This is a genomic window from Parasphingorhabdus sp. SCSIO 66989, from assembly GCF_032852305.1.
Taxonomy (GTDB): domain Bacteria; phylum Pseudomonadota; class Alphaproteobacteria; order Sphingomonadales; family Sphingomonadaceae; genus Alterisphingorhabdus; species Alterisphingorhabdus coralli.
In genome coordinates, this window is the sequence record NZ_CP136594.1 from 400659 (window position 1) to 458329 (window position 57671).

The 57671-nt window shown below is 58.1% G+C and carries 45 protein-coding genes and 1 tRNA gene (2 of these 46 cut by a window edge); 28 read left to right on the forward strand and 18 right to left on the reverse strand.

The window, feature by feature from the left end; translation table 11 throughout:
• A protein-coding gene (locus tag RB602_RS01865; RefSeq protein WP_317082435.1) for a gamma-glutamyltransferase family protein crosses the window boundary here: on the reverse strand, window positions 1–507 show its 5' portion. Its footprint begins 1287 nt before the window's first position; 507 of the gene's 1794 nt are visible here — the first part of the coding sequence; it begins with the start codon at window positions 505–507; the stop codon falls past the left edge of the window.
• Between the two features lie 141 nt (window positions 508–648).
• On the opposite strand from RB602_RS01865, the gene RB602_RS01870 reads away from it, so the two are divergent.
• Both RB602_RS01870 and RB602_RS01875 read left to right on the forward strand, forming a co-directional pair.
• Window positions 649–1356: a hypothetical protein gene (locus RB602_RS01870; protein ID WP_317082437.1), complete on the forward strand. Its 708-nt coding sequence runs from the start codon at window positions 649–651 to the stop codon at window positions 1354–1356.
• A gap of 69 nt (window positions 1357–1425) precedes the next feature.
• Entirely contained in the window at window positions 1426–2739 is a 1314-nt protein-coding gene (locus RB602_RS01875; protein WP_317082438.1) for an NAD(P)/FAD-dependent oxidoreductase, read from the forward strand.
• A gap of 36 nt (window positions 2740–2775) precedes the next feature.
• Here the strand turns inward: RB602_RS01875 and RB602_RS01880 are convergent, their stop codons facing one another.
• Window positions 2776–3888 carry a C45 family autoproteolytic acyltransferase/hydrolase gene (locus tag RB602_RS01880; RefSeq protein ID WP_317082440.1) on the reverse strand — a complete coding sequence of 371 codons (1113 nt, stop codon included), beginning with the start codon at window positions 3886–3888 and terminating at the stop codon, window positions 2776–2778.
• Between the two features lie 273 nt (window positions 3889–4161).
• On the opposite strand from RB602_RS01880, the gene RB602_RS01885 reads away from it, so the two are divergent.
• Genes RB602_RS01885 through RB602_RS01900 form a run of 4 tightly spaced genes read left to right on the forward strand, consistent with a single transcriptional unit; the run spans window position 4162 to window position 8187 of the window.
• Window positions 4162–5361 carry an aspartate aminotransferase family protein gene (locus RB602_RS01885; protein ID WP_317082442.1) on the forward strand — a complete coding sequence of 400 codons (1200 nt, stop codon included), beginning with the start codon at window positions 4162–4164 and terminating at the stop codon, window positions 5359–5361.
• Window positions 5358–6500 (forward strand): mandelate racemase/muconate lactonizing enzyme family protein, encoded by a 1143-nt coding sequence (locus RB602_RS01890; RefSeq protein ID WP_317082444.1) that lies wholly within the window; start codon window positions 5358–5360, stop codon window positions 6498–6500. Before RB602_RS01885 ends, RB602_RS01890 begins: the two co-directional genes overlap by 4 nt.
• Entirely contained in the window at window positions 6497–7291 is a 795-nt protein-coding gene (locus RB602_RS01895; RefSeq protein ID WP_317082446.1) for an SDR family NAD(P)-dependent oxidoreductase, read from the forward strand. The genes RB602_RS01890 and RB602_RS01895 overlap by 4 nt, the downstream gene beginning before the upstream one ends.
• 20 nt (window positions 7292–7311) lie before the next feature.
• Window positions 7312–8187 carry a beta-keto acid cleavage family enzyme gene (locus tag RB602_RS01900; protein ID WP_317082448.1) on the forward strand — a complete coding sequence of 292 codons (876 nt, stop codon included), beginning with the start codon at window positions 7312–7314 and terminating at the stop codon, window positions 8185–8187.
• Between the two features lie 14 nt (window positions 8188–8201).
• Here the strand turns inward: RB602_RS01900 and RB602_RS01905 are convergent, their stop codons facing one another.
• Window positions 8202–8642 (reverse strand): nuclear transport factor 2-like protein, encoded by a 441-nt coding sequence (locus tag RB602_RS01905; protein ID WP_317082450.1) that lies wholly within the window; start codon window positions 8640–8642, stop codon window positions 8202–8204.
• A 187-nt stretch (window positions 8643–8829) separates the two neighbouring features.
• On the opposite strand from RB602_RS01905, the gene RB602_RS01910 reads away from it, so the two are divergent.
• The 14 genes from RB602_RS01910 to RB602_RS01975 all read left to right on the forward strand — a co-directional run bounded on the left by RB602_RS01910 (window position 8830) and on the right by RB602_RS01975 (window position 26253).
• Window positions 8830–11241: a TonB-dependent receptor gene (locus tag RB602_RS01910; protein ID WP_317082452.1), complete on the forward strand. Its 2412-nt coding sequence runs from the start codon at window positions 8830–8832 to the stop codon at window positions 11239–11241.
• 226 nt (window positions 11242–11467) lie between these two features.
• Window positions 11468–12094, forward strand: a complete 627-nt coding sequence (locus RB602_RS01915; protein WP_317082454.1) for a TetR/AcrR family transcriptional regulator — start codon at window positions 11468–11470, stop codon at window positions 12092–12094.
• Between the two features lie 25 nt (window positions 12095–12119).
• Window positions 12120–13004, forward strand: a complete 885-nt coding sequence (locus RB602_RS01920; RefSeq protein WP_317082456.1) for an NAD(P)-dependent oxidoreductase — start codon at window positions 12120–12122, stop codon at window positions 13002–13004.
• A gap of 136 nt (window positions 13005–13140) precedes the next feature.
• Window positions 13141–13965 (forward strand): SDR family oxidoreductase, encoded by an 825-nt coding sequence (locus RB602_RS01925; RefSeq protein ID WP_317082458.1) that lies wholly within the window; start codon window positions 13141–13143, stop codon window positions 13963–13965.
• A 35-nt stretch (window positions 13966–14000) separates the two neighbouring features.
• On the forward strand, window positions 14001–14987 hold the full coding sequence (locus RB602_RS01930) for a beta-keto acid cleavage family enzyme (protein ID WP_317082460.1): 987 nt from the start codon (window positions 14001–14003) through the stop codon (window positions 14985–14987).
• Window positions 14988–15011: 24 nt separating this feature from the next.
• Complete coding sequence (locus RB602_RS01935) at window positions 15012–16346, forward strand: aspartate aminotransferase family protein (RefSeq protein ID WP_317082462.1); 1335 nt, start codon at window positions 15012–15014, stop codon at window positions 16344–16346.
• A gap of 12 nt (window positions 16347–16358) precedes the next feature.
• On the forward strand, window positions 16359–17447 hold the full coding sequence (locus RB602_RS01940) for a CPBP family intramembrane glutamic endopeptidase (protein ID WP_317082464.1): 1089 nt from the start codon (window positions 16359–16361) through the stop codon (window positions 17445–17447).
• Window positions 17444–18214, forward strand: coding sequence for a hydroxypyruvate isomerase family protein (locus RB602_RS01945; protein ID WP_317082466.1), 771 nt, complete (start codon window positions 17444–17446; stop codon window positions 18212–18214). The genes RB602_RS01940 and RB602_RS01945 overlap by 4 nt, the downstream gene beginning before the upstream one ends.
• Window positions 18207–19430 carry a serine hydrolase domain-containing protein gene (locus tag RB602_RS01950; protein ID WP_317082468.1) on the forward strand — a complete coding sequence of 408 codons (1224 nt, stop codon included), beginning with the start codon at window positions 18207–18209 and terminating at the stop codon, window positions 19428–19430. The genes RB602_RS01945 and RB602_RS01950 overlap by 8 nt, the downstream gene beginning before the upstream one ends.
• Window positions 19431–19435: 5 nt before the next feature.
• Entirely contained in the window at window positions 19436–20401 is a 966-nt protein-coding gene (locus tag RB602_RS01955) for an alpha/beta fold hydrolase (RefSeq protein ID WP_317082470.1), read from the forward strand.
• Window positions 20398–21798, forward strand: coding sequence for an MFS transporter (locus tag RB602_RS01960; protein WP_317082472.1), 1401 nt, complete (start codon window positions 20398–20400; stop codon window positions 21796–21798). The genes RB602_RS01955 and RB602_RS01960 overlap by 4 nt, the downstream gene beginning before the upstream one ends.
• Complete coding sequence (locus RB602_RS01965) at window positions 21795–22718, forward strand: SMP-30/gluconolactonase/LRE family protein (RefSeq protein WP_317082474.1); 924 nt, start codon at window positions 21795–21797, stop codon at window positions 22716–22718. Before RB602_RS01960 ends, RB602_RS01965 begins: the two co-directional genes overlap by 4 nt.
• On the forward strand, window positions 22715–23851 hold the full coding sequence (locus RB602_RS01970; RefSeq protein WP_317082477.1) for an aminotransferase class I/II-fold pyridoxal phosphate-dependent enzyme: 1137 nt from the start codon (window positions 22715–22717) through the stop codon (window positions 23849–23851). Before RB602_RS01965 ends, RB602_RS01970 begins: the two co-directional genes overlap by 4 nt.
• 11 nt (window positions 23852–23862) lie before the next feature.
• Window positions 23863–26253, forward strand: a complete 2391-nt coding sequence (locus RB602_RS01975; RefSeq protein WP_317084622.1) for a transketolase — start codon at window positions 23863–23865, stop codon at window positions 26251–26253.
• 77 nt (window positions 26254–26330) lie between these two features.
• On the opposite strand, the gene RB602_RS01980 is transcribed toward RB602_RS01975, so the two are convergent.
• Both RB602_RS01980 and RB602_RS01985 read right to left on the reverse strand, forming a co-directional pair.
• Entirely contained in the window at window positions 26331–27449 is a 1119-nt protein-coding gene (locus RB602_RS01980) for a PLP-dependent cysteine synthase family protein (RefSeq protein WP_317082479.1), read from the reverse strand.
• A 156-nt stretch (window positions 27450–27605) separates the two neighbouring features.
• Window positions 27606–27696: transfer RNA gene (locus RB602_RS01985), tRNA-Ser, on the reverse strand.
• A 100-nt stretch (window positions 27697–27796) separates the two neighbouring features.
• Here RB602_RS01985 and RB602_RS01990 point away from each other — a divergent pair.
• The 4 genes from RB602_RS01990 to RB602_RS02005 all read left to right on the forward strand — a co-directional run bounded on the left by RB602_RS01990 (window position 27797) and on the right by RB602_RS02005 (window position 31815).
• Window positions 27797–28846, forward strand: a complete 1050-nt coding sequence (locus tag RB602_RS01990) for a peptidylprolyl isomerase (RefSeq protein ID WP_317082482.1) — start codon at window positions 27797–27799, stop codon at window positions 28844–28846.
• A 99-nt stretch (window positions 28847–28945) separates the two neighbouring features.
• Window positions 28946–29278, forward strand: a complete 333-nt coding sequence (locus RB602_RS01995; protein WP_317082484.1) for a DUF1905 domain-containing protein — start codon at window positions 28946–28948, stop codon at window positions 29276–29278.
• Between the two features lie 382 nt (window positions 29279–29660).
• A complete protein-coding gene (gene ald, locus RB602_RS02000) occupies window positions 29661–30773 on the forward strand; it encodes an alanine dehydrogenase (protein ID WP_317082486.1) in 1113 nt (370 codons plus the stop codon).
• Window positions 30774–30840: 67 nt separating this feature from the next.
• Complete coding sequence (locus tag RB602_RS02005) at window positions 30841–31815, forward strand: oxidoreductase (protein WP_317082488.1); 975 nt, start codon at window positions 30841–30843, stop codon at window positions 31813–31815.
• An 18-nt stretch (window positions 31816–31833) separates the two neighbouring features.
• Here RB602_RS02005 and eda read toward each other — a convergent pair whose 3' ends face one another.
• The 11 genes from eda to RB602_RS02060 form a co-directional block, all read right to left on the reverse strand.
• Window positions 31834–32445 carry a bifunctional 4-hydroxy-2-oxoglutarate aldolase/2-dehydro-3-deoxy-phosphogluconate aldolase gene (eda, locus tag RB602_RS02010; protein WP_317082490.1) on the reverse strand — a complete coding sequence of 204 codons (612 nt, stop codon included), beginning with the start codon at window positions 32443–32445 and terminating at the stop codon, window positions 31834–31836.
• Window positions 32433–33431, reverse strand: coding sequence for a glucokinase (locus RB602_RS02015; protein ID WP_317082492.1), 999 nt, complete (start codon window positions 33429–33431; stop codon window positions 32433–32435). Before RB602_RS02015 ends, eda begins: the two co-directional genes overlap by 13 nt.
• Complete coding sequence (gene edd, locus RB602_RS02020; protein WP_317082494.1) at window positions 33428–35272, reverse strand: phosphogluconate dehydratase; 1845 nt, start codon at window positions 35270–35272, stop codon at window positions 33428–33430. The genes RB602_RS02015 and edd overlap by 4 nt, the downstream gene beginning before the upstream one ends.
• Window positions 35269–35895: a 6-phosphogluconolactonase gene (locus tag RB602_RS02025; RefSeq protein ID WP_317082496.1), complete on the reverse strand. Its 627-nt coding sequence runs from the start codon at window positions 35893–35895 to the stop codon at window positions 35269–35271. Before RB602_RS02025 ends, edd begins: the two co-directional genes overlap by 4 nt.
• On the reverse strand, window positions 35888–37339 hold the full coding sequence (gene zwf / locus RB602_RS02030; protein WP_317082498.1) for a glucose-6-phosphate dehydrogenase: 1452 nt from the start codon (window positions 37337–37339) through the stop codon (window positions 35888–35890). Before zwf ends, RB602_RS02025 begins: the two co-directional genes overlap by 8 nt.
• Window positions 37340–37465: 126 nt before the next feature.
• Window positions 37466–38896, reverse strand: a complete 1431-nt coding sequence (locus RB602_RS02035; protein ID WP_317082500.1) for a sugar porter family MFS transporter — start codon at window positions 38894–38896, stop codon at window positions 37466–37468.
• A gap of 34 nt (window positions 38897–38930) precedes the next feature.
• A complete protein-coding gene (locus RB602_RS02040) occupies window positions 38931–39929 on the reverse strand; it encodes an alpha/beta hydrolase (protein ID WP_317082502.1) in 999 nt (332 codons plus the stop codon).
• Window positions 39929–41965: a glycoside hydrolase family 97 protein gene (locus RB602_RS02045; RefSeq protein WP_317082504.1), complete on the reverse strand. Its 2037-nt coding sequence runs from the start codon at window positions 41963–41965 to the stop codon at window positions 39929–39931. Before RB602_RS02045 ends, RB602_RS02040 begins: the two co-directional genes overlap by 1 nt.
• 23 nt (window positions 41966–41988) lie before the next feature.
• Entirely contained in the window at window positions 41989–43608 is a 1620-nt protein-coding gene (locus RB602_RS02050) for an alpha-amylase family glycosyl hydrolase (RefSeq protein ID WP_317084624.1), read from the reverse strand.
• A 50-nt stretch (window positions 43609–43658) separates the two neighbouring features.
• On the reverse strand, window positions 43659–45578 hold the full coding sequence (locus tag RB602_RS02055) for an alpha-amylase family glycosyl hydrolase (protein ID WP_317082506.1): 1920 nt from the start codon (window positions 45576–45578) through the stop codon (window positions 43659–43661).
• A 58-nt stretch (window positions 45579–45636) separates the two neighbouring features.
• The gene (locus RB602_RS02060) at window positions 45637–48453 is read right to left on the reverse strand and encodes a TonB-dependent receptor (RefSeq protein ID WP_317082508.1); all 2817 of its coding nucleotides are present in this window, start codon (window positions 48451–48453) and stop codon (window positions 45637–45639) included.
• A 426-nt stretch (window positions 48454–48879) separates the two neighbouring features.
• On the opposite strand from RB602_RS02060, the gene RB602_RS02065 reads away from it, so the two are divergent.
• From RB602_RS02065 to RB602_RS02080, 4 genes are all read left to right on the forward strand, one after another.
• On the forward strand, window positions 48880–49902 hold the full coding sequence (locus tag RB602_RS02065; protein ID WP_317082510.1) for a LacI family DNA-binding transcriptional regulator: 1023 nt from the start codon (window positions 48880–48882) through the stop codon (window positions 49900–49902).
• Between the two features lie 198 nt (window positions 49903–50100).
• Window positions 50101–51669 (forward strand): MFS transporter, encoded by a 1569-nt coding sequence (locus RB602_RS02070; protein ID WP_317082513.1) that lies wholly within the window; start codon window positions 50101–50103, stop codon window positions 51667–51669.
• 43 nt (window positions 51670–51712) lie between these two features.
• Window positions 51713–53260, forward strand: a complete 1548-nt coding sequence (locus RB602_RS02075; RefSeq protein ID WP_317082515.1) for a sulfatase family protein — start codon at window positions 51713–51715, stop codon at window positions 53258–53260.
• 7 nt (window positions 53261–53267) lie between these two features.
• On the forward strand, window positions 53268–54221 hold the full coding sequence (locus tag RB602_RS02080; protein WP_317082517.1) for a formylglycine-generating enzyme family protein: 954 nt from the start codon (window positions 53268–53270) through the stop codon (window positions 54219–54221).
• Window positions 54222–54271: 50 nt separating this feature from the next.
• Here RB602_RS02080 and RB602_RS02085 read toward each other — a convergent pair whose 3' ends face one another.
• Window positions 54272–55861: a sodium:solute symporter family transporter gene (locus RB602_RS02085; protein ID WP_317082519.1), complete on the reverse strand. Its 1590-nt coding sequence runs from the start codon at window positions 55859–55861 to the stop codon at window positions 54272–54274.
• On the reverse strand, window positions 55858–57671 hold the 3' portion of the coding sequence (locus RB602_RS02090; protein WP_317082521.1) for a glycoside hydrolase family 3 protein. The gene runs 622 nt beyond the window's last position; the window shows 1814 of its 2436 coding nt (coding positions 623–2436); its start codon lies beyond the right edge, outside the window — the gene reads right to left on this strand; the stop codon is at window positions 55858–55860. Before RB602_RS02090 ends, RB602_RS02085 begins: the two co-directional genes overlap by 4 nt.

Consider the following 57671-nt stretch of genomic DNA (forward strand, 5'->3'; position numbering starts at 1 on the left):
GCCGAATTTGCCATGCAGTTCAAACCAGCCATCCACCGCACCCGGCACGGTGATCGGCAAAGGCCCCAGCGGCGGAATACTGGTCAGCCCGTCCAGCTGCTCTATAAATTCGGCATAGGATGTACCCATTGCGCTCTTGCCCGAGCCGTTCAGGCCGTGGAGCTTTTGCGTTTTCGGATCCCAGACAATGGCAAACAGATCGCCGCCAATGCCATTACCGGTGGGTTCCATCAGGCCCAGTGCGGCATTGGCGGCAATCGCCGCATCGACCGCGCTGCCGCCTTTTTTAAGGATATCTATTGCAATCTGGCTTGCCAGCGGGTGCGCGGTCGCCGCCATGCCATGCTCGGCATAAACCGGGCTGCGCGACCAGATTTGCCCCACCGGTCGCCCACCCGCGCCTATCTCCAGCTTGGGTTCCTCGCCAGCGGGTTGCGCATCTTGCGCAGCGGCGGGAGGAAACAACAGAGCCGAGACTGCCAGCATAGACAACAGAAAGAGACGCATATCGCTATCATCCTGAGATTAGGGAGAGAAAGGGTCGCATTGCCAGCCTAGCCAATTCCATCGGCTTGCCAAGGCCCTATTACCCATCTGGCAAGATCGCTTGTCCTTTACAGCTGTCCAAAACATTGTACGCTCGCTGTGATGCACCTGTTTGAAGTCCTTGTGGTCCTGCATGTGATCGCCGGTTCTACCGGCCTGATTTCCTTCTGGGTACCGATCATCGCGCGCAAGGGTGCCAAAGCACATCGCAAATGGGGGCGCATTGCCTGCTATGCCTTTATGACCGCCGGAGCGCTGGCGATCGCCATGGCGCTGCTGTCGCTTTATGGGCCGGAAGAACGCATCCCCTCTATCACCGATAGAGAGCTTTTCGCCGGGCTGTTCGGCTGGTTCATGCTCTATCTCGGCCTGCTCACCATCGGTTTTGCCGATTATGGTTTGGCAGTAGTCAAACATGGCCGCAAACGCATCGCCTTGCGCGCGCCGCGCTATCAGTTGGTGATGCTGGCGGTGATCCTGTCTGGCCTATGGTGCGCTTATTTCGGCTTCCGCGTCGAGCATCCGCTGATGGTGCTTGTCGCCGCTGTCGGACTGGTTGCGATGGCACTGCAATTGCGCTTTGTCTGGCGCAGCAGCGCGCCGCCGCCCATGGCCTATATTGGCGAGCATTTCCGTGCTTTGGTGGGCATGGGCATCTCGGCCTATACCGCCTTTCTCTCGGTCGGGCTTATCCGCATGATCCCCGAGCAGGTGTTCAACCCCCTTATCTGGACCGGCCCAAGCATTATCGGCGTCGGGCTGATCATCTATTTCACCATCCAGGCGAACCAGAAACGCGGCGCGCGCTAATTCCGCCCTCGGAACAAAGCGGCTCATAATGCGCTGTTATCCTGAGCTGGCAACGCCAAAGGGGGACAGATGAGCAAGCGCAAAACACAGATTGTTGTTGTCGGCGGCGGCGCTGGCGGACTGGAATTGGTGCGCAAGCTGGGCAGCAAATATGGCCGCAAGGACCATGATATCATCCTTGTGGACTGCAACCTCACCCATGTCTGGAAGCCATTGCTGCACGAGGTCGCCGCCGGATCGCTCGATGCCAATATGGACGAGGTCGGCTATGGTGGCCATGCGGTGCGCTGGGGTTATCGCTTCTTTCATGGCGCGCTGGAAAAGATTGACCGCGAGAGACAGCAGATCATCACCGCGCCTTTAATCGATGAGGATGGCGAGGAGATTATCGGTCGCCATGTCATCCGCTATGATTATCTGGTGCTGGCCTTTGGCGGCATCTCCAATGATTTCGGCGTGCCGGGCGTGCGCGAGCATGCCCATTTTCTCGAGCATCGCGGCCATGCCGATGGCTTCCGCCAGCGTCTGCTCAATGCCTGTCTGCGCGCCAACCATGCGCATCAGACGGGCAAGGGCGATGCCGATGTGCGCATCTGTATCATCGGCGCCGGAGCCACAGGGGTAGAGCTTGCAGCCGAGCTCTATAATGCGGCCAGTTCTCTGCGTACCTATGGGCTCGAGGTGTTTGATGAGGATAAGCTGAAGGTAACCCTGCTCGAAGCCGGGCCGCGTATACTCCCCCAGTTGGACGAGGATCTCGCCGCAACCGCACGGCACGAACTGGAGCGGCTGGGCGTCGAGGTCCATGCCTCGACCCAGGTGACCGCAGTGCATGCCGACACTGTCGAAACCAAATCGGGTGAGCGCATTGATGCCGATCTGATCGTCTGGGCCGCAGGCGTCAAAGGGTCGGACGGTGTTGCCAATATGAGCGACCTGGAACTCAACCGCCTCGATCAGTTTGTCGTCAGACCAACGCTGCAAACAACTAAGGACGACCGAATTTTCGCCATGGGCGATTGCGCCTCCTGCTTGTTACCGGGCGAGGGAAAGCCGGTACCACCGCGTGCGCAATCGGCGCACCAGATGGCCAGTCTGGTGTTCGATAATCTGGTCCGAGCACAACAGGGCAAACCGCTTAAGGACTTCGTCTATCGTGACCGTGGCTCACTCGTCTCGCTTAGCCGCTTTTCTGCACTGGGCAGCCTGATGGGCAACCTCGTCGGCGGTCGCATGGCTATCGAGGGCCGTCTCGCGCGCTGGGCCTATCAATCGCTCTACCGCCTGCATCTTCTTGCGATCCACGGCTATCTGCGCGGCATCATGCTGATCGTGATCGGGCGGGTAAACCAGATCGTCCGGCCGAAGTTCAAGCTGCATTAGGCGGACAGTCGCTTGTTCGACCCCCACAGCTATCAGCTACCGGGCAAATTCAAAGCGCCCAAAAGGCGTCTGGCATGGTGGCCCCGGGGCGATTTCCATGAAGGGGGATTCTGACAGGTGCATGATCAGGCAGCCTAGGGTGAGATTGTCATTTTGGGTATGCGCGTCGCCGCGTCTGCTGACGCCGCCCTCGCGCAGTGAGAGGAGCGCTTTCATATCCTCTGCATCAGGCGGCCCCTTGAGATTGGACAAAAATGTCGTCATCGCCGGAAAGCGCTCAAGGCTGGTGCCGAAATAATATTGGCGTAGCTGGGCCTCGGTCATATCCCTGGTCCATGAGTCCATCGTTTCGCGGTCGGTGTTCGCCAGCGGGTGGTTGGTGTGGTAGACGAGATCGGTCGAAAAATCCGGCACATAGCGCGCCACGGACTTTGCCGAGCATTCAAGGTTGATGGCGGCGGTGCCGGGGCCGGCCAGCGTGTAGTTTTGCCCCGAAGCATGCGGTATGCTTTCCAGGAAAGACAGGGCATCCTCCAATGTGCGCCGTTCCAGAACGCCGCGGACGACGAAATCCTCAGGCAGGCCGGTTCGGCTATAGTCCAGCTGGCTCAGTGTATTGCAGCAGATGCCGATGCCCGCGCTGTTCATGCCCGCCAGATTGATCTTGCCGGGCAGGGTGAACTGCATCACCTGCAGCCCGTCGGGATAGCGGATATGCAACAGTAGCTGCAGCCCGTCGCACCATTGCGCGACGTCCATATTTTGCGCGATGATGGTCTCTTCTCCGGCCTTCTGGCGCGCCCCGACGGATGAACAGCCTTCAAACCCCGCCGCCGACATTTTCACTTCGCGCCGGTGCCATGGCTCCTCATCGCTGAGCTGCCGCGCGAAGATGAGATCGAACGGCTGGTTCGCCGCTTCGGCGATGCCTTCGACTTCCTGCAATAGCTCGGGTGTCCATTTGTCTATGGCTGGCAGGAAGTCGGTACTTTCCAGAAATTCGCGCAGATAGGCTTTGGGGTCGGTCTTGAGGTCAGTCTCAATCGAATGAAACCATCGGTCCAGATGCTCGGCAATCTCCGCGCGCAGAGCCTCACCATGCTGAAGTCCCCGCTCACGTGCCGATCCTGATACGCTGAGCTCTAGCATCTTTCCTCCATCGGGCGGCCTTCGAATCATGCCGCCATCACTTTCTTGTGTCGCGCGCATCTCAAACCATTTTACAGACGCCATCAACTATTATATGACCCGCTAGTCATATTCTGGGGATTGTCCATGACTATTTCACATGCCCGATCAAAAATTGCCGCTGAGCGTGCCGCTATCATTGACCGCGTGGCACAGCGAACGCCCTTGAGCCGGGAGGAGTTTGCGAGGGCAAACAATGTCTTGCCGGGCGGAACCACGCGGTCGAATCTCTTTATGTCGCCCTATCCAATTACCATCGACCATGCCGAAGGCGCGATGCTGGTGGATCTTGATGGCAATCGCTATGTTGACCTTGGAAATGACTATGCGGTCGCCATGTCGGGCCATAGCAATGCGGTTATTGCCGATGCGATCAAGGCGCAATTTGACCATGGCCTAGGCTTTGGCGGACGCAGCAAGCATGAGACCCGCCTCGCAGAGATATTGCAGGCGCGTTTTCCATCGGTTGAGCGCCTGCGCTTCTGCAATTCGGGCACAGAGGCCAATCTCTATGCTTTTCTTCTTGCGCGTGCTGCGACGAACCGATCGCTGTTTGTCATGATCGACGGTGGCTATCATGGCGGTGCGCTTTCCAAGGCCATGTCGGATGACCGTTTCTTCGCGCCCTTTGATGTCATCACCGTGCCTTATAATGATGTTGCAGCACTGGAAGCTGTGTTTGAGAAACATGGTCCGCAGATCGCCTGTTTCGCGATGGAGCTGATGCTCAATTCTGGTGGCTGTATCGTCTGCGACGAGGGTTTTGCCCAAGCCGCGCAGCGTCTCTGCGCCAAGCATGAGTCGATCCTGCTGGTGGATGAGGTAATGACCTCGCGTCTGCATGTCGGCGGGCTGCAGGCGCATTATGGCATCAAACCTGACCTCACCACGCTCGGCAAGATGATTGGCGGCGGCTTCACCATCGGCGCTTTTGGCGGGCGCGCTGACCTGATGCGCCTGTTTGACCAGACGCAGCAAGGGGCGATCGCGCATAATGGCTCTTTCAACAATAATGTGATGAGCATGATTGCCGGCTATGTCGCGCTGACGCAAATCTTGACGGCGGAGAGGATCGATACCGCCAACGCTTTGGGCGATGGATTGCGTAAGCAACTCAACGCGCTGTGCGCCAAGCATAAGGCACCGCTGGTGTGGAGCGGCCAGGGGTCGGTTCTGGCTCTGCATCTGGGGACGACAGAGCCCAAACGCTTTAATCCGCCACCATTGAGCGCCGAAATTCGCGCCCTGTTTCATGCCCATATGCTTGATCAGGGCTTCTGGATTGCGGGTCGCGGCATGCTTGCCCTGTCGGTCGAGACCCAGCGCGCGCATATTGATGGCTTTGCCGATTGTGTTGAGCGCTTCCTTGTCGAACAGTCGGAAGTGCTCGGACTGGTGAGCGAGGCCCTTGCCGCCAAAGAGGTCGCGGCATGAGGGCGACGCGCATTGAAAAGGTGGAAAGCTTTGTCGTCGGCCATTGGCATATTGTCTGTGTGACTGGCGAAAATGGCGTCAAAGGTTTTGGCGAGGGCACCTATTACACCCACCCCTTGGCCGCATCGCAGATCGTCGAAGAGCTTGCACCCAATTATGAAGGCCAGCCTTCCTTTTGCGCCGAGCGCGTCTTTTCCAGAATCCTGAAGCTCCATTGCTTTCGCGATATGGCGTCCATGGGGGCGATGAGTGCGATTGACCAGGCAATCTGGGACCTCAATGCCCGCACATTGGATATGCCTGTCTGGGAATTGCTGGGCGGGCGGGTGCGTGATCGGGTTCGCGCTATTTTGCTGATCGAAGCGCAAAGCGCCGAGGAAATGGTGTCAAAGTCCAAAGCGGCTGCAGAAGAAGGGTTCACTGCGATCAAGCTCAAACCCTTTGTGCAGGACTGGGCAACCAAGCCACGGGCAAAGATGCTGGAAGATGTTGTCCGCGCCGTCCATGCGGTGCGGGCAGAGATTGGCACCGATATTGACATTGCGATCGAGATTCACCGCAATCTCCTGCCCTGCGACATCGCTGAATTCTCGCGCCGCGTCGCGTCTATCTCGCCCTATTTCATCGAAGACCCGGTGTTGCCTTATAGCGTCGACGCCAACCGCTATGTCGCTTCCCATATTGAAGCACCGGTCGCGCTGGCGGAGCGGAACATGTCGATATGGGAGTTTCGCGAATATTCCGACAGCCATGATATCGCTATTTTGCGGCCCGATATTGGCATGTGCGGCGGCTTTACCCAGGGGCGCAAGATCGCCGCTATTGCGGAATCGCGCCACCAGAGGATCGTTCCGCACAATTTCACCAGCCCGGTCCTGACCGCAGCGCATATTCAGATGGCGGCGGCGACTCCCAATTGGGATGTACAGGGCTATGTCCGCGAAGACCGTCAGCCCTGGCTCGACATGGTCGAACAGGTGAACCGCATTGAGGATGGGTATCTCGTCATCCCCGACACACCGGGACTCGGCATTGCGGTCAATGAGGAATTTGTCAGGGCGGGCGATTACAAACCCTTTGGCAATCAGTTCCAGCATCGTGGACCGCTTGCGAGTGACGGGGGAGTGAAGCACCAATGAGCAAGCCGACTTCAGATACGCCCAACGGATCGGGCCCAGAGATGCTGTTCGGGGATCGCTTCAAGGGTGTTCGGGCCGTGGTGATTGGCGGGCGTGGTGCCATTGGTGCTGAGGTGGTCAGCCAATTGAAGAGCCTCGGCGCAAGCGTGATTATCGGCTCGCATAGCCATGATGGTATTGCCACGGCCGCAGCTGATCTGGAGGGGGACGGGCAGGCAACACTTCAGGTTGATCTGCGCGATGCGCCGAGCATTCAGACCTTTGCGCAACAGGTATCGACACTTATGCCCAGCGTGGATGTCCTGATCCTCACTGCCGGGCGGTCGGTACAGGTGCCGCTCAAGCAGATTGAGCGGCTGACCGATGAGATTATCGACGATGTTTTTGCCTCGGCGGCCACTGGCGTCCTCAAGACCGCGCGCGCCTTCGCTCCATTGATGCGTCAGGGACAAGACCCGGTGATGGTGTTTGTCGGCTCGGTCGCAGCGCTTACCGGCGGTGGCAGCAATATTGCCTATGCCTCGGCAAAAGGCGCGCTGGAGACCATGGCCATTGGTCTGGCCAAAGCGCTTGCTCCCGACATTCGGGTTCTCACCATTTCACCCAGCGCGCTGGAGACCCCGTTTGTGGCTGACCGCGATGAGAGCTTTATCGAGGCAACGGTCAAGGCCACTCCGATCGGGCGGTTGACCGGGATTGACGAGGTTGCGCTCGCCATTCTTTCTGCCGCCCGGCTGCTGACAGCCAGCACCGGGATAAGCATTCCCGTCGATGGCGGTCGGCATCTGTAACAGCGGATAAGGGACGTTTCATGACCAAGACAATTCTGACCTGCGCGGTAACCGGAAACATTACACGGCCCGACCAGACCCCCTATCTCCCTATCACCCCGGCGCAGATTGCGGATGATTGCATCGCTGCCTATCGCCAAGGAGCCGCGATTGTACACATTCATGTGCGCGATCCGGAAACGGGCGCGCCTTCCATGGCGGTGGGGCATTATCGCGAGACGGTGGAGCGCATCCGGGATGTGACTTCTGACCTGATCCTGAATCTGACCACAGGCCCCGGCCAGCGCTTCCTGCCCAGCGTAGAGGACCCGTCGGTTGCGGCGGAAGGCACCAATTTGCTGCCACCGGCAGAGCGCGTTCCGCATGTTCTGGCGCTGCAGCCAGAGGTGTGTACGCTTGACCTCAACACCATGGCGTCGGGCAATCAGGTGATTATCAATATCCCGCGAACGGTGGAGGAGATGGCGCGGCTGGTGCGCGATGTTGGCGTCAAGCCCGAGCTCGAACTGTTCAGTTCCGGCGACCTTGTGATGGCGCGCGATCTTATGCAACAGCTCGATTTTTCCGACCCGCTGATGGTCTCCTTTGTTATGGGCATCAAATATGGTTGGCCGCCCACTGTCGAGGCGTTGCAGCTTGCGCTCAGCCTGCTGCCAGAGGGGGCGATATGGACGGCATTCGGGGTCGGGCGCCACTCCTTCCCAATGGTGGCGCAGTCGGTGTTGCTTGGCGGCCATATTCGGGTCGGACTTGAGGATAATCTCTATCTCAGCAAAGGTGAACTGGCTGAGGGCAATGGACCCTTGTGCGAAAAAGCTGTGCGCATCGTGCGTGATCTTGGCGGTGAGATCGCCTCGCCCCAAGAAGCGCGGGCGCTTCTTGGATTAGGGTCATAATCTCATAGCTACACTCAGGCTTGCTCTTTAAACTCGGCTTGCGTCGCGACGCCAAAAAGCTCTTTGAGCATCTTGTCTTCAACGGCTCCCAGAGCCTCAAGCGCATTGGGAGGGCGGACCATGACGGTCAGCTCCTTTATCTTGCCATCATCCTCTATGGTAAAGATATCAAGCCCCTGCAGAGAGTACTTCCCGACATTACCGGTAAACTCCATAAACACCTCGGAGCCGGCAACCCAATGTCGCTCATAGGTGAAATTCTCAATCGCCTGCGGCACCATGCACAAGATGCCGATCATCCAGTTACGGTCGGTAATCGGGCTCCAGAAACGGGGCGTGAACAGTTTCACCTCGTCCGCCAGCATATCCTGAAAGGAGCCCGGATCCAGAAATGCCTTCGACTCGATCTTACTGCGCATTGAGGCAGCAAAATTCTCTCCGATTGCGTGATCCATCGCGATTCTCCTATTGTGACTATTCGGTCACATTTATCGGGTGAAATGCGTCGCCTGGCAATATAAAAATATAAGAAACTGTATTGCTTAGATATTTTTCTTGCATGAAGGGCGACAAAACTGTTTGATATGACCAATCAGTCATGTAATATCTTTGTCAAATAAATCCGGTGGGGGATGTGATAATATGCGAAAGATTTTATCGGGACTCTTTGGTACGTCGGTCTTGTGCACCGGCCTGATGGCGGCACCTGCACTTGCTCAGGATCAATCGGCGCAGGATCAGTCGACGGATGATCAATCGGACGATGACGAGTTTAATGATAACAATGTCATTACCGTAACCGCGACCAAGCGCGAGGGCTTCGTTCAGGATATCCCGTTCACCGTCCAGGCGGTGTCCGGCGCGGACGTTGAAGCATCGGGTGCCATCGACTTGTCGACTGTTGTCGAGCGATTTGCCGGCGTTGAACTGCGGACATCACAGCCGGGTATCGGCGCGATTGCCATTCGCGGTATTGCCGAGCTCAATACCTCCAACATTGCGGGTGGCACGGGCGCCGCTGTCGGCCTCTATGTCGATGAAGCGCCGTTCACCGTGGCGGGCCTGATGCCGCAGGCTGCGGTCTATGACCTTGAGCGCGTCGAGGTTCTCAAAGGACCGCAGGGTTCGCTCTTTGGTGAAGGTTCTCTGGGTGGCACAATCCGTCTGGTGACCAACAAGCCTGATTCGAACAGGTTTGAAGCAAGAGCAAATTATCAAATTGGCGCTGTCGAAGATGGCGGCACCAATCACCAGCTCACGGGCATGATCAATATTCCTCTGGTCGAGGACGTACTCGCCTTCCGCGCGGTCGGCTTCTATTATGACATGGCGGGCTGGATCGACCGGATCAACCCGGACGTGGCGGTGGGTTTCGGTCCCGGTGTGAACACCGCCAACCCTGCATTGCCGAATACAATCTCGACCTTCACGGAAGGTTCGATTGAGGAAGACCATAATGACAGCGAAAGCTATGGCGGCCGCTTCCAGTTGGAATTGACCCCGGGCGATGGCTGGCGCGTGAATGCCAGTGCGATGTTCATGGACGCAGAACGCGGCGGTCTGTCGCGCGGTACGCTTGATCGGGTCAGCACGGTTTCAACCGACTTTGAGGACACAGAAGACGAGCTGCAGCAATATGGCTTGGTGATTGAGAAGCAGTTTGATTTCGGTACATTCCTGTCATCGACCTCCTATTTTGATCGTGAGATCATCTATACTCAGGACCAGATCGGTCTGGTGGATGTCGCCAATGATCTGGTCTTCGGCATTTCCGCGGCTCTGTTGGGAGCGCCGGAATCTGTGTCGGGTCTCCGTGGTGACTTTGGCTCCGGAACAGAAGACTTTTCGCAAGAGTTGCGCTTCGTTTCCGACTTTGGCGGCGACTTCCAGCTGACCGCTGGTGCTTTCTATCGCCAACGTGACTTTACTTTTGATTTCACCACACCAACCGAGCCCCCGGCCTCTGCTGCGGTTTTGAATGCCGCCGTAGGCGCGCCGATCTTCACCGCACCGGGGCAGGGAGACACGCAGATCAATACGGTTGCCGAGACCGAACAATGGGCCATTTTTGGCGAGGCAACCTATGACATCACCCCGAGTTTGCATCTGTTGGTAGGTGGCCGCCTATTCAATGAAAGTCGGGAATCGTCCACCACCGCTTTCGGCGTCTTCATTGGTGCCATTCCGGCCCAGACCTTCACCACGGGTGCGGACGAGACACTGTTCACGCCGAGACTGTCGCTTAGCTATGACTTTGCGGAAAACATCACGGGATATGTGACCTACTCCGAAGGTTTCAGAAGCGGTGGCCAGAATGATCTGAACCCCTTTGTTCCGGCGATCGACCTGCAGGAATATGATTCAGAGCGCATCGCAACCTATGAAGCTGGCCTCAAGACGCGCTTCGATGACTCCGGGGTCACCTTGAACGTCGCCTTCTTCTATAATGACTGGTCCGACCTTCAGGTTGTCCTCGCCGAAGGCCCCGGCGGTGCCGGTGAAGTTCTGGGCAATGCGGGCAGCGCACGCAGCTATGGTGTCGATGCCGAGATAAACTGGCAAGTGACCGATGCCCTCAACATTGCGGCGACCGCGATGGTCATGGAAACCGGTATTCGCGACAGCGTATTGACCGTTCCCGATCCAACCGGAGTGGGGCCTGACATTCCTGTCCCTGTTGGCACAGACATTCCGCAGACCGCGGAGGAACAATTCTCGGTCGTGGCGAGCTACAATGAGCCGATCAGTAATGATCTTTCGCTTTTTGCACGCGGCGCCGTGAGCTATCTCAGCGGATCGGTCACCAACCTGACCGCTGTCACAGGCCAAACCATCCAGCCAGCAACGCAGCCCGGCTTCACCAAGGTCGATTTTCGCGTTGGTTTAGAGCATGATAACTGGTCGCTGGCCTTGTTTGCCGACAATCTCTTTGATGAGGACATTATTCTCGGGACGCGTCCGGGCGTGACCGCGCGCGACTTTGTGACCGGCGATCTGGCCTTTATTCAGGGTCCGCCGCGCGTTATCGGACTGGCTCTTGGTGTGAGATATTAAGGGCTGGTCTGGTGCTGAGGCCATGTTTTGGTTAGATGAGACCCCGTCTCATCGTCACAAGAGGTCTTTCGTGTCCACAAAAACGCAGTCAAAAAATGAAAATCTTGAATCTCATGATTTCGGTTCGTCTGCAATCCAGCCCATCAAGTTCGTATTCTATCTTGATGCACAATTAAGTGCTTTTGAAAACAAGCGCAGCGGATCGAAGACGCGATTGAAGCTTTTGGTGGCGACGGCGAAATTGATGGAGACCCGGGTCTTCTCCGAGATCAATGTTCAGGACATTTGTGATCAGGCGGAAGTTGCCAAGGGTACCTTCTACATTCAGTTCAAGACCAAAGAAGACATTATCCGGGCCCTGTTCGAGGAGTTTATCGCCTTCGAATATAATTCCATGCCCTATGTCGACCCGGAAACGGGCGCTTTCCGGTCCATGTGTCTCTTTGTCGGCTGGTATGAGCGGACATTTCGGATCAATGCCGGGCTGATGCGCAGCTTCGTGCGGCTGAGTGATCTGGATGAAGAGGTCGCGGCTTTGTGGACACAGCGCAACAACATGATCGTACAGCGCGGCATCTCCAACTATCTGCTGCAGACCCGATTTGAAAAAGACAGGAAGAAACTGGCTTTGCTGGCCATCCGCACCGTGGGCGGGATTATGGATTATACCCTGTTTGCCCGGCACGGCATTCATCAGGCCTCTGACTTCACAGCAGATTTCAGCGATGACGAGCTGATCCAGTTCCACTCGCTGTTAATGTACCGCTGCCTCTATGGCGAGGACCCGCCCAAAGAGGATCGCAGTTCTATGGTCGAGTATTTTATCGACCGCGCCCAGCCTGCAACGGCCTAGGGCAAGACCCCGGGAGACAAGCCACATGCAACAGGCCCATGCGCCGATCCTTTTTCTTGGTACAGGCATTATGGGCGCGCCGATGGTCCGGCGGCTTGAGGCCGCTGGCTATGATGTAGAGGTATGGAACCGGTCGGCCGACAAGGCTGAGGCGTTGGCGTCTGAAAATGTGGCCGCGATCAAGGATTTGATGGCGCTCGCTCCAGCGGTGCGTACCGTGATCCTGATGGTCAGCACCGGTGCGGTCGTCGATGAATTGCTGTTTGGGGAAGATGGGACTGGCGGTCTGCAAGGGATGCTTGCACCCGGTTCGACCGTTATTGTGATGAGCTCTATCCCGGTGCAATCATCCCGCGCCCAGGCCGAGAAGCTAAAGGCCCATGGTATTGCCTATCTTGATGCTCCTGTCTCGGGCGGCGAGAAAGGCGCGATTGAAGGCACGCTTTCTATCATGGTAGGCGGAGAAGGTACCCGCGTTGATGAATCGCGACCGGCGCTTGAGGCAATGGGGCGCGTCATTCACATAGGCCCCAATGGCTGTGGTCAGCTTGCCAAACTGGCCAACCAAACCATTGTCGGCATCACCATTGGCGCGGTGTCCGAGGCGCTTTTGCTTGCCAAGGCCGGAGGCGCTGATTTGGCCGCGGTTCGAGAGGCGCTGCTAGGCGGCTTTGCGCGGTCAGAGATCCTGTCGCAACATGGCCAGCGGATGATTGACGGTAACTTTACCCCCGGTGCCAAATCGGAAGTGCAGCTGAAAGATGCCAATACTGCACTCGGTCTCGCCGACGAGTTGGGCGTTGAGACGCCGCTTCTGACAGAAGTGGCTGCGCTCTACGCCGAGCTGTGTAAAAAAGGCGGAGCAAATCTCGACCACAGCGCCCTTTACAAACTGCTTGATGAGCGGTGATTATGACCTTCTGATCATAAATTGCGCCCCCAGAAACTAATTTCTTTCAATATATTATAGAGAATATCTGCTCGGTATTGGATTCAAGTCTTTACAACATGACCACTGGGTCATATTGTGAGGCGAGGAGAAGATAATGTCCGTTTATCCAGAGAATTACCTGAGCGGTAAATCCACCTTCATTGCGGGGGGAACCTCGGGGATTAACCTCGGCATCGCCAAGCTCTTTGCCCAACTGGGTGCGCATGTCTGCGTCATGAGCCGGTCACAGGACAAGGTGGACGCTGCTGTTGCCGAAATCGCAGCGCAGAATAGTGATATTAGCGTCAAGGGCTTTTCCGCCGACGTTCGGGACTATGACGCCGTCAGTGAGGCCCTGAAAGTCGGCGCGGAAGCGCATGGGGAATTCGACATCGTAATCTCCGGTGCGGCGGGTAATTTCATGGCCCCTGCATCGGCCATGTCGGCCAATGCCTTCAAGACGGTGATCGACATCGATCTGCTGGGAACCTTTAACGTGCTGCGCGCCGCTTTTGAGGTTTCGAAGCAGCCCGGTGCCTCCTTTATCAACATTTCGGCGCCGCAAGGGGCCCAGCCCTTTTTCGGCCAGGCGCATGTCTGCTCGGCAAAGGCCGGCATCGACATGCTGACCAAATGTCTTGCGTCTGAATGGGGCGTTTCGGGTGTGCGGGTCAACGCGATTGTCCCCGGTCCGATTGAAGGCACCGAGGGCATGGCGCGTCTGGCACCGACGCCAGAGGCGCGCAAATTCGTAGAAATGAGCGTGCCGATGCGGCGCTATGGCTCCACCGAAGAGATTGGCAATATGGCCGTATTTCTCGGCTCCGAAGCTGCGGCCTATGTCACTGGCTGCATCCATTATTGTGATGGCGGCCAGACCCTGTCCGGCGGCGGCGCTCTCAACCCGGCACTCCTCATGGAAATGACCAGCAAAAAATAACGTCCAAAGCGACAGATTAAGCGGAGAGGCTTACAATGCGGAAACAGAATAAAGTCATCATCACCAGCGCGACGACCGGCGCGATGCACATGCCGTTCATGTCGCCCTATCTGCCGATTACACCCGACCAGATTGTCGAAGACTCTGTCGGCGCGGCGGAAGCGGGCGCATCTATCGTCCACCTGCATGCGCGCGATGCGGAAACCGGCTGCCCGGTCACCGACCCGGAAGTCTACGGCCAATATCTGCCGCGCATCAAAGAGCGCTCGGATGTCATCATCAACCTGACTACGGGACAGCCTGGCATCCGCCGCAGCAAGGAGAGCGGCGAGCTCGAATTCAAATCGGAATGGAGCGAAGTGCTCGCTGAACGCATGGCGGCACCGATAGAGTTCGAGCCCGAAATCACCTCATTCAACATGGGGCCGATGAACGCCGCCAACTGGATCATGATGGGGCGCGCGGACCCGAGCAAGCTGCAGATGTGGGAGCAGATTTTTGTCACCGCAACCAAAGACCTGACCATGCAGAACACATGGGCCAGTATGGAGAAGTTTGCGGTTGAACTGGGCCAGAAGCGTGGCGTGGTTTTCGAATATGAATGCTTCGATATCGGCCATCTCTATGCGCTGAAAATGCTGCAGGATCTTGGCCTGGTGAAGCCGCCTTTCTTTATTCAGTCGGTCTTCGGTTTCCTTGGCGGGATTGCGTCTGATCCCAAGCATGTGTTGCACTTCCGTCAGACGGCAGACGATCTGTTCGGCGATGATTATTACTGGTCGGTGCTCGCGGCTGGCAAAGAGCAGATTCGCCTCACCAATATGGCCGCCATTATGGGCGGCAATGTCCGCGTCGGGCTGGAGGACAGCCTGTGGTACGGCAAGGGGCAGCTCGCCAAATCCAGCGCCGAGCAGGTGGGCCGTATCCGCCGCATTCTCGATGAGCTTGGCCTTGAGGTCGCAACGCCTGACGAAGCCCGGGAAATTCTGGGAACCAAGGGCAAAGACAACGTCAATTTTTAAAGGCTCGGACACGCGGAGGACGCCATGAAGATCGATAATTCAAGTGCTCTGTTTGAGCGGGCCAAGGCGGTGTTGCCGTCTGGCTATACCCGGCAGATGGTCGTCACCAAACCGCATCCGCTCTATGTCTCGCACGGGGAAGGGTGCTGGATCACCGATGTTGACGGCAACCGCCTGATTGACTGGGTGAACAATTTTTCGGCGCAGATTCATGGCCATGCCAAAGCCGAGATCGTTGAGGCGATTACTGAGCAGGCATCTTCGGTTCAGAGCACGACCATGCCGTCCGAGTGGGAGGTCAAGCTGGCCGAATTGCTGGTCGAGCGTATCCCCAGTGTCGACAAGGTCCGGTTCATGAACAGTGGAACCGAGGCCAATATCATCGCGGTCAAAGCGGCGCGCGCCTATACCGGCAAGTCGAAAATCGCCAAAATGGAAGGCGGCTATCACGGCCAATATGATCTGCTCGAAGCGAGCTATCAGCCCATGCCGGACGCCTGGGGCAATATTGGCGAGCCCAATTCGGTCGCCTATCATCCGGGCACACCGCAAAGCCTGCTCGATGAGGTGGTTTGCCTGCCGCTCAACAATATTGATGCGGCGCGCGCGATATTGCGAAGTCGCGCCTCCGAAATTGCGGCGGTCATCCTTGACCCCTGGCGTTTGCAGGTTGGCATGGTTGAACCGCAGCAGGACTTCCTTGAAATGCTACGCGAAGAGACGGAGAAGCTCGGCATTATCCTGATCTTTGACGAGGTCTGGTGCCTGCGCTTTGGCTATCATGGTTATCAGGGGGCCACCGGCATTACGCCTGATATGACCACCATGGGCAAGATCATCGGCGGCGGCCAGCCTATCGGTGCGCTGGGCGGCAAGGATGAGTTTATGAGCGTCTTCGCTCTGGGCGAGGATGGCGTGCCACTGATCAAGCATAGCGGGACATTTACCGCCAACCCCATGTCGCTCGCTGCGGGTTACACCGCGATGGAGTTGATGACGCGGGACGCTTTTGATGCGCTGGACAGCACCAATGACCGCTTGCGCGAGGGGCTTGAGGCCATACGCGTCGATTGCGAACTGCCTGGCGTTGTGCAGGGCAGCGGCTCTGTTTCGGCGCTGATCATGACCAATATCCCGATTACGGATTATCGCACATTGGCCTTTGCAGCAGCGTCCGGCCTGCTTGAGAAGCTGGGCGTGTTCGAAAAAGCGCTGTTGCAACAGGGCGTGATGACTTTGCGGGGCGGATTTGTCGGATCAACACCGATGACCAATGACGATATCGATTTCACGCTCAATGGCTATAGAAAGGCCATAGAAGCGGTCGACAAGACCCATCCTGGTCTGCTGCGCTCATAAGGGAGAGACATTATGAAGGACTTTATTCACCGTAAGCCCTTTGTCTTCTTCTACAGCGTTGCCTTCGGTCTCGCCTGCCTTGTCTGGGCCTATATTCTGGGGATGGAGATTCTGTATCAGAGCCTCAATGGCCCTGAGTTCAGCCTGTTCCAGACCTTTGGCACCACGCAGGCCGAAATCCGCGCGGCGTCCCCGGTGCTTCACCACCATAGCGACAGTATTATTCTCTATGTCGCGACCTATATTGCCATGCCAATTGCCTTTGCGGGCTTCTTTTTTCCTTATGCGCCCAGCGTCGCGGCAATGCTGACAACGGGTATCGGCTGGGGCAAGGACACTCTGTTCAAGCTGCTTGGCTGCTACAAGCCGATCCGCGGAAATCTGAGCATGCGCGAAGGGCTGAAGATATACCTCAGCCTTTACGCCCTGATCTGTCTTGCGGTCGTTATGATCATCCTCAAAGAGCAGTTCTTTGGCGATCCTGAGCGCATTTCCGGCTTCCTCAATCATCTGGGAGTGATTGACTGGCAGATTTTTCTCGGGGCCTGGTTCGTCGCTTCATTTTTCAACCAGGGGGCTTTGCTCGAGGAGCTGGGTTGGCGCGGCTTTGCCATGCCGCTGATGATCCGGAAAATGGGTTCGCCGCTTATTGGGGCGCTGATTGTGGGCGTGGCCTGGACGTTCTGGCATTTCCCGCGCGAAATTCCGCCACTGCTGGCGGGGCAGCAGACCCTTATGGGCGTGTTTGATTGGCATGTCTGGTTCATTCTGTCTTGCTGCAGCGCCAGTATCGTCATGACCTATTTCTGCAACATCACCGGGGGCAGCGTTATTCCGGCGATTATCATTCATGGCATGCTGAATTTTGTCGGTGGCATGTTCAGCACCGAGACGGTGGGCGCGCGCTCTGCCTTTACCGGTGAATCACCTATCATGTGGTTCATCTGCGCCCTTATTGTGCTGGCCATCGCCGGACGGGATCTGGGGTGGAAACGCCGCCTTGAACTGCATGGAGGGGACGAGAATGACCCATCCTATGCCTGGAGTCGGCCGCCAAATGAAGCGGCTGCTATGCCAAACAGTGCGAAGGTGCCGGCATGAAACTCTCCACCAGCATCACGCTGATGTTTCGCGAATTTGAGCCGCTTGAGCGGATCGAACAGGCGGCAAAGGCTGGCTTTCAAGGGGTGGAAATTCAGGTGCTGGAAGCGGACCCGCAGGCCATGGCCGAGGCGGCGAAGCAGCATGGTGTTAAAGTGGCGCTGCTGAACGTCGGTATGGGTGATTTTCTCGGCGGCGGTCCCGGTCTTTCCGGCGTGCCCGGTCGCGAGGAGGAATTCCGCCAAGCATTTGATATTGCGCTTGCGGCAGCGCGGACTCTGGATTGTGCGCATATTCATATCGGACCCAGCTGTGTGCCCGAAGATACCGAGCGGGATGCCTGTCTCGAGGCCTTGGCCAGCAACATTCGCTATGCGCTGGGTAAGGCTCAACAGCACGGCATTGAACTGCTGATCGAACCGGTGAATCGTCCGGAGCGGGCTACCGTCTTGCTTGGCACCACATCCGAAATTGTCGACTTCCTCGAAAGTCGGAGCATACAGGGTGTGTCGGTGCTTTACGATATCTTCCATTCGGTCATGAGTGATGAGGACCCGCTGCAGATATTGGCGTCCTACAAGCAGCATATTGCACATATTCAGTTCTCTGACGTTCCGGGGCGGACGCCGCCGGGCAAAGGGACGATCGCATTTGAGGCCATATGGAGCAGTCTGGAAGCGCAGGGATATGATGGGTGGCTTGGAGCGGAATATTTCGCCATGGCGGATACGCCGGATACTCTCGATTGGATGCAAGATTTTGCCTGAGCCCGCACATAATGACAATCCGGCCGTCTCTCCGCTAAAAGCTGAGCTGCTGGAACTGGCTCAGTCTCTGCTGGGCGAGAATGAAGCGGGGCCGATTCACAGCGCTGTGTTTCGCATTGAAAGCGAAAAGGCGGGCTTATGTGTTGAAGGCGCGGTCGGAACGGCGCGCCCGGATTTGCCAGATGCGATTGCGCCGCAAATGGCGTTTCATACGGCAAGTATTGCCAAGGTTCTGACGGCCGTTTCCATTTTGCAGCTGTTAGAGCAAGGCCATATTGGCCCGGATGGTCTTGATACCCGCCTCGCGGATACGGGTGTGTTCGATCCGGATATTATGGCGCGGGTCCTTCTGAAAGATGGCCTATCGCTGGGTGAGACGATTACCATCAATCATCTGCTCAGACATATGTCCGGCATGCGCGATGCGATGGTGGATGATGCCACACTGTGCTCGGCGGACGCTGGCGGACCGGCCCCCAACTCTTTGATCGGTCGCATCTTTGCAGAGCCGACACGCGCCAAACTGTTCTGGAACCCCTGGGACCCGACGCTGCCCAACATCGCGGACGCTGGTACCTTCAACTATTATCTCAACAATGATGGGGTTGCCGCCGCGGCGCTCAGCGAACCGGGGACGCAATTTCATTATTCGGATACCGGCTATGTCATCCTCGGCCTGCTGGTTGAGCATCTGTCCGGCGTTGCCCTGGATGAGTATTTTCGTGAACAGATTTATGTTCCTCTGGGCATGCAGTCGAGCTATCTCGCCTATCGCGATGATCCGATATTGGGGCCGGAACGGCAACCGGAACTGGAGACATGGGCAGGCGAGATTCCCTGTCTGGCGGCCGGTTTTGATCTCTCATTTGACTGGGGCGGCGGTGGATTGGTCTCGACGACAGCCGATCTGATCAGGCTGCTGCGTGGCATTGTGACCGGGCAATGCTTCAGCAAGCCCGAGACAGCCAAGATGATGATGGAGTGGCAGTCGCCGGAAGGATTGAAAGCGCCGCGCCGCGCCGTTGGCCGCGGCCTGTTCCAGATTGAGGGCGGTTCCGATCATCTTCTCGGGCATAGCGGCGCCTGGGGCGGCAAGCTGTTTTTCGACCCTCAGACAGAGGTTTATTTCGCCGGTTCGGTTAACCAGTCAGGTGCGCCGGCGGACTGGTTTTATCCGTTGATCGACCGGGTGAACGCCCATGTAAAGCGAGGGTGAACATCATGCGCCGTCTGGATGATCCCTATTTTGATATCCTGCCCGAAACCCAATCGGGAATGCTTGATGTCGGTGACGGGCATGAAATCTACTGGGAGGAAGCGGGCAACCCGGACGGTATTCCGGTGATCCTCATCCATGGCGGTCCCGGGGGACGGACACAGCCGGGCTTCAGGCGATCGCTCGACTCCAATATCTGGAGGGTCATCCAGTTTGATCAGCGTGGTTGCGGCCGCTCGACACCTGAGGGGCTGATCGAGGCCAATTCACTGCAGCATACCATTGCGGACATGGAAGCGCTGCGAGAGCATCTGGAGATTGACCGCTGGGTTGTTGCCGGTGGCTCATGGGGGAGTACCGTGACGCTCGCCTATGGCATCGCGCACCCCGGCAATTGTCTGGCGCTGACGCTGATTTCCATGTGGCTGTGCCGGGACGAGGATATCCATTGGTGGTTTCAGGGCGTGCGCTACCTGTTCCCGGAGCTGTGGCATGAATTTGCCCGCCATGTACCAGAAGCCGAACGGAGCGACCTCAGAACCGCCTATTGCGCCCGGATACTGGATGGCGAGCAGGAGATTGCCGACGAATTTGCGACCCGCCTCTATCAATATGAGGAAGGCTTTATGCGCTTCGCCGCGCCGGTGGTGCCGCTGGACCTCTCCCGCGGGCCGAAATATGGGCGCATCTTCGCCCATTATGCGCGCAACAAATTCTTTGTCGCTGGTGACGAATTGCTCGACGGTGCCTCGGCCATAGCGCATCTGCCGGTGAAAATTATCACCGGGCGCTATGATTGCTGCACCACGCCGTCCAACGCCTTTGATCTGTCGCAGCGTCTGCCAGAGGCAGATATCACCCTGGTAGCCGGGGCCGGACACTATCCGACAGAAGAACGGATGTCGCTGGTTTGCCTTGAAAAGACGTCAGAGCTTGCCGACGAACTGCAAGCGTCAGGATGGCGCGCATGACGTCTGTAGATCGCAGCGAGAAAGTTCCGTTATTACAGGCGCTGGCCTATGCGCTGCCGGGCCTTCCGATCGCATGGCTCATCCCGCCTATCTATGCCATTTTGGGCGACTTTTACCTGCGGCATACAGCGGCGACAGCGGCAGGCATTGGCACAGCGATGGTTGTCTCAAAGATCGTCGATGCGGTGACCGACCCGCCTGTCGGCTATCTTTCCGATCATACCAAGGGCCGCATGGGAGCGCGCAAGCCATGGATCATTGCCGGGACATTCCTGTCCATGGTGACATTCTGGTTTCTGTTCAATCCCGGCGAAGCGGCGGGCGATGGCCATTTCCTGATCGGTATCATCCTCTATTACATCTCCTATACCTTGATCAAAATTCCCTACCGCTCATGGTTGGGGGAGATCACCAAGAGTTACAGCGAACGCTCGCGACTTTGGGGCTATGTCACCATCGGCCTGTTGCTCGGCGGCGTTATTATCATGACTATGCCGGTGGTGCTGTCGCTGCCAGGCATTGCCTTATTCGACAGTGCCGAATTTGATCGCGATATGATGTCCTTTATCGGTTGGGTTGGAGTGTTTCTGATGCCGATATGCATCTTGCCTGCACTGCTGCTCGTGCCTGCGGGCAAGCCCAATCCGGGCGCACCGCCGAAAATAAAGGACTTCTTTGCGCCGCTCTTTGTTTCACGTCCCTATCAGATGTTCATGGTGGGCTATGGGCTGAGCGCGCTGGGCTTTGGCATCATGTACTCTACCATCATCGTCGCCCTAAGCAGCTATTTCGGGATCGCCGACCGGGTTCCCTTGTTCCTGCTGTTCATGATCGCGGTACAGGTCATCAGTATCCCCTTTTGGGAGCGTGCCGCCGCGCGCTATTCCAAGCATCAGATATGGTCGACGGCGTGGCTGATCCACGGGCTGATCGGGCCGATTTTTTTGTTCATCGAGCCCGATCCGTCGAGCTTCTGGATTTTGGTTGTCTTTGGCGGGCTGACCAGCATCTTGCAGGCACCGCATATGCTGGTTCCGGTGTCGATCATGAATGACATTGTCGACTATGACACATGGAAGAGCGGGCTGAGCCGTGGCGGCAGCTTTATGGCGCTCTACACCTTTGTCGACAAAGTGTTGCACGCTGTGGGTTTCGGCATTGGCTATTATATCATTGCGGCCTTTGGTTATGACCCCAAGGCCGGTGAAAACGGCTTCTGGCAGATTGCAGGCCTGATGCTCGCGGTCTCGATCGTGCCCAGCATCTGCTTCCTGGCCGCCTCATTCTTCCTGCGCCGCTTTCCGATTACGCCTCAGCGTCACAAGGCCATTCTCTCCCGGCTGGATCGCAGAATAGGCGGGCTGACGGCACCGGGATCGCTGAGACCGTCTGCATGACCAAGTTTGACATCATTACGGAAGGTCTCCGCTTCCCTGAGGGACCGGTCGCACTTGCCGATGGTTCATGGCTGGTGGTGGAAATTGCAGGGCAGGCGCTAACGCATATTGCATCGGATGGCACCAAGACCGTCATCGCCCAGCTTGAAGGCGGGCCCAATGGCGCCGCTATGGGGCCGGATGGCTGGGTCTATATCTGCAATAGCGGCGGCTGGATCTATGCCGAGAATGACGATGGCATGTATCCGATTGGCCAATCGGAGCGCAGCGGCTGGATCGAGCGCGTCAACCTGAAAACCGGGCAAGTTGAACATCTCTATGCAGGTACATCGGAAAAAACCCTAAACTCTCCCAATGATCTGGTCTTTGATGACCATGGCGGTTTCTGGTTCACCGATTTGGGAAAACGCCGGGCAGACACGCGAGACGTTGGTGCCGTCTATTATGCCAAGGCTGATGGCAGCCATATCGAATGCGCTATCCCGCTATTATACGAGCCCAATGGGATAGGCCTGTCGCCTGATGGCGATAGGCTCTACGTCGCCGAAACGCCGACGCGGCGTGTCCTCGCTTTTGACATTATTGCTCCGGGCAAGGCCAAGTTCGCGCCCTGGCCTGCGCCGAGTGGTGGCCAGTTGGTAAGAGCCCTGCCGGGCCTGAACAATCTCGACAGCCTCGCCGTCGACAGTGCAGGTCATATATGCGTGGCGGCGCTGGGCGAGGGCGGGATCTGGGATATCAGTCCCGACGGTGCGACCGCTGATAAAACGCTTTTGCCGGACCGGTTTTCGACCAATATCTGCTTCGGCGGCAGCGATGGTACAACCGCCTTCGCCACCCTGTCGATGAGCGGTCTTCTGGTCAGCTTTCCGTGGCGCAGGCCGGGTCTGAAGCCGCGCCATCAAGGAGATCTCTGGTGAGTAAAGCGGCAGAGCTAGAGGATTTTGCGCTTTATGGCGGCCCTGTCAAAGCCGAGGTTATTCTCGACGGCAAAGAGGTCGTGAATTACGGCGGTTGCTCCTATCTCGGACTGACCGGTCATCCTGTTGCTGAAGCCGCTGCCACCAAGGCGCTTGAGCAATATGGCTTGGCCGCCAGCATCGCCAGAGCCTATGGTGTCGCCAATCCGGTGCTGCTTGAGCTGGAACAGGTCGCAGCGCGGTTCTTTGGCACCGAGGCCGCCTTTTGTGCCGCAGCGGGCTATTTGGCTTCACCTTTGGCGATCAGCGCCCTTACCGACACGAATACGCGTCTCTATGTTGATCAGGTCTGCCACCATAGCCTCGTCTTCGGTGCGCAGGCGACAGGTCAGCCGATAGAGCGTTACACTCATAATCTTGGCTGGGACGATCCCGAAGCGCTCCGCGATTTTGTGCTGCAAACCCTGCGTCCCGGCGAAAAGCCGCTCTTCGCCATGGACGGCATAACCGGGTTGCTGGGCGACATATCCCCGGTGCCGGAGTTCGTCCGGCTTGCCGATGAATTTGATGGCATTGTCTATGTTGATGACGCCCATGCGGTTGGTGTCCTGGGCGACAATGGCAGAGGCACCGCAGAATATTTTGGCATAGACAGCGACCGGGTATGTTTCGGCGCAACCTTTTCCAAGGCGCTGGGCGGGCTTGGTGGCGTGATCTTCGGCCCGGAACATTTTGTCGCGCGCGCGCGTAGCTCGGCGATGGCGAGGGGCTCCAATCTGGGCTCCATTCCCCATGCGGCGGCGGCGATCGCGCTGATGGAGCATCTGATGGCGGATAAGGCACCGATCCAGAAACTGCATCGCAACATCCGGGTATTCAAGACTCTTTTGCAGGAATTGGGCGTGTCGCTGCCAGCCTTCCCGACTTCAATCAGTTCCTTTGCCTTTGGCAGTTATGACGACCATGCCGCGATGCAGCGCAATCTTTTGCAAGACCATGGCATCTTTCTGTGCCATTCAAACTATACCGGTGCCGGGCCGGAAGGGTTGATCAGGATCGCTGTTTTTGCCGATCATTCGGATGACCATCTTGATCACCTTATCCGCGCTCTGACACCCTATCTATCAAAGTGAGCTCAGTGACCATGACCACCCATGCCGAGATCAAGACGCTCGAAGAGCTTGAGCGGACCATTCGCTGGCTCGCCTGCTGGACTATCCATAATGCCAACCATCTGCGTGAAAAGGATGTAGTGAAAGTGGGCGGGCATCAGGCGTCCTGTGCCTCAATGACCGCAATCATGGCGGCGCTCTATTTCAAGGTCTTGCGCCCGGAGGACCGGGTTGCGGTCAAGCCGCATGCATCTCCGGTCTTCCATGCGATTCAATATCTTGCTGGCAACCAGACGCGCGAGGCTCTTGAAGCCTTTCGCGGTTATGGCGGTGCACAGTCTTATCCGAGCAGAACCAAGGACCGTGACGATGTCGATTTCTCCACCGGGTCGGTCGGGCTGGGCGTGGCGATCACCGCCTTTGCCTCGATGATTCAGGACTACATCACCGCCAAATCATGGGGGACCGAGCAGCAATTGGGCCGCATGATCGCGCTGGTGGGTGACGCCGAACTTGACGAGGGTAATGTCTATGAATGTCTGCAGGAGGGGTGGAAACACGATCTCAGAAACTGCTGGTGGATCATCGACTATAACCGTCAGTCGCTCGATGGCGTGGTTCAGGAAGGCCTGTGGGAGCGCATAGAGGCGATCTTCGGTGCCTTTGGCTGGGATGTGGTCAAGATCAAATATGGCGCGCTGCAGCGGGCCGCCTTTGAGGAGCCCGGTGGCGAGGCTCTGAGAACATGGATCGACGCCTGCCCCAATCAGCTCTATTCGGCACTATGCTATCAGGGCGGCGCGGCATGGCGTGCCCGGCTTCAGGACGAGATTGGCGATCAGGGTGATGTTTCGGCACTGCTGGAGCGCCGATCCGATGAGGAGCTGGGGGCCCTTATGGCCAATCTCGGCGGCCATTGTGTCGGCACATTGCTCGAGACGTTTCAGTCCATCGACCATGATCGGCCGACCTGCTTCCTGGCCTATACCATCAAAGGCTGGGGCACGCCGCTTGCCGGCCACAAGGACAATCATGCCGGTTTGATGACGGTATCGCAGATGCGGGAATTTCAGGCTGATATGGGCGTCGCCGAAGGCGTTGAATGGGAACCCTATGCCGGGATTGCCGATAAAGCCGCCGCCGAGGGCATGATGGCGTCAGCGCCTTTCTTCTCGCAGGGAACCAGACGCTATAAGGCTCCCGTGCTGGAAGCAGGGGATACCATCTGGTTGGAAGACCGGGAGCTTTCCACCCAGGCGGGTTTCGGCAAGATCCTCGATCAGATCGCGAAGTCGGACTCACAGCTTTCGGACCGCCTGCTGACCATGTCGCCCGATGTCACCGTGTCCACCAATCTCGGGCCATGGGTGAACCGTCGCGGCCTGTTTGCGCGCGAAGCCAGTGCAGACACCTTCCGGGTCGAGAAGATTCCATCGACCCAGAAATGGAGCTTCGGGCCCGATGGCCAGCATATTGAGCTCGGGATTGCAGAGATGAACCTGTTTCTGCTGCTCGGCGCGGCAGGGCTATCGCATTCGCTTTTCAAGGAGCGGTTGATCCCTGTCGGCACCGTTTATGATCCCTTTGTCGCGCGCGGTCTCGATGCGCTCAACTATGCCTGTTATCAGGATGCGCGCTTCATCATCGCAGGCACGCCGTCCGGCGTCACGCTCGCACCTGAAGGCGGCGCGCACCAGTCAATCGGCTCACAGCTAATCGGGATCAGCCAGGATGGTCTGACATCGTTTGAACCGGCGTTTCTTGATGAATTGTCGGTCATTCTCAACTGGTCGTTCGACTATCTGCAACGCGATGGCGATTCCGATCCCGACGAGCGCACATGGCTGCGCGATGAAACAGGCGGATCGGTCTATCTGCGACTGACCACGCGTCCGATAGAACAACCCCGCTCACGCCGCGACGACCCCGCCTTCCAGCAGGGTGTGATTGATGGTGCCTATTGGTGGCGGCCGCCCGGACCGAATACCGAGCTGGTTATCGCCTATCAGGGCTGCCTCGCACCCGAGGCGATAGAAGCCGCAGGGCGCATTGCCAATGACCGGCGTGATATTGCGGTACTCGCTCTCACTTCCGCTGACCGCCTGGGTGCCGGCTGGTTCGCTGCCCAGCGCGCCAGAAGACGCGGCAACAGCAATGCCAGCTGCCATGTCGAACGCCTGCTCGGTGCGGTGCCGAAACATGCCACCATCATCAGCGTAACCGATGGCCACCCGGCAACGCTCGGCTGGCTTGGCGCAGTTCAAGGTCATCGCCAAGTCCCTCTCGGCGTCGAGCATTTCGGTCAAACCGGAACAGTCGATGACCTCTACCGTCACTTCGGCCTCGACGCAGACGCGATAGTCTCCGCCGCCCAGAACCTTATGCCCGGCCGACCGATCAGAGGCCTTTCAAGCGTGGTCTAGGAGATGTGAGCACCATCGGCTTGGCGGGGCAGGCAACCATGGGCGTTTTGAAAGATGCCATCATGCTCACGCATCAATCAATCATAGCGTCCTAGAAAGCGCAGCACGGGCGACAGGTCTATGCCTTCGGCCTTGAGCCAGTCGTGATTGAATATCGTGCTGTCATAGCGCGCGCCGCTGTCACAGATCAGGGTTACCAGACTTCCCGATTGTCCGTTTGCCACCATCTCTTCAGCAAGGGCTAGCGTAGCAAACATGTTGAGCCCGGTAGACCCGCCGACACGGCGCCCAAGCTTCTGGGAAAGCCAGTGCGTGGTGGCGATGCTGGCGGCATCAGACACGCGGATCATGCGATCCACAACGCTGGGGATAAAGGACGGCTCGAGCCGGGGTCGTCCGACCCCTTCAAGACGCGAAGGTCCGCATTCGGGAGGAACCGAACCAGGCTCCTCAAATCCGTTGAAGAAAACCGAGCCTTCCGGATCGGCGACGCATAGCTGCGTATTGCCATATTGCTCGGGCCGATAGCGAATGAAGCGGCCAATGGTCGCCGAGGTGCCACCGGTGCCGGCACCGACCACAATCCATGAAGGGGCGGGGTTCGGCTCTCGGTCCATTTGCTGGAACAGGCTTTTGGCAATATTGTTGTTGCCGCGCCAGTCGGTCGCGCGTTCTGCAAAGGTGAACTGATCCATATAATAGCCGCCATGCGCGCGGGCTATCGCCTCGGCATGATCATAGATGGCAGAGCCCGGGGCAAACTCACAGCGCCCCCCGAAATGCTCTATCTCGGCTATTTTGGCAGGGCTCGTGCTCTCGGGAACAACGGCCACCAGCTCGAGCCCCAGCAGGCGCGCAAAATACGCCTCGGAAATCGCGGTCGAGCCCGATGACGCTTCGACGATCAATGTCTCGGGCCCGATCTTGCCATTGCACAGGCCATAGAGAAACAACGAGCGCGCAAGGCGGTGCTTCAGACTGCCGGTCGGGTGGGTCGACTCATCCTTCAGGTAAATGTCTATCCCGGGAAGAGAAGCGATTGGGAATTTCAGCAAGTGGGTATCGGCCGAACGATGAAAATCCGCCTCAATCAGGCTGACTGCGCGCTTGATCCACTCACGATCAGTTGCACCGATGGTATCGCTGCAACATGCATCGCCCAGAATGGCATTTTCAAAGACGCTCTCACGCATCATTGGACTCCGCTAACTTAAATTCGTCTGCGCGTCAGTCGCGCCTCGGCTTTGCGAAATCACCTAGGCGTGTGCGCACACCATGTCTCGCGTTTTCTTCAGGGCCATCCACGATCGCTCGGTTCGTAGGCGAGGCAGCTGAATATGATACACGAAAAATGGCGGACACGGTGGGATTCGAACCCACGATACGGGGTTACCGTATACACACTTTCCAGGCGTGCGCCTTCGACCACTCGGCCACGTGTCCCCAAGACCCTGAAGCTGTTGCTTCAGGACAAAAAGCTTGGGCGCGTCTAGCGGTGAATTGACTCTTTCGCAAGGGCGGTAAATCGCATAGCCTTCACCTCATGCAAAAAACCCTGTTTTCCCTCGCCGCGCTGTCGCTTTGTCTTTCCTCCACTGGCCTGAGGGCGCAGGAGGAACCGATAGAGGCCGCGCCTTCGCCTGGGCAGATTGTTGCGCAGGCCGGGCCGGAGGAATGGGTGGCGATTGCTGCGGATGATCTGCTGGTGATGGACTTGGCGCCTGATGCCGAGAGCAATGAACGCCGCGTGATTATCCAGCTCATGCCGCCGCCATTCAGCCAGGGCTGGATCCGCAATATCCGCAAACTGGCAGCGGCGCGTTGGTGGGATGGTACGAGCGTCAACCGGGTGCAGGACAATTATGTCGTGCAATGGGGTGATGCCGATTATGATAATCCGGAAAGTGAGGGTGCGGCGAAGAGTTTGCCGGATGATCTGAGTACGGTATCTGAAGAATCATATACAACAGATTATGTTAGCATTCATGCTTCAGCCACAGGCGTCGCCGCGACGAATCCCGCTGCTAAATGGGCTGCAACGGCGTCCGATACATCTTCGACCCAGCCTGATGTTGCTAATCGCAAATGGAATAAGCGGGACGCTTATGCTGAATGGGTTCAGCTCTATAAAGGCTGGCCATTTGCTGCAGGAGGGAATGTCGACAATCCGAAATTCTGGCCCGCTCACTGCTACGGCATGGTCGGCGTTGGCCGCAATCTCTCGCCCGATACCGGCACCGGAGCAGAGCTATACACCGTGATCGGCCACGCGCCGCGGCATCTGGATCGTAATATTGCGCTGGTAGGGCGGATTATTGAGGGGATGGAGCATCTCTCCAGCCTGCCGCGCGGCAAGGGGCAGTTGGGCTTTTATGAAGACCCGGCCAAGCGGGTGCCGATTGTCTCGGTGCGGCTGGGCAGTGATCTGCCTAAGGCCGACCAGCCGCAATTTGAATATCTCGATACCGAAGGCGAGACTTTTGCCCGCTATGCCGAGGCCCGGGCCAATCGCCGTGATCCGTTTTTCAATGTCCCTGCCGGTGGTGCGGATATCTGCAATATTCCGGTCCCGGTCCGGCGGGTTGCTGAATGAGACCGGCCTCTTACTTCGTCATGCTGAACTTGTTTCAGCATCTCGGGCCAATTTGCACCAAGTCTATGAAGATCCTGAAACGAGTTCAGGATGACGAGAATGGGGATGGATAGCTTTGAAGCTGAAGCCGAGCTTTGGATTTGGCACCCGGAGACCGGGAAGGGCAGTTGGCATTTTCTGACTATCTCTGGAGACACTGCCAAGGCGATCAGCGACGCGGCGGTTATCAATCGGCTGGAACTGGGCCTGCCCAAAAAGCGCGGCTGGGGCGCGGTGAAGGTTGAGGCGGCGATTGGTGATACGGTTTGGCAGACTTCGCTGTTTCCGCTCAGCAAGACCGGGGAGTTTATGCTTCCGGTCAAGGCGGCTGTGCGTAAGGCGGAGGGTGTTGTTGTCGGGGATAAGCTTCGGGTTTTGCTCAAGTTGATATGATGTTGGTTTCATAAAAGCCACTAAGGGAAAAAGCATAAAGGGGTTGTGCTGTATTGCGCGCTAATCTGATCTGACGCTGCCCTTTTGCGCGTTGAACCGTCGATAATGCTTTCCGTCCCCAAAAGGGGACGGAGATTCTATTGCCTCCTCTCCCCACAGATCATCAAATGCGTTTGCGAGCCAAGGGATAGGCCAGACACACCCTCTTCTTCCCTTTTTCCCTTAGTGGTTTTTATGAAACCTTTTCCAGCACGCTGTGGCCACCCCACCCACCTCAGAAAATTGCGCATAAATTTCCATTTCTTGCGCTTTCGGATTCGCCAATTCGTCCAAAGCGGATTATAGCGAGTCCCGTCATCCTCCCCGGCTGAAGGACTTTTTTATGCGCGTCGGTACCCCCAAGGAAATCAAGAATCACGAATATCGCGTCGGCCTGACGCCGGAAAGCGTGCGTGAGCTGGTTGAGCATGGCCATGAGGTGCAGGTCGAGCGATCCGCTGGTCTCGGCATTGGTGCCACCGATGAGCATTATCGTGAAGCTGGGGCGCAGCTGGTCGACAGCGCCGAGCAGCTTTTTGCCGAATGCGATATGGTGGTGAAGGTCAAGGAACCGCAGGCTGTCGAGCGCGCGATGCTGCGCGAGGGACAGATCCTCTATACCTATCTCCACCTTGCGCCAGACCCGGAGCAGACGGCTGATCTGGTCAAATCGGGTGCCATCTGCATCGCCTATGAGACCGTCACCGGCAAGGGTGGTCTGCCGCTATTGAAGCCGATGAGTCAGGTCGCCGGGCGCATGTCAATTCAGGCCGGGGCCACAGCGTTGGAAAAAGCGCATGGCGGGCGTGGCGTATTGCTGGGTGGCGTGCCGGGTGTTTCCCCGGCCAAAGTGGCGGTGATCGGCGGCGGCGTGGTCGGCTTTAACGCGGCGCAGATGGCAGCGGGCCTTGGTGCCGATGTCACCATATTGGATCGCGACCCCGATGTGCTCGAAAAACTCGGCAATTATTTTGAGGCGCGCGCCAAAACGCGTTTCTCCAATGTTGCCAATCTCGCTGAATGTGTGGCTGAGGCCGATCTTGTCATCGGCGCGGTGCTGATCCCCGGCGCGGCGGCGCCGAAGCTGGTGACACGCGATATGCTCTCGACGATGAAGCCGGGCGCGGTGCTTGCAGACGTGGCGATTGATCAGGGCGGCTGTTTCGAAACCTCGCACCCGACGACGCATGACGACCCGACCTATATTGTTGACGGCATTGTCCATTATTGCGTCGCCAATATGCCGGGAGCTGTCTCGCGCACCTCGACCTATGCGCTTAACAATGTCACCCTGCCGCATGCGCTGCGCATTGCCGATCTCGGCTGGAAAGAGGCGATGCGGCATGATCCTGATCTTGCCGAGGGCCTGAATGTCTGGAACGGCCATATCACCTATGAAGCGGTGGCGCGCGATCTGGGCTATGCCTATAAATCGGTGGCCGAGGTGCTGGACTGATCGGCTAAGAGCATTACACTCTTCTCCAATGATCGGGCGAATCCCGGCGCACAGGAGAGGATGCATAATGACAGATAGTACACAGCAACCGGTCAATTCGGGCTTTGGCGCATTTAGTGAGCCTGACGAAGTGCTGGCCGGTATTGATCTGGCGGGCAAACAGGCGGTGGTTACGGGCGGTTATTCGGGCATCGGGCTGGAGACCGTGCGGGCATTGGCCAAGCGCGGGGTCAAGGTGCTGGTGCCGGTGCGTGATCCGGCGAAAGCGCAAGACGCACTCGCCGATGTAGAAGGCGATGTTGCCACTGCTGCGATGGACCTTGCCGATCTCGCCTCGGTGCGGGGCTTTGCCGATCAGGTTGTGGCTGATTGGGACCGGCTGGACCTGTTGATCAACAATGCCGGGATTATGGCCTGCCCCGAAACCCGCACCGATCAGGGCTGGGAGATGCAGTTTGCGGTCAACCATATCGGCCATTTTGTGCTGGCTCAGGGGCTGATGCCGTTGCTGCAAAAGACCGATGCGCCGCGGGTTGTGGCGCTGTCTTCCACCGGCCATAAACAATCACCCATTCGCTGGGACGACCCGTTCTTTACCAAGGAGCCCTATGACAAATGGGTGGCCTATGGTCAGTCCAAGACCGCCAATGCGCTGTTCGCGCGCGCATTGCATCCGCGGCTCGCAGCCAGTGGTGGCCATGCCTTTGGCGTGCATCCCGGCGGCATTGACACACCGCTGCAACGCCATCTGCAGGATGAGGAAATGATAGCGCTGGGCTGGAAGGATGAAAGCGGTGACTGGTCCGAAGCAGCCAAGGCGATGTTCAAATCGCCAACACAGGGCTGCACCACGAGTCTTTGGGCCGCAACCAGCCCGATGCTCGCCGACAAAGGCGGACAATATTGCGAGGATTGCGATATCGCCGCTTTGAGCGATCCGGATAATCCGGTGCGCTACAAAAATGTCGAGCCGCATGCCTGTGACGATGATGCGGCTGAACGGCTTTGGGTGATGACCGAGGATTTGCTATCAGATAGCTGATGTTTGCGCGAGCCGCGCTCAGCCTATCTTCGCCGCCGCTTCGGCATTGGCTTGCACTACGCTGGCATCGAACGCGCCGCCGGGCACAATCCAGCTACCACCGACGCAAAGGACCTGGTCGAGCGCGAGCCAGTCTTGTGCATTATCGGGCTTGATGCCGCCGGTGGGGCAGAAGCGGGCATTACCAAAGGGGCCGGTCAGTGCCTTGAGCGCGGGCACTCCGCCATTGGCCATGGCGGGGAAGAATTTGAAATGAGCAAGCCCCAATTCCATGCCGCGCATAATGTCACCGGCATTCGCGATGCCGGGCAGGAACGGCACGTCATTGGCAATCGCCGCTTGGCCCAGCGTATCGGTGAGGCCGGGTGAGACGATAAATTCGCTGCCCGCATCAAGCGCCTTGTCGAGATCGGCGGTGCTGCTCACTGTGCCTGCGCCGACAATCGCGCCATCGACCTGCCGCATTTCCCTGATCACCTCGAGCGCGCAATCGGTGCGCAGCGTGACCTCGAGCACGGGCAGACCGCCAGCGACCAGCGCTTCGGCCATGGGGATGGCGGTTGCGACATCGTGCACCACGAGCACCGGGATTACCGGCGCGGTGCGCATGATCGTTTCTATGTCTCGCATGCAGGAAATTCCTTCAAATAGGCGGCAGCCGCGCCGTACAGGCCGGGCTCGTCAATCAACAGCCGTTTGACCGGCATGGTTTCCATCATCCAGCGAAACCGCCCTTTTGCGAGCAGTCTCTCACGAAAGCCCGATTGCGCGAATTTTTCACCAATACGAGCGCCAAGGCCACCCGCGAGTACGATGCTGTGTGCGCCTTGCACCAGCGCGATATCGCCGACAACGCTGCCCAGGCACAGACAAAAGCGATCAAAGGCGGCGGCCGCGAGGCTGTCTTCACCGGACAAAGCAAGCGTCCATAGCGCCTTGTCATCAAGATCGCGCGCGGCCTGTCCCTCCATCTCTGCGAGCACGCGATAGATCACATTGAGGCCACTGCCTGAGACGATACGTTCTGCCGAGACACGGCTATGCTGTTTGCGCAGCGCAGCCAAAATCCGGTCTTCCACAGCATCATGCGGCGCAAAGTCGAGATGCCCGCCCTCGGTCTCGGTAACAATATACCGGCCCTGATCCCAGACGATATGCGCAACGCCAAGTCCGGTGCCCGGTCCGACGACGCTGACCAAACCATCACGCTGCAAATCCTGATCCTCCGGGCCGCACAGATGGGCGAAGTCCTCCGCGCCCGCCTGCGCCACCGCATGGGCCACGGCACCAAAATCATTGATCAGGGTAAAATGCTCCAGCCCCAGCTTCTCCTGTGCCAGTGCCGGGCGCAGCATCCAGCTGGAATTGGTGAAGGTCATAACCTCGCCATTGACCCGCGCGGCGGCGGCAATAGCGCCATGACGGGGCAGGGAGCGGCCAATCTGCCGGGCATAATCCTGCCAGGCAATCTGCAGGCTGGCATGATCGGCGGTGCGCAGCTTTTCCATATGGCTAAGCTCTGCCAGCCTCCCCTCGGCGATATGGGCAATAGCAAAGCGCGCATGGGTGCCGCCAATATCGGCGACCACCAGCTCTTCAGCATGGGTCTGGCTCACAGCCCGGCCTCGCTCAGCATGGCCGAGCCGCCTTTTTCTGCCGGATCAGCAAAGCGGCGCATCATCGCAAACAACTCGCGGCCTACGCCCTGTTCAGGTGGCGGTGGTGCGACATTGTCGCGGGCGTCCCACTCTGCCCTATCGACCAAAGCCTCAAGCACGCCGCTATGGGCGCACACGCGCACCATGTCACCATCGCGCAGCTTGGCGAGCGGGCCGCCATGATGTGCTTCGGGCGACACATGGATGGCGGCGGGCACCTTGCCGCTCGCGCCCGACATGCGGCCATCGGTGACAAAGGCGATTTTGTGGCCACGATCCTGCAACACACCGAGCGACGGGGTCAGCTTGTGCAATTCGGGCATACCATTGGCGGCTGGCCCCTGAAAACGGACAACAATGACCGCATCGCCGTCCAACTCACCTGCCTTGAATGCGGTGACGACATCTTCCTGTCGGGTGAATATCCGCGCCGGTGCCTCTATGGTCCAGCGCTCGCTGGCGACGGCGCTGACCTTGATGGTGGCGCGACCGAGATTGCCGGTGAGCAGCTTCATGCCGCCTTCGGGCTGAAATGGTGCCGATACCGGGCGCAGCATGCTGTCATCAAGGCTGGTCTCCGGCGGCGCGTCAAAGTGCAGCGCACCCTGCTCGTCAAGCCGTGGCTCGCGGGCGCCATCGGATAACGATGTACCATAAACGGTACGGATATCATCATGCGCCAGCCCGGCATTGACCAACTCACGAATGACAAAGGGCATGCCGCCTGCCGCGGCGAAATGGTTCACGTCCCCGGTACCATTGGGGTAGATGCTGGTGATCAGCGGCACCACTTTGGACAGGGCATCCAGATCATCCCAGTCAATGATAATCCCGGCGGCGCGGGCAATGGCGGGGATATGGATGACATGGTTGGTAGAGCCGCCGGTGGCAAGCAAGCCGACCGCGGCATTGACGATGGCTTTTTCATCAATGCAATGGCCGAGCGCGCGATAATCCTCTTCGGCTGTATCCGTGCCGCCTGCAGCCCAGCCAATTTCGGTGACGCGGTGCACTGCGGCGCGGGTCAGCTCCTGACGCAGCTTTTGCCCCGGATTGACAAAGCTGGCCCCGGGCATATGCAGCCCCATCATCTCCATCATCATCTGGTTGGAATTGGCGGTGCCATAAAAGGTACAGGTGCCAGCGCCGTGATAAGAGGCGCTTTCCGCTTCGAGCAGCTCCTTCTTGCCTACCTTGCCCTCGGCATAAAGCTGGCGCACCCGGATTTTCTCCTTGTTAGCGAGGCCCGAAGGCATCGGACCCGCCGGGATCAGGATCATCGGCAAATGGCCAAAGCGCAGCGCGCCGATCAGCAGGCCGGGGACGATCTTGTCGCAAATACCGAGCAGCACCGCGCCCTCAAACATGCCATGGCTCAGCGCGACCGAGGTTGCCATGGCGATAACGTCGCGGCTGAACAGCGAGAGTTCCATGCCGGGCTGTCCCTGGGTCACACCGTCACACATGGCCGGAACGCCGCCCGCGACCTGTGCGGTTGCGCCTTTCTCGCGCGCAAATATCTTGATCTGCTCCGGATAGCGGCCATAGGGCTGATGCGCTGACAGCATCTCATTATAGGCGGTGACAATGCCGATATTCATCGTCTTGCCGCCGCGAATGGCGGGCTTGTCATCGCCACTGGCGGCAAAGCCATGTGCCAGATTGCCGCAGGAGAGATTGGGCCGATGCACGCCTTCATCACGCGCACGATCAATCAGGTCGAGATAGGCGCCGCGCCCGGGCTTGGAGCGCGCAATAATGCGCTGGGTTACCTCTTCAACGACCGGATTCAAAGTCATGATTCACTCCAGTAAACAGTTACGGGTGGGCCGGGGATGCGCAGCAATCGCGCAATTGGCAGATCATTCTCATTGGCCATTGCGGCATCAAATATGGCGCGCTTTTCTTTACCTTTGCCGACAAGGATGATGGCATCGCTGTTATTGATCGCAGCCAGATTGAGGCTGATCCGGTCAAAAGGTGCTTCCGGCGGCAAGGGATCGGGTGTCAGGGTGACGATAGCCGGGTCGCCGTCAGGTCGCGGGTCACTGCTGGGGAAGAGCGAGGCAATATGGCCATCCGCGCCCATGCCGATCCACATAAGATCAAAACGCGGTGGCGGATTATCGAGCTCTTGCAGCGGGGTGACGACTGCCTCCGTCGCCTCAAGCGTATTGGCAAGACGGCCATGGTTGCTGGCCTGATGATCGGCAGGAACCAAGCGGTCATCACCCAATATCAGCAGCACATCATCCCACTGTATCGGGCGCTTTGCCAATTCGGCAAAGATGGGGAATGGTGTGCTGCCTCCAGGAACAGCGATGGCACGCCTACCTTGTTTGTGCAGCGCTGCCTGCACTGCATCAGCGACCATAGCAGATGTCGCATTCTCGATAATGTCGATCGCGCGTGCCTCACTCATTCCAGCTGACCCCGTCGCGTTCGGTGAGCGCAATGCCCGCACTCGGCCCCCAGCTGCCCGAGCCATAGGCTTTGGGTGCCTCGCCCGATTGTGCCCATTGGGCGCGGATGTCGTCGATCCAGCGCCATTGTGCCTCAACCTCGTCGCGGCGCACGAACAGCGTCGGATCGCCATCGATAAGATCGAGCAGCAGCCGCTCATAGGCGATACGCCGCCGCGCCTTGGCAAAGGCCTGCGTCAGCGACAGGTCAAGCGGCACCTCGCGCAGCACCACCGCCTCACGGTCCATGCCCGGCTGTTTCGCCATTACCTGCAGGCGGACATATTCCTCAGGCTGCAAGCGGATCACCAGACGGTTGGCGTTGAGCTTGCCGCCGCGTGCGGCAAAGATATTGTGCGGCACGCATTTGAACTGGATGACAATCTCGCTGCGCCGTTCAGCCAGCCTTTTGCCGGTGCGCAGATAAAAGGGCACACCCTGCCAGCGCCAATTGTCGATATGCGCCTTGATCGCAACAAAGGTCTCGGTGTCGCTCACCTCGCCCAGATCATCGGCATAGCTCTCAACGCTTTCACCGCCAATCGCACCGCTGCCATATTGGCCGCGCACCATCTCGCTGTTGCGCACCGGCCGCAGCGAGCGCAGCACCTTCACCTTCTCATCGCGCACCGATGCGGCATCAAGGTCCGCCGGTGGCTCCATCGCGGTCAGCGCCAGCAATTGCAGCATATGGTTCTGCACCATATCGCGCAACGCACCGGTATCATTGTAAAAGCCGTGTCGTCCTTCCAGGCCGACCGTCTCGGATACGGTGATCTGGACATGATCAATCTCGCCCGCATCCCAAAGCGGCTCGAACATCATATTGGCAAAGCGCAGCGCCATCAGGTTCTGCACCGTCTCCTTGCCGAGATAATGGTCGATGCGGAAAATCTGGTCTTCGCTGAACACGCTGGCAACCGCATCATTGATCGCGGCCGAGCTTTCCAAATCATTGCCCAGCGGCTTTTCCAGACCGATGCGCACCTGCTCGCCAGTCAGTCCGGCACTGGCCAGCCCCTTGATCGTCGGTTCAAACAGAAACGGCGCGGTGGAGAGGAAGATCGCCAGACCATCGCTAATATCCCCCAGCTTCTGCGCCAGCGCATCAAAGCCCTTGATCGTCGAGGCATCCAGCGGCTGATAATAGAGCCGCTCGAGAAAGCCGGTAATGGCATCGGCATTTTTGCGGTCATCGGGGAGAAACTCATCCAGCGCCGCGCGCGCCATATCGCGATAGGCGGCATCATCCATCTCGCTGCGTGCGGTGCCGACAATGCGCAGGCCCTGGTTGATCAGCCCATCCTCGTGCAGCGCAAACAGCGAAGGCAACAGCTTGCGCCGCGCCAAATCACCCGTCGCTCCAAACAGCAAAAGCGCAGAACAGCTCTTGGCTTCGATCATTGTGTTTTCATCCTATCAGCCGCCCGTTTTCCGCGGATATACTCTATGTGAGACAGAGTAATGGACTTGGCAATATAGCGGCATAACTCGAGGAGATGTATTTGTATGCAAATGGCGTATTCTGGCCTACCCGACCATCTCTTCCAGCTCCATGCCGCGCGTCTCGCGCACCATGATCCAGACAAAGAAAACCGAAATCAAGGCGGCAAGGGCATAAAGGCCATAGGCACCCGCCAGACCAATTCCCGCCAACAATACAGGAAAGCTGAGCGTGATGCCGAAATTGGCGGCCCATTGGGCAAAACCGCTGACCGCCAGACCCGAACCACGAATCTGGTTGGGGAACATTTCGCCCAGCATCACCCACATCACCGGGCCCCAGCTGAAGTTGAACAGCGCGGCATAGGCATTGGCGGCGATCAGTGCGACCAGTCCAGCGCCATCGGAAAGCTGCAATGCGCCATCGACGAAGCTGCCGCTGGAAAAGGCGATCGCCATCGCGCCCAAGGTGATCACCATGCCTGCTGATCCGATCAACAGCAGCGGCTTGCGCCCGATCCTGTCGATAAGGGCTATGGCCGCAAGGCAGGAGGCGATGGAAAGCGTACCGCTCAATATGTTTATCTTGAGCGCATCGGCTTCGGAAAAACCCACCGCCTGCCACAATACCGCGCCGTAATAGAAAACCACATTGATTCCCACCAGTTGCTGAAACACCGCAAGCCCGATGCCGACCCAGACGATGGTGCGGATTTTGCCGCTGTTCTTATCGATCAGATCACTCATCTGCGGGCGATGATCCTCGGACAATGTGGTGCGGATGGCATCGACCTTGGCAGGTGCCTGATCAGGGCCAACGACATTGGCGAGAACCGCCTCGGCCTGCGCATCCTCGCCCTTGCTCACCAGAAAGCGCGGGCTTTCCGGGATGACCAGCAAGGCGAACAGGAAAATGCCCGCCGGGATAAGCTCGGCCCAGAACATCCAGCGCCATGCTTCATAGCCTGCCCACCAGATTTCGGTCGAGGCACCGGCGGCACCGGCGATTATGTAGTTGGACAAAAAGGCGGCGGTCAGCCCTACAATGATCATGATCTGCTGGATGGAGGACAGACGACCGCGCAGGCTGGCAGGGGTGACCTCGCTGATATAGACCGGGGCCAGCACACTCGCCGCGCCAACCGCTAAGCCGCCGAGCAAGCGATAGAATACAAACTCGGTCGAGCCTCCCGCGATGCCGGATCCCCAGGCGCTGATCAGGAACAGCGCCGCCGATACCAGCAAGATACGCCGCCGCCCGAACACATCGGCCATGCGCCCTGCGGCAAACGCACCCAAAGCACAACCGAGCAGCATTGACGCGACATTGAAGCCGGTGCCGACACTGTCGGAATCGAAAGCCTGTTGCAGGCCATCGACTGTGCCGTTGATGACACCGCTGTCATAGCCAAAGAGGAACCCGCCCAAGGTCGCCACCGAAACGATGAGCGTGATAAACCCCAGATTATGTGCGCTGTCGCTTGGCGCACTATCAGCTGCTGCGCTGGCCTCGGCCATAGAGAACTCTCCTTATCGGGCTTGTCCGCCCGCTTTAGTCTTGTGTCTTGGTGGCGTCATGGCCTGCCCCTGCAAGCAGCCAGCCCAGTATTTCTGGCAGGCGCTCGGCCCAGGCATTTTCCTCATGCGGCGCGCCTTCATACACCCGGCTTTCAAAGTCGCGACCCTGCTGCCAGCCCAAGGCAATCACCTGTTGGTCCACTGCCGCCTGATAGCGCGGATAATGCGCGTCCAGCGTCGCCGTGCCATGGTCCAGCCATAGCCGCCGTCCATCCGGGCTCCCAAGATTCTCGGCAAAATAGCGTGGCCACATCGCCAGCACATCGGCATCAGGCGCGGGCGGGCCATCGGGCAGGGCAATAAGCGGCCAATGGGTGCTGATACAGGCGGCGCGACCGAAGACACCCGGATGGCGCATAAAGGCATAGCAGCTGATCAGTCCACCCATGCTTGACCCGGCAATGGCGGTGTTGTCGCGATCTGCAAGGGTGCGGAAATTCTTGTCAATGCGTGGCTTCAGCCGATGGACGATATAATCGAGATAGCTGTTTGAGAGGATCGGGCCATTATTCATCAGCGGCAAGGCACTGTCCTGCTTCGCCTGGGGCAGGCGCTCAAATGGCCCTTGGGGGGCATATTGGCGATAGCGGTCCGCCTCGGGATGCCAGATGCCGACAATGATATGCGGCTCGATTGTGCCCTGCTCGACCAGAGCTATCATCGCCTTGTCCGCGGCCCAGACTTTGTTGAAATTGGATTTCGCCGGATCAAACAGGTTCTGCGCATCGTGCATATAGAGCACCGGATAGCGCCGCTCGCTGTCGGTAAGATATCCGCGCGGCAGCCAGATTGACAGCGACTGGTCGGGCAAACCCGCCACGACAATATCGGATATATCGACAAGCATCGGCTCGCTCTCAGCACCCGGCTTATCCTGTGCATTGGCAGCGATCGGTGCCAATGTCATGATGATCAGCCAAGCAAAAGCCAGCGCCAAAGCGCGCCCTGACAGAAAGCTCGGCGAAGCCGGCATTACTCAACCGGCTCCAATGATATGGCGAATCCACCCGCCCGGGCCATGCTGATGTCGAGTGCATCCTCAGCGCCCAGCTCGCGGCTTTCAATCACGATATCGTGCCGGTCCTCGCCCAGACCATCGGCATTGGGCCCATCGCGATAGATGGTCGCGGTGTAGCGCGTGCCCTTGTCGAGAAAGTCGAGCGGCACCGAGAGCGAACGCGCATCGCTGTCGGTAACACCGCCAATATACCAGGCCTTGCTGTTGCGGTCCTGGCGCGCGATCACGGCATGGTCGCCAATCTCGCCCAAAAGGGTGCGGCTCTGCTGCCAGTCGGCAGGGACTTTGGAGATAAATTCCAGTTCGCGCGGATATTGCGCCAGATTTTCCGGCAGGTCAGCCGCCATCTGGATCGGCGAATAGAGCACCACATACAGCGCCAATTGTCGCGCCAATGTCGATTGCAGGCGGGTTTCACCCCGGCCGATCAGCGAAAGCACGCCCGGAGTATAATCCATCGGGCCGGAAAGCATACGGGTAAACACCAATGTCGGCACATGTTCGGGTGGGTTTTTCGGCTCACCCCATGCCTGATATTCCATGCCGCGCGCGCCTTCACGGCTGACCCAATTGGGATAGGTGCGGCGCAGGCCGGTGGCCTTGACCGGCTCATGTGCATTGACCGCAATGCGGTTCTTCGCCGCCTCTTTCACCGCAAGCAAATGATGCTGCACCATGCGCTGGCCATCATGCCAGACAAATTGCTCGCCGCCATCGGGGCCAGCGGCAATAATAGCGCCCGCATCGGTCACATAACCGGTCTTTACCGCATCAATGCCCAGTTCCCTGTAATAGGCCATGGCGTCGGCAAGCTGCTCTTCATAGACCTTGATATTGCCACCGGTCTCATGATGGCCGATCAGCCGCACGCCCTTGTCGAGCCCGTAACGGGTGATCTCTGCAATATCGAAATCCTCGGTTGGCCGGGTGAAGTTGAACGCACGGCCATTGCCAAACCATGGCCCGTCCCAGCCGACATTCCAGCCTTCGATCAATACCCCGCGAAAACCATGCTTGGCGGCAAAATCGATATAGCGTTTGGCATTTTCGGTATTCGCGCCGTGTTTCGGGCCGGTGTTCCAGCTTTCGGTATCCAGATGCATACCCCACCAGATGCCGATATATTTATGCGGCTCAAACCAGCTGACATCGCCCAGCTTATTGGGCTCGTTGAGGTTTAGGTCGATGTCATTGTCATACAGCCCGGCGGCATCATCGGCGATGCGAATGGTGCGCCAGGGCGTGGCAAAAGGCAGATCACGCACCACCTTTGCCCCTGTGGCTGAAGGCGCCAGCTCGGCGCGGAAGCGCAGTTTTTCTATCCGCTTGATCCACATGCCGGAATAATCAACCAGCGCCGCTTCATGCAGTGCGACATGAACGCCATTGTTAAGGCGGAAGCTGATCGGGCTGTGCGCTGTCGGCACCGCATCTGCAGCGGTTTCGGAATAGATATATTCATAGCGATTCCAGTCGCCTGCCGGCACCCACCATGCGGTGCCATTGTCGGCGAGATTAAACTCGGTGAGTTCATCGGTTATGCGCGCCGTGTCCCAGCCGGATTGCTCGGGAAAGACATAGCGAAAGCCGACCCCGCCGTTAAATACACGGAAGTTAATGTCCATCTTGCGCGTATTATCCCCGATGGTCTGTTCCAGCTGCACCACCAGGCCATTATGCTGATCGCGGACAAAGCGGCGCTCACCCCATGGCTGCTCCCATGTCTCGTCGCCGGAATAGCTGCTGCTACCGGTGATGCGCATGTCCCGGCGCAGCGGGCCACCTTCGCTGAATTGCAGCCCCAATGTCGAGCGGGCAATAACCGCTTTGCCATCGCGCGATATGGTATAGGCCACCGTTCCCGAGCCATCGACCGAGACGTCGAGCACGATACGGCCATCAGGCGAAGCGACGCTTTCGGCCGCGGCGAGGCTGGGAAAAAGCAGTGCCAGAACCGCAACCACATAGGCTCCTAAACGCGCCAAAGCCATGATCTCTCTCCGTAAAATTGGTATCAGCAAGCCAAGAAAATCACGCCAAAGGGTGGCAGAACCTCACGCGTCGCGCCATTGGCGGTAAAGACAATGTCCGCCTCGGCATCGCAGGGCAGGGTGCCGACGGCTTGTTCCTCATCACTCATATTGAAGATACAGCACAGCGTCTGCTGCTCGCTCTGGCGGATCATGGTCAGCACTTTGTCGTCGCGATGCGAACAGCGCGCCGAGCCAAAGCGCAACGTCGGATGCTCACGCCGCATGGTCAGCAACTGCCGGGTTATCTCGAGCAGCGATTGCGGATCGCCCTCTTGCACATCAATGGCGAGCGCGCGATGTTCTTCGCCCAGCGGCAGCCATGGCTCGCCCTCGGTAAAGCCGCCATGTGCTGCATTCCCCTGCCAGGGCAGTGGCGTGCGCGCACCATCACGTGACAGGGTCAGCGGCCAGTTTTTCAGCGCTTCCGGGTCCTGTACCAGCTCGAACGGAATATCGACCTGATCCAGCCCCAGCTCTTCACCCTGATAGAGGATGATGCTGCCACGCAAGGCGGTTAGCAACGCCATTTTCATCGTGGCAAAGGCTTTGTGGTCATGCCCCTGTGCCCAGCGCGACAGCGCACGCGGTGCGTCATGATTCTCAAACGCCCAGCTCGGCCAGCCATGGCCCGGGCCCTCTTTCCAGCGGCTTTGCGTATCGCAGACAAGGCTGGGCGTCAGCGCCGAGGCATAGAGAAAGTCAAAGCCATAGGCGCTGTTGACGCGCTTGCCATCGGCACAGGCTTGTAAGAAAGGCCCGGCATCTGCACTGCCGCCAACTTCGGCAACGGTGAAAACCGCGCCATATTCATCGGTCATTTTCCGCACACGGGCGAGAAAATCGAGCACCTCGGGCTGGGCCTGGTTATGGATATTCTGCTGAAAGTCATGGCTGCGCGCGCGCAGACGATGGGGGTCATTATTTGGCGGATTATCGGTAAGCGCCTGATTGTGCATCATGTGCAGCACCGCATCGATACGAAACCCGTTGACGCCGCGATCCAGCCAGAACCGCCCGACATTGAGTAGCTCTTCCTGCACCTCGGGATTGTGCAGGTTGAGGTCAGGCTGCTGCGGCAGGAAATTGTGGAAATAATATTGGCCGCGTCGCGCATCCCATGACCATGCCGGGCCGGAGAATATCGACTGCCAGTTATTCGGCGGCGTGCCATCGCTTTTGGCATCGGCCCAGACATACCAGTCGGCCTTGTCATTGTCGCGGCTGCTGCGGCTTTCTGTGAACCAGCGATGCAGGTCAGAGCTGTGCGAATAGACCTGATCGATAATCACCTTCAGCCCGAGCCCATGAGCGCGAGCGACAAGTGCGTCAAAATCATCGAGCGTGCCGAAAATCGGATCAACATCGCGAAACGCCGCAACATCATAGCCAAAATCAAGCATTGGCGAGGTGAAGAAAGGCGATATCCAGATGGCATCGGCGCCGAGATCGGCGACATGGCCCAGATGGCTGGTAATGCCAGGCAGATCACCAATACCATCGCCATTGGAGTCCATGAAGCTGCGCGGATAAATCTGATAGATAGAGGCACCGCGCCACCATGGCTGGGCGGCTATCTCTGCCGCCAGCGGGTCATCGGCCATTATCTGTGCTACGCTTTGCCCGGGGAGGTCGCTTAAGGCCGAAACCTGATTCACTCAGCATCTCCATCATCACGTACTTCAGCGCAGATCAGCGCACCAAAGGCCGGTAAAGATACCGCCAGCGCACCCGGTGCGCGCACGCTGCTGGCGCAGTCGCCATAGATGCTTTCAACCTGCCTAACGCCATAGCCCATGCGGACATTGCCCTGAACCGGTTCGGCAGATGTGTTGTACACCAACACATATTCGCGATCAGTATCAGGCTCAAAGCGTGACACCGCAAACAGGCCCGGCGTATCGCCATTGGCCCGCGGCAGCTGGCGGCCGCGGCGCAAGGCCGGATGGTCACGCCGCAGCTTGGCGAAGTCCGCGACGGTTTGATAAAGCACATGACTCTGATCAAAATTGTCCTCAGCGGTGGTGGCATCGGTGCCGATCAGGTCATTATCATTATAGCTGTCCACCTTTGAGGGGAACATGTCTTCGCGCGCGGCCTGATCATTGCCATCGCCGACAAAGCCCTGTTCTGTACCGGAATAGATTGTCGGCACGCCGCGCAGGCCGAGCATCATCATATGCCCAAGCTTGACCCGCGCCAGCAATTCTTCCTGGCTGATATCGGGATTGTCTTGCTTGATCACGGTCGAGAACCGCGCGACATCATGATTGCCGAGAAATGTCGGTAGCTGCAAAGCGGCTTTTTCGCCGCCAGCATAGAGCACATCGCCTGCATAATGGCGAAAGAGATTATTGGTCGCGCCATCGGATTTGAGCGTCTCGCGCATTGCGGCACGGAACGAGAAATCGAGCAATGCCGGGAAGCCATCGCGCACCGAATATTGTGCCAGATAGCCCGGATCGGCGGTTTCGGAATAGACCTCGCCAAAGATATGGAAGTTGGGAATCCCCTGTTCCTTGGCCACCTGCAACATGGCTGGCACAAATTGCTGCCAGAATTCCGGATTGACATGGCGCGCGGTATCGATGCGGAAGCCATCAACTCCAAAATCGCGGATCCAGTCGGCGTATACCTCGATAAACCCGGCAACCACACGCGGATGCTCGGTCATCACGTCATCCAGGCCGACAAAATCGCCCATGCGACTGCTTTCGCCGGTGAAGGTCGTATCACCGCGATTATGGTAATAGATCGGATTGTTGAGCCACGCCGGACGCTTAACATCTGCCTCTTCGGCCGGGACATAGGGCTGATAGGCAAAATTGGGGTCGGTGAGCCGGGAAAAATTCTCTTCGGTCAGTACCTTCTCGCCGAGGAAACCGTCATTGATCGGTTCGCCATCGGCATCGCCTTTGGTGGACCAGGGATAATCGGCGATCGAGCGATAGCGATAGCCATTCTCATCGCCGTCGCGAAAAACGATGACATCGGCGGTGTGATTGGTGATGATGTCCATATAGACCTTCATCCCCCGCGCATGCGCGGCTTCGACAAAGGTCTTGAAATCCTCATTGGTGCCGAAATGCGGGTCAACCTTGGTGAAGTCGGTCACCCAATAGCCATGATAACCGGCGGATTCTTCGCCCGGATCGCCCTGGACCGGCTTGTTGGTGAAGATCGGGGCGAACCAGATCGCGGTGATGCCCATATCCTCGATATAGTCGAGCTTCTCGATCAGTCCTTTAAGATCGCCGCCATGATAAAAGCCCTTATGCGTCGGGTCATATCCGGTTTTCAGCGCACCGCCGGTCAGGCCACCACGATCATTGTCAGGGTCGGCATTGGCAAAGCGGTCCGGCAAGACGAAATAGATGATCTCATCCTGCGGCAACCGCGCGCGCACCTCGGCGAGGCTGGCATCCGCACCATATTGCGCCGGTGGTGTTGGCACATGATCCTGTGCGGCAACCGGGGCGGCGGCCAAAAGCGCACCGCCCAACAGGGCCGAACCATATTGCGCCGCGCGGCGCGTCCAAAAAGGGCTCAGGGTGGAAACAAAAGACTTTTTCATATCTTACCTCTTATCTTGGCCCAAAATGGCTGCGCAATGCGCGTGGTTGGTTTAGTGATCAGAAACTATAGGTCGCCCCCAGGAAAAAGGTGCGGCCAAAGAACTGTAGCGTACCGGTCTGGTCACGGGTTCCGAAGAAGCTGCGGGTCGGCTCATCGGTGAAGTTATTCGCCTGGGCCAAGAGCTTCAGACCCGAAAGCGTGCTGGTTTCCGAGAATTCATAGGAAAGCTGGGCGTCAAACACGGTTTCCGGTGCGTTGGTTACGACAAATTGCGAGATGCCGATTTGCGGTGCCACAAAGCTGGACCGATGGCGCATGCCGACACGACCACCAAAACCGGACTTCTCATAATAGAGCGTCGGGTTGAAGACATGCTCGGAAAGACCGGGCAGCGGCAGGCTAATATCCAGCCCGCTACGGTCATCGGGGAAATCAAGCTCACTCTGGGAGAAAGAGTAGTTCATGATAACCCCGAAACCGTCCAGCGGTGCCGGCAGCAGATCGTCAAAGCTGTAGGTGAAGTTCAGCTCCAAGCCCCAGACATAGCCGCCATCGCCGTTAACAGGCGCTGAGAGTGGGCCAGTTTCCTGAAATGGGGCTGTAACGTCTCCTGCAGGAGGAGCGATGAACACGCCTGCATCCACAAAGTTGAAATCGGGAACGACGCCGCCAATGATAAAGCTTTCCAGATGCTTGTAGAAAAGCGCCGCGGCGAAAACGCCGTCATTGCCGAAATAATGCTCATAGCTGATGTCGAACTGATTGGCGCGGAACGGACGCAATTGCGGGTTGCCGCCACCGCCAGCGGGTACACCATCAAGACCAAAAGTGGCGTTGATCGCACCGCCCAGATCAATGAGCGGTGGACGCGAAAGCTGGCGGGTATAGCTGATGCGCAGCACATCCGTCGGCGACAGATCAAGGATGAGGTTTGCTGACGGCAAGACATCCCAATAATTCGCGCCATCCGAAGCAACGTCTCCGCCGGAGAGGAAGTTTGACGACTGGTCTGTGTTGACAAGGCGCAGACCAATATTGCCGCGCACACCAATAGTGCCCGCTTCACCGTCAAAATTCAGTTGAGCATAGCCTGCCCAGACATCCTCGGCTACACCGAAACTCTGTTCTAAGGTGAAGGGCTGTGACTGATCGGTAGGTTGATTGACGCCAAGGTCATTGCCGAGGGCTAGATTGTAGACGCCGTCGATATCAAAAACGGCAAAATCGGGGAAACCATTTGCTGCAAAGCCGCCTTCAAACCCGGCAATGGTTACCAGTTCGTCCGGAACCTGGAAGGGAACGCCAGGAAACCCATTGGGGAGGTTCAAGGAGGTGACGGTACGCTGCGTATCCCTAGTCGCATAGCGGGTTCCAAACTCAAAGCTGCTGAAGAAGCTGCTATTCAAATCAACATCAAAATCAAGCGCGACCGCAAACAGATCGTCCACGTCTCTTTGCGGCACCAGGAACTGGCCATCAACCAGAAACTCGGATGTATCGGTGAAATTGCCGGATATATTGCTGATCGTGGGAAGATCGAGCCGGTTGGTTTGGAATGTTGTTGATATCAGACCCGGAACAGAGTCCTGACGCACCAAATCGCCATCAGCGTTTCTGGTGAATGGCGCTGAATTGATGCCCGCGTTTGTGAAGAAACTCTCCCCGCGCGAATAGCTGACGTCGAGCGCGGCGGTAAAGCTGTCCGACACATCCCAGGCGATGTTACCGCCAAAGGTGTAGAGCTCGTCATCGCGTCCCTCGTCCTGATTGACCAAAGTTGTCCCGAGAGCGAAATTAAAATCGTTCACACCGCGCTGGTTGGTGAAGGTGCCACCGGTTACAGCGTTGTTCACGATTGTCGGATCGGTAATGATGGTGTCACCGCTCTGGGTGGAGAAAACCCGGAAGCCTCTGCGTTTCACATCTGATTGCAGGCGCGAATAATAGCCATCGACCATGACGCGAAACTCTGGCGTCGGCTCCCATTGCAGCACGCCGATCAGGCCATCACGGTCTTCACGACCACCGAATTGAACGCCCTCATAGCCGAAGGAACGGCGATCCGGAGTGCCATTGCCATCCAGGTCGCTGTCTCCGGGAGAACCGTTGTTGCCGGGAATCGGGAAGTCAAATTGCACAAAGCGGGTCGCGACATTGGGCTGATACAGTTTCGCATAGCCCAGCGCATAGCCCAGCGTGTCATTGGCCAGCTTGCCTTGAATCGATGCGGAGAAGCGATAGCCAAACTCGCCAACATCGGGGCTTTGATCTGCACGATCATTGTAAAGGGCGCGGATATTGAACGTCGCGGTAAAGTCTTCCTTATTATCCAGCGGTCGCGCCGTTTCCAGCTCAACCCGGCCAGCGACGCCGCCTTCAATGATCGAGGCCATCGGCGTTTTGTACACCGCTGCCTGACGGATCAGCTCGGATGGATATTGGTTGAACTCGATAATCCGGTTGCCGCTGGTGGCGACCTGTTCGCGACCGTTGAGCGAGGCGGACACCAGATCCTGTGACAGGCCGCGAATATTGATGGCGCTGGCCTGGCCGCCGGTACGCTGTGAGGTAACACCGGGCAGACGGGCCAGTGATTCCGCGATGGAGACATCGGGCAGGCCTGCAATATCATCGGCGCTGACAACTTCTGCGATAAAGTCCAGATTGCGCTTTTCCTGCACCGCATTGGCCACCGATGAGCGGAAGCCGGAAACCACGATCACATCATCATCGTCAAACTCTTCGTCTTCGGCTTGCTGTTGCGGCTCGGTGTCTTGCGTGTCTTGCGCATAGGCCGCCGGGCTGGCTGCGAGCAGGCCAAAGCTGAGGGCAATGCCGCTGACGCCGGACACGATGGATGACTGTTTGCTCATGCTGTTCTCTCCCCATTTTCTGCGCCACCAAATTGCCTTTATGGCCCCTTTGATCGGGTCGGTTGGTGCAGAACCAATTGCATATTTCGCGGCGCCTTGGATCGCCGAACGCTTCCGCATATGACGGGAAAATGACGGTGCTAATAGCGGGCATACGTATTCAAATCTGCACCGAAACAATGCTGCACTGCGGCATTATCGCGTCTTCAACGCCCATGATCAGCAAGTAATTGGCGCGGCCAATGCATAAAATAATCTACTATATACAGTGGCTTGCATAAATCCCGCGCAAAACAGTCTTGCAATGGATGCAAAGGGTGTTGCGGTGCAGACAATTATCGTGCGTATTTCTTGGCAAATGGGCCTAAGATGTACAGTCAGACGCCTGTTTACAGATTCAGACACGGTTCATTTGCGACTCACACCATGCCCAATTCCCGCCCGACCTCTTTTGACATTGCCTATCTCGCAGGCGTCTCTCAGCCAACGGTATCGCGCGCCCTGCGCGGCAGCCCGGCGGTAAGCGCCAAGACGCGTGAGAAGATTGAGCGTATTGCCCGGGAATTGAACTACACTGTTGACCGCAATGCCTCGAGCCTGCGCTCGCAGCGCGCCAATACGCTGGCGCTGCTGCTGTTTGAGGATGACAGTGGCGATGAGTCCAATATCAACCCGTTTTTTCAGTCGATGCTGGGGACCATCATCCGCGAGTCCTCCCGCCGCGGCTATGACCTGTTGGTATCGTTCCAGCAGACCGATGACAATTGGCATGCGCGCTATCAGGACAGCCGCCGCGCCGATGGCATCATCCTGCTCGGCTATGGCGATTTTCGTGACCATGTTGAACGGCTTGAGGCGCTCAAGGCCGATGGCACCCAATTTGTCCGCTGGGGTCCGCAGAGTGACGACATGGCCGGGATCACATTGGGCTCGGACAATATTGGTGCCGGACGCATTGCGGGCGAGCATCTGATAGGATGCGGGCGCAAGCATATTGCCTTTTTGGGCACCGCGACACCCAACTTTCCCGAGTTTCATGACCGCTATGCCGGATTTTGCACGGCACTCGGCGAAGGGCAGAGCCCGCCACAATTTGAGGCGATGTCGAGCGAGGAAGATGGCTATCGCGCGGCGCAGCAAATGCTCACCGACTATCCTGAATGCGATGCGGTGTTTGCCGCCAGCGACCTGATCGCGATAGGCGCGATGCGGGCGATGCGTGAGGCGGGCAAGCAATTGCCACAGGACATCGCCATTGTCGGCTTTGACAATATTGCTTCGGCTGCCCTCACCAATCCGGCGTTGACCACGGTGATGCAGGATGCGCAAAGCGCGGGTCGGGCTTTGGTGCGCTCGCTTATTGCCGCGATTGAGGGGCAGGAGGTGGAGCCCGCCATCCTGCCCACACGCCTGATCGTGCGCGAAAGCTGCGGCAGCCATAGCAACTGAATTGGCGGCGACTGCGCCAAATTGCACGCCCAAGGCGCGCTTTCATGGCTGAGGTATTCGTATACATGACCCGGAAACACCCTGTGCGATATTGCCCTGTCTCATTGGGCGCGTAAGCTGGACCGGCATTTTTTGCAGTTTTCATGGACCGGCACAAAATCATCAAAAAGATGCCCGGCCATGATGAGGAGAGACATAATGACAGGGCAGAGTGCCGCCCCCGGCATTGCGGAAAAGCCGCGCCAGAGTTTCTGGGGGCTGTGGAATATCAGCTTCGGCTTTTTTGGTATCCAGATCGGGTTCGCGTTGCAGAACTCCAATATGAGCCGCATCTTCGAGACACTGGGGACGGCGGTCGATGATCTGCCCGCGCTTTGGGTTGCCGCGCCACTGACTGGCCTGTTGGTGCAGCCGATTATCGGCTATTTCAGCGACAAGACCTGGACCAAGCTCGGCCGCCGCCGCCCCTATTTTCTCGCTGGCGCAATCCTGGCGGCGATCTCGCTGTTTATCATGCCGCTTGCCCCCTATTTGCTGTTCGCGGCCTTTATGCTGTGGGTGCTCGACGCTTCGCTCAATGTCTCGATGGAGCCGTTCCGCGCCTTTGTCGGCGATATGCTGCGTACTGACCAGCATACCGCCGGTTATATCGTGCAAACCGGATTTATCGGCGCCGGGGCCTGTATCGGGTCTTTCTTCCCCTTCTTCCTCGATTGGGCGGGTGTCGCCAATGTCGCACCGCCGGGCGTGGTGCCCGATACGGTGCGCTACAGCTTCTGGTTCGGCGCGGTGGTGCTGTTCCTGGCGGTGTTGTGGACGGTGGTGTTTACCCGCGAATACAGCCCGGACGAGATGCGCCGTTTTGAAGGGCCGGATGCCGAGCCCTCCGGCTCGCCAATCCGCGCGCTTGCGGCCAAATCCTTTGGCAGCGGCATGCTTTGGATTGCCGCGGGTGCATTAGTGCTGCTGCTGGTGAACCGGCTTGACCTTGAAAAAGAAGTGTATCTGCTCGGCGGCTTGCTGGTGTTTTACGGATTGGCGTCCATGCTGGCGATCCAGCTCGCCAAGGCGGGCAACCGCACCAATATGTTGAGCAGCATTGTCGGCGATTTCTCCGGCATGCCAGAGGTGATGAAGCGGTTAGCGGTTGTCCAGTTTTTCAGCTGGTCTGCCCTGTTTATCATGTGGATTTTCACCACCCGTGTGGTGGCGCAATATGTTTGGGGCACCACCGATTCCGGCAGCGCCGCGTTTAATCAGGCAGGCAATTGGGTCGGGGTATTGTTCGGCATCTATAATGGCGTCGCGGCGGTTGCGGCGCTGACTCTGCTGCCGCTGCTGTCGCGTCGGCTGGGTGCCGCCTATACCCATGCCGCTTGCCTTTTGCTCGGAGCGCTCGGGTTTCTCGGCTTTATGTTTATCCGTGATCAATATCTGCTGATCCTGTGCGAGATCGGCATTGGCATTTTATGGGCCTCGGTGTTGGCCATGCCCTATGCCATTTTGGCCAGCAATCTGCCCCAGTCCAAGCTTGGCATCTATATGGGGCTTTTCAACATCTTCATCGTGATCCCGCAGCTATTGGTGGCCACGGTGATGGGCCAGATCATGCTTTGGCTATTCCCCGATGACCCGATCTGGACCATGGCCTTTGCCGCCGGATCACTGGCGATTGCCGCGTTTTTCATGCTGCCGGTACAGGCCTTGCTGCAAAACAAGGCGCGTCAGGATGGCTCGCCCGAAGCCGAAGGGGTTTATGCGCAATAGCAGTGTTGCACGATTGACTGGCAGGCGGATTGAGGAGGACGCGATGAAAAGACAGGGTTTGACAATGTTGCTTTCGGGCCTTGCCTTGCTCGCCACTGGCGGCGCAGGGGTTCAGGCGCAAGAGGCTGCATCCGAGACCGGACAGACGCAAGCGGCGGAGCCTTTCTCCTTTGGCGGTGTCTTTGAAGGCGGGATCGCCGGAGAGATTGACCGCACTGTCATACCGCGCCGCCCTGATGGCCCGCCCAATATTGTGTTTATCATCGCCGATGATCTTGGCTGGCCCTATCTTGGCTTTCTCGGCGACCGAAATGTCATCACCCCGAACATGGACATATTGGGCCGTGGTGGCGTGGTGTTTGAGCGCGGCCATTCCTCGGCCAATCACTGCCGTCCGACGCTGCAATCTCTGGTGTCCGGCCTGTATCCCTCGCAATATGCCGATCAGGCCAGCCGCATTGCCGATGCGCGCATGGCGAATGGGCCGGTGCCGCAAGAAGTGGACACGGCGCGCGAGCGGCAGCAGCTCTGGAAGCAATATGAGACCAGCGCGATTGAGCAGATCGCGACGCTGCCGCGCATCCTGCAACAGGCGGGCTATGTCTCGTTCCAGAGCGGCAAATGGTGGGAGCAATCCTATCGCCATGGCGGCTTCACCCATGGCATGACGCCATCATGGAACTGGAAGGATGCAGCGGCGCTGGGCGATAACTGGTTCTTCACCTTTATGGGCGGGCGCGGCAATGAAATTGGCCGCCAGACTATGGCCCCGGTGCTGGATTTTGTCGAAGACAATGCCGAGCAGCCGTTTTTCCTGTGGTATGGCCCGGCGCTGCCGCACACGCCGCTTAACCCGCCAGATCGCTTCTTCAAATTCTATCAGGATCGTGATGACATCTCGGAATCGGCCAAGCTGTATTATGCCAATATCGCCTGGTTTGACTGGGGGGTCGGCCAATTGCTCGACAAGCTGCGTGAGGAGCGGCTGATGGACAATACGCTGATCGTCTATGTCAATGACAATGGCTGGCAACAGCCGCCGACCGCCGAATATGCCGACAACCCGTTTTTCTTCCCCAATGGCGGGCCGCGCGGCAAAGGGTCGGCGTTTGAAACCGCGTTCCGCACACCGATCATCTTCTATTGGGCCGATCAAATTGCCGCGCGCCTTGACCGGCGGCAGTTGGTGAACGCGATTGATATCATGCCCACCGTGCTCGACTATGCCGGGGTGACATCTCCGGTGGAGCTGCCCGGCTATTCGTTGCGCAACCATATTGAAGGCAAGAGCAGCGCGCCATTGCGCCCGGCGCTGTTCGGTCGTATCGACACCCATCGCGCCGGAACCGATTTTCGCGGCCAACGCGACGAGGCGGTGACCGATATGATGGGGGGCAGCTTCGATGCCTATTACCGCACCGATGAGACCTGGCATTTTGTCTGGAAAACCGACTCTGACGAGGTCGCGCTTTGGGACATTACCGGCGATCCCAATAGCAATAGCGATGTTGCGGCGGATCACCCCGACCTTGTGGCCGAATTCAAGCAAGAGATTAGCGGCTGGCGGCAGCAATATGTCCCCAATGGCTAGGCGCTAAATGGCGGCGCGCCGTTTCGCTCTGACAGTTATGGCGGTCGGCATCGCCGCTGCCTGCTCGCCAGCGCCCGAGGAGAATAGTGAGCCGCAATGGGTCGCACTGTCCGGTGGCTGTTTCCAAATGGGCGAAAGCCGGATTTACCCCGAAGAAGGACCGGTGCGAGAAGCCTGTGTCGCGCCGTTCGAGATGATGCGCCACGAGGTCACCAACGCGCAATTTGCCGCTTTTGTCGACGCCACCGGTTATAAGACCCGGGCAGAGCGTGGTTGGTCTGCCGACGAAGCCGATGGCCCCGGGGTCGACCTTCCGCCCTCATCAGCGGTCTTTGCCCCCAGCGCCGAGCAGCGTCAGGAAAATCTCAGCTGGTGGCGACTTGTCGAGGGCGCCTATTGGCAGCGTCCTTTCGGCCCAGATCGGGATGACGAACCCGACCCGCAAGCACCGGTTGTCCATATCACCCGCGAAGATGCGCAAGCCTATGCCAAATGGGCCGGAGGACGCCTGCCGAGCGAGGCGGAATGGGAATATGCCGCGCGTGGCGGTCTGGATGGCAAGCTGATGGCCTGGGAGGATGCAGAAGCGGCAGCAGTCACGCAAAAGGCCAATACATGGCAAGGTGCCTTCCCGGCTTATGACGCCGCTTCCGATGGCTTTGCCGGTGTCGCCCCGGTGGGCAGCTTTCCCGCCAATGGCTTTGGCCTCTATGATATGATCGGCAATGTCTGGGAATGGACCGCGACGCCCTATGCCCCGGACCATTCAGATGACGCGCGCGCCCGTGCTGGCGTCAATGGGCTGGACCCGGCACAACCCGGTGCCAGTGTCGGCACCATTCGCGGCGGTTCTTTTCTGTGCGCCAAATCCTATTGCTATCGCTACCGCCCCGCCGCGCGCCAAGCACAAGACCTCAGCTTTGGCACATCGCATATCGGCTTTCGCCTGGTGCGTGATTGAGCCTTGAGCTACTCCACCAAGACATCCCGAGCAGATCGAGTTGGCAGAGCTCACCACAGAATGATGTAGAAGCCGACCAGCAATGTGACGACTGATAGCGCAAGGCCATTAAACAACGCCTGGGTCGAGAATTGCATCTTGCCCAATTGCACCGGCTGGCCATCTTCAGGCGGCGCGGTCGCCAACGAGGCGACAACCGCCAGCGCAAGACAGCCCATAAAGACGATCCAGACGCGGATGATGAAGGGGATATCCGGGGCACCGAATTTGAGTGCCAGATTGAGCGCGATAGACGCCAGCAGAGCGGTAAAGGCACCTGCGGCATTCATCCGTTTCCAGAAAAAGCCCATCAGAAAGACGATGACAATGCCTGGCGCAACGAAACCGGAATATTCCTGCACCGTCTGAAAACCGCTCTCAAAACCGCCGATAAAGGGACGCGCCAGCAACAGGGCAATCAGCATCACGGTAAAGGCAGTGATACGCCCCACCAGCACATAATGCTCATCGCGACGATCCGCCTGCCATGAACGATAGAGATCCATGGTGAAGATGGTGGAGATGGAGTTCATCATCGATGCCAGCGATGACACAATTGCCGCGATCAGCGCTGCGAAGACCAGACCGCGCACACCGACCGGCGCCAATTTGATCAGCTCGCCATAGGTATTGTCCGATTTTGCGGCCAGCGCAGTGCCATCAATTGTGCCCTGGCTCGCCAGTTGCAGCATCGCAATACCGGGGATCACCACGATCAACGGGATCAGCAGCTTCAGAAAGGCGGCGAACGCAAGGCCCTTTTGCGCCTCGTTCAGGTTCTCCGCACCGAGCGCGCGCTGGATGATATATTGGTTGAAGCCCCAATAGGAGAAATGCAGCACCCACAGGCCACCAAGCAAGGTCCAGATGCCGGGCAGATCGCCATAGGCTGGATGCTGCTCATCGAGGATCATGGTGAAATGGCCGGGCAGAGCCTCATAGATGCGGGCGAAACCGGCAAGCGCGCCACCCTCTTCACCACTGACCAGATCAAGGGCGACCCAGGTGATAAACAGGCCACCAACAATCAGGATGACCACCTGAATGATGTCGGTCAGCGCCACCGCTTTCAACCCGCCATAGACTGAATAGAGAAAGGCAAATCCGGCGAGCAAGGCCATGGCGGTGAAAATCGGCAGGCCGGTAAGCGAGACTACCGCGAGTCCGCCAAGCCACAGCACCGTTGTCAGATTGACCGCGGTGTAGAGAATGATCCAGTAAATCGATGTGGTGATGCGGACACCCGAGCCATAACGCGCATCAAGAAATTGCGGCATGGTGTAGATTTTGTGTTTGAGGAAGATCGGCAGGAACCATTTGGCAACGATGATCAGGACAATCGCCGCCTGCCATTCATAGGCGGCGATGGCCATACCGACAGCATAGCCCTGGCCTGACTGGCCGATAATCTGCTCCGCCGAAATATTCGACGCGATCAGCGATGCGCCAATCGCCCACCAGGGCAGGGCGCGACCGGCGAGGAAATAGTCCTCGGTATTCTTGGCATGGCCGCTTTTCTCCCGCGATACCCAAAAGGCGATGCCGAACAGCCCGGCTGCATAGACAGCTATGATGATCAGATCGGTGGTCGCAAGGGTCATGGCAGCGGGCACTCCGCCGTCTCTGCTGCCTCAATCGCTGCGGCATGGATAGCAATCTGCATTGCATCATCGCCCGATAGGCCAATGCGGGTCAGCTCCCCGGCAGGATCGCCAAAACAGGTCAGCGGGATGACCGATCGGGTCCAGCTTTGCGGGCTGAGGGTGCTTAGCAATGGGCCGATATCCGCCTGGCGGGCACAGTCCGCGCCACAGCCCCACAACATGGTCGCCTCCGCTTTCGGCGCCTGCATCACCTTCCAGTCAATCACCAGCGCCAGATTGGCCGCGTTGCCAAGGGCGGAGAGATCAATGGCGCGCGATGTGCGCACACTCCATTCACCCTTGCCACCGCCTTGCCATTGGATCGCGCGAGAATCTTCCTGCGCACGATAGTCGATACCGCTGAGCTTTATCGCTCCGCCCAGGCTTTCGGCGGTGAGTGTGGTGACCGGAATATTGGCGTTGGACGCATCACCAAGATACATTTGCAGCCCGGCAGCGGCATCGCCCCGCTCAACCAGCTTGCCCGTAAACCGGCTATCGAGATTGACGCCCGGGTCTTCGCTCAGCGCTGCCAGGGTCTTGCTGTCACCATATCCCAGGCCATAGCCAAAGGGAAAGGCGACCTTCTCGCCTTCATTGCCATTAATCGGCGTGCCTTCACCGGTGGCGGGCCAGGAGAAAGAGAGCTTGCCGGTAAAGTCATAGCGCGCTTGGCCCTGTGTGTCGGCGATCAGAACATCGGCAATGCCGCCTCCCTCTGTGCCGGGTAACCAGGCCGCAATGAAAGCATCGGAGGCGTTGATATGCGGATTAACCCAGAGCGGTCTTCCGGAGAGAAACACCGAGATAACCGGGATATCGGCGGCCTTCAACTTCTTCAGCAGCGCCAGGTCGCTGCCACCATCTGTCTCATAGACCAGATCACTGCGATCACCGCGAAACTCGGCATAGGGCTGCTCGCCAAAGACGACGATGGCGACATCGGGCTTGGCGGTATAGCTGCCATCGACCGACAGGATGGCGCGGCTGTCAATCGCCTCCAATGCCGTTTTCAACCCGGCATAAATGGTCTCGGCATGGGCGAACTCATCATTGCTGTTGCCCGTGCCTTGCCAGTTCAATGTCCATCCGCCCGATTGCTGTTCGATGCTGTCTGCACCGCTTCCGGCAATCAGCACGGTCTGCCCGCTCTGCAGGGGCAACAGGCTGGAATTGTTCTTCAGCAGCACCAAGGATTTCCGCACCGCCTCGCGGGCCACTTCCCGATGGGCGTCGCTGCCCAATAGGCTGGCATTGCTCGATGCCCGCTCGGACGGCTTGGGTGCATCAAACAGCCCGGCGCGCAGCTTGACCTTGAGGATACGCATCACCGCATCATCAAGCCGATCAAGATCAAGATCGCCGTTTTTCGCTGCGTCGAGCAGATTGTCATAAAGCTCGCGCCAGCTATCGGGGGCCATATACATGTCCAGCCCGGCATGCAGCGCGGCATCGCAATCGCCGGCAGTGCAGCCAGGTATCTCGGCATGGCCATTCCAGTCGCCGACAACAAAGCCGTCAAAGCCCATTTCGCCTTTGAGCCGGTCGGTGAGCAGCGCTTTATAGCCATGCATCTTGGTGCCGTTGATGCTGGAAAAACTTGCCATAACCGTCTGCACATCGGCCGAGATCGCCGGTCCATAGCCCGCGCCATGCAGCGTCAATATCTCCTCCAGATCGCCCTGGGTATCGCCCTTGTCGATGCCCTGTTCGGTGCCGCCATCGCCGACAAAATGCTTGGCGGTGGCAATCACATGGTCGCTGGTGA

Coding starts and splice junctions, on each gene's coding strand:
- RB602_RS01870 (WP_317082437.1), top strand. CDS start 649: ATGCACCTGTTTGAAGTCCTTGTGGTCCTGCATGTGATCGCCGGTTCT.
- RB602_RS01875 (WP_317082438.1), top strand. CDS start 1,426: ATGAGCAAGCGCAAAACACAGATTGTTGTTGTCGGCGGCGGCGCTGGC.
- RB602_RS01880 (WP_317082440.1), bottom strand. CDS start 3,888: ATGCTAGAGCTCAGCGTATCAGGATCGGCACGTGAGCGGGGACTTCAG.
- RB602_RS01885 (WP_317082442.1), top strand. CDS start 4,162: ATGTCGCCCTATCCAATTACCATCGACCATGCCGAAGGCGCGATGCTG.
- RB602_RS01890 (WP_317082444.1), top strand. CDS start 5,358: ATGAGGGCGACGCGCATTGAAAAGGTGGAAAGCTTTGTCGTCGGCCAT.
- RB602_RS01895 (WP_317082446.1), top strand. CDS start 6,497: ATGAGCAAGCCGACTTCAGATACGCCCAACGGATCGGGCCCAGAGATG.
- RB602_RS01900 (WP_317082448.1), top strand. CDS start 7,312: ATGACCAAGACAATTCTGACCTGCGCGGTAACCGGAAACATTACACGG.
- RB602_RS01905 (WP_317082450.1), bottom strand. CDS start 8,642: ATGGATCACGCAATCGGAGAGAATTTTGCTGCCTCAATGCGCAGTAAG.
- RB602_RS01910 (WP_317082452.1), top strand. CDS start 8,830: ATGCGAAAGATTTTATCGGGACTCTTTGGTACGTCGGTCTTGTGCACC.
- RB602_RS01920 (WP_317082456.1), top strand. CDS start 12,120: ATGCAACAGGCCCATGCGCCGATCCTTTTTCTTGGTACAGGCATTATG.
- RB602_RS01925 (WP_317082458.1), top strand. CDS start 13,141: ATGTCCGTTTATCCAGAGAATTACCTGAGCGGTAAATCCACCTTCATT.
- RB602_RS01930 (WP_317082460.1), top strand. CDS start 14,001: ATGCGGAAACAGAATAAAGTCATCATCACCAGCGCGACGACCGGCGCG.
- RB602_RS01935 (WP_317082462.1), top strand. CDS start 15,012: ATGAAGATCGATAATTCAAGTGCTCTGTTTGAGCGGGCCAAGGCGGTG.
- RB602_RS01940 (WP_317082464.1), top strand. CDS start 16,359: ATGAAGGACTTTATTCACCGTAAGCCCTTTGTCTTCTTCTACAGCGTT.
- RB602_RS01945 (WP_317082466.1), top strand. CDS start 17,444: ATGAAACTCTCCACCAGCATCACGCTGATGTTTCGCGAATTTGAGCCG.
- RB602_RS01955 (WP_317082470.1), top strand. CDS start 19,436: ATGCGCCGTCTGGATGATCCCTATTTTGATATCCTGCCCGAAACCCAA.
- RB602_RS01960 (WP_317082472.1), top strand. CDS start 20,398: ATGACGTCTGTAGATCGCAGCGAGAAAGTTCCGTTATTACAGGCGCTG.
- RB602_RS01965 (WP_317082474.1), top strand. CDS start 21,795: ATGACCAAGTTTGACATCATTACGGAAGGTCTCCGCTTCCCTGAGGGA.
- RB602_RS01975 (WP_317084622.1), top strand. CDS start 23,863: ATGACCACCCATGCCGAGATCAAGACGCTCGAAGAGCTTGAGCGGACC.
- RB602_RS01980 (WP_317082479.1), bottom strand. CDS start 27,449: ATGATGCGTGAGAGCGTCTTTGAAAATGCCATTCTGGGCGATGCATGT.
- RB602_RS01990 (WP_317082482.1), top strand. CDS start 27,797: ATGCAAAAAACCCTGTTTTCCCTCGCCGCGCTGTCGCTTTGTCTTTCC.
- RB602_RS01995 (WP_317082484.1), top strand. CDS start 28,946: ATGGGGATGGATAGCTTTGAAGCTGAAGCCGAGCTTTGGATTTGGCAC.
- ald (WP_317082486.1), top strand. CDS start 29,661: ATGCGCGTCGGTACCCCCAAGGAAATCAAGAATCACGAATATCGCGTC.
- RB602_RS02005 (WP_317082488.1), top strand. CDS start 30,841: ATGACAGATAGTACACAGCAACCGGTCAATTCGGGCTTTGGCGCATTT.
- eda (WP_317082490.1), bottom strand. CDS start 32,445: ATGCGAGACATAGAAACGATCATGCGCACCGCGCCGGTAATCCCGGTG.
- edd (WP_317082494.1), bottom strand. CDS start 35,272: ATGACTTTGAATCCGGTCGTTGAAGAGGTAACCCAGCGCATTATTGCG.
- RB602_RS02025 (WP_317082496.1), bottom strand. CDS start 35,895: ATGAGTGAGGCACGCGCGATCGACATTATCGAGAATGCGACATCTGCT.
- zwf (WP_317082498.1), bottom strand. CDS start 37,339: ATGATCGAAGCCAAGAGCTGTTCTGCGCTTTTGCTGTTTGGAGCGACG.
- RB602_RS02035 (WP_317082500.1), bottom strand. CDS start 38,896: ATGGCCGAGGCCAGCGCAGCAGCTGATAGTGCGCCAAGCGACAGCGCA.
- RB602_RS02040 (WP_317082502.1), bottom strand. CDS start 39,929: ATGCCGGCTTCGCCGAGCTTTCTGTCAGGGCGCGCTTTGGCGCTGGCT.
- RB602_RS02045 (WP_317082504.1), bottom strand. CDS start 41,965: ATGGCTTTGGCGCGTTTAGGAGCCTATGTGGTTGCGGTTCTGGCACTG.
- RB602_RS02050 (WP_317084624.1), bottom strand. CDS start 43,608: ATGGCCGATGACCCGCTGGCGGCAGAGATAGCCGCCCAGCCATGGTGG.
- RB602_RS02055 (WP_317082506.1), bottom strand. CDS start 45,578: ATGAAAAAGTCTTTTGTTTCCACCCTGAGCCCTTTTTGGACGCGCCGC.
- RB602_RS02060 (WP_317082508.1), bottom strand. CDS start 48,453: ATGAGCAAACAGTCATCCATCGTGTCCGGCGTCAGCGGCATTGCCCTC.
- RB602_RS02065 (WP_317082510.1), top strand. CDS start 48,880: ATGCCCAATTCCCGCCCGACCTCTTTTGACATTGCCTATCTCGCAGGC.
- RB602_RS02070 (WP_317082513.1), top strand. CDS start 50,101: ATGACAGGGCAGAGTGCCGCCCCCGGCATTGCGGAAAAGCCGCGCCAG.
- RB602_RS02075 (WP_317082515.1), top strand. CDS start 51,713: ATGAAAAGACAGGGTTTGACAATGTTGCTTTCGGGCCTTGCCTTGCTC.
- RB602_RS02080 (WP_317082517.1), top strand. CDS start 53,268: ATGGCGGCGCGCCGTTTCGCTCTGACAGTTATGGCGGTCGGCATCGCC.
- RB602_RS02085 (WP_317082519.1), bottom strand. CDS start 55,861: ATGACCCTTGCGACCACCGATCTGATCATCATAGCTGTCTATGCAGCC.